This is a genomic window from Methylobacterium sp. A49B (assembly GCF_053346215.1).
The window spans coordinates 115344-169202 of sequence record NZ_JBKFBO010000112.1; the positions used below are offsets into that span (position 1 = coordinate 115344).

The window sequence follows — 53859 nt, forward strand, 5'->3', positions numbered from 1 at the left end:
GATGAGGGCCGTGACCAGCACCGCGACCGGCGCGAGGAAGGCGCAGGCGGCCCGGACCCGCGCGGACGGCCAGACGGTGTGTCGGGCCTTGCGTCCGGTGCCGGCCTGCGGCCCGGACGCGATCGATCCGGTTGCCATATCCATGGTCGTCACGCGTGCGCCTCCCAGCGCCTGAATTCCGGATGCCGCACCGGCGGAGGCCGGTACCGCGCGCTATTCCGAGAGCTGTCCGGAGCGCTTCAGGCTCTTGTTGACAGATTGCCCGAGCCAAGCCGCAACGGCGGCCGGCTTCTCGCCCTTGAGGAGCACGCGCCCGAGGGCCGTCTCCATGTCGCGGGGGATCGATCCGAGGACGATCGGCGGGAAGGACACGCCGATCGGCACCAGCGCGGTGAACGGCCTGCCCCAGACCGGGTCGCTCTGAACGTCGGAGCGCGGCGAGCGGTCCGGGAACATCGCCGTCTGGACGCCCCGGCTCAGCAAGAAGGTGGCGAGCTTCCACGCGGCATCGAGGTGCTTGCCGGTGAAGACGTAGAGCGGCGCGATCTCGAAGAAGGTCGCGGCAATCCGTCCAACCGGCGGCGGCGCCACGGCGACGTCCCGCATCGCCTGCGGATTCTGGTCAATGCGGCCCTTCATCCAGGAGCCGTTCATCACCATCGCGTACTGGCCGAGGGCGAAGTTGGTGTCTTCATCCTCCCAACTCCAGTTGACGGATTGCGGCGCGATCGCCTTCTCGGAGAGCAGCTGCCCGTACAGCGACAGGACCCCGGTCACCCGCTCGAGCTCTTCGGGCGCCTCGGCCCAGGTGTTGCGGTACTTCCCGTCCGGCATCCGCTTGGCGATCTCGACGCCGTTCTGGGCCAGGCAGGTGAAGAGTTCCTGCACCGCGCGGACCCCCTTGCCGGCGATGCCGAAGCCCGGCTTGCCGGTCTCGGCCTGGATGGCCGCGGACGCCTGCACCAGCTCGTCCCAGGTCCTGGGCGGCGTCTCGATGCCGGCCGCCTTGAGCATGTCGGCGTGGTAGAGCAGCGCGCGCAGGCCGAGATAGTTGGGCAATGCCCGCAGCTTGCCGTCGATCGTCAGGTTCCGGACGACGTTGGGATACAGCGCGCCGAGATCGGGCCAGGCCTTGGCGTGGGCGCTGAGATCGGCCAGCACGCCCATCCTGTTGAACTCCCCGAGCCACTCGCCCAGGCCCCAGGCCATGTCCGGCGCATCGCCGCCCGCCAGCGCCGTGACCAGCTTGTCGTGCAGGGCGTCGTAGGCGATGACCTGCGTCTTGACCTTGATGTCGGGGTTGGCGGCCTCGAACTCCGCGATGGCCGCCTGGGCCGCCTTGGCCTCCGCCTGGAGCGGGTCCCACGCGACCCAGTAGGCGAGCGTGACCGGCTCGGCGCGCACGGGCCCCGCGGCCAGCAGCGGGAACAAGGCCGCCATCGCCAGCATCTGGCGCCTGTAGATCGCCACGGTGTCCTCCCCCGAAAAGTCTTGGTTTTGAGGTCTTGGCTTTTTCTTGGACGGCCGGTGTCTCAGGCGACGATCTGCTCGTCCGGCGCGACGGTCTCGTTGCCGGTGCGCTGCGCGGTCCGGATCTCCTCGACCGACCGCACCGGGAGCCGCGCGGCCCCGGCCCAGTCCCTGCGCCGCACCGTCGCGTTCGCCAGCCGCCGTTTCGCCCCCTCGATGGCCCCCGCGTATTGCGGCAACCACGCGGCCTGGGCGACGACCATCTCGTCGACCATCTGCCAGACCTCGTCAGGCATGCAGACCGCGCCCACCAGCGGGTCGTTCAGCACCGCCTGCTTCAGCAGGTCGAGGTCACCGGTCACCGCCGCCTTGACCGACATCCGCTGGACGTTGATGGACGCGATGCAGGGCGCCGCGCAGGCATCGGACAGGCTCAGGCCCGCGACCATGTTGAGGCCGAACCGGTCGACGAACCCGGTGCTCTCGACGATGGCGTCCGCGGGGAGATTCGAGATCAGGCCGTTGTTCTTGACGTTGAAGTGGCCGCGATAGACCCGCCCGGTCTCCAGCGCCTCGATGATGTAGCTGGCGTGCTCGACGGTCCTGCGGGCCGGGTCGATGATCCGGCTGGAACTGGCGAGGTACTGCGGGAACTCGTGCTCGAACCAGTTCCGCCCCTCGGTGCAGACCCGCAGGCAGCCCCCGGTCTCGCCGTGGATCCAGTCCGAGAGGTCGATCCAGCGCGCGATCTCGTCGGGACGCTTGCGGTACCAGGGCAGGTACTCGGACAGGTGCCCGTTGGACTCGGTCGAGTAGACGCCGAACCGGCGCAGGACGTCGATCCGGACCTTCTCCTGCCTGGAGATCACCGGATGCCGCTCGTAGGCGGCCAGCAGTTCCTCGGCCGGCACGCGCCGGCCGCGCCAGCGGATGTCGACGTACCAGGTCTGATGGTTGATCCCGGTGCAGACGTACTCGATCTCGTGCGGGTCCTCGGCGCCGAGGACTTCGGCGATCTGCTTCCAGCCGTGCTGGATGCCGTGGCACAGGCCGATCGTGTCCACCCCGCCGTAGTCGATCGCCGCCCAGGTGTTCATCGCCATCGGGTTGGCGTAGTTCAGCAGGCGGGCGCCCGGCTCGGCGACCGCGCGGATGTCCCTGCAGAAGTCGAGGAGCGCCGCGATCGAGCGCTGCCCGTACAGGATGCCGCCGGCGCAGAGCGTGTCCCCGACGCACTGGTCGACGCCGTAGCGAAGCGGGATCCGGATATCCTCCGCGAAGGCCTCCAGGCCCCCGATGCGGGTGCAGTTGATGACGTACCGGGCGCCAGCTAGCGCCTCGCGCCGGTCCGTGGTGGCCGAGATCTTGGTCGGCAGCCCGTTGGCGGAGATCATCCGGTTGAGGATCTCCGCGATCATCCCGAGATTACGCTCGTTGATATCGGTCAGGGCGACCTCGATATCGTGCAGTTCGGGCACGCACAGAATATCTCGTACTAACGTTCGCGTAAAACCGACGCTCCCGGCGCCGATGATGGCGATCTTGAAATTGGCCATCCCGTCCTCCCACGATCCGCGAGATGTCACGTCGCACGGACTATTTCCGGAGATCTTCTTCTTGCTATGAGACGACGCTACGATCGGCGCCCGGACCGTGGTAGAGGAAATTAGAACCTTCGCGGGTAATCTTGTGCTCGATGCGCTGGTGCAGGCGGGGCCGTTCCGCAGAGACATCTCGTTCCCGCTTCGGCACGGCGGCTTCCACGTCATGCCGACGAGCGCCGGGTACGAGCGGGCGCTTCCTGGCTCCTACGATTGGGACGGGCTGAAGCGCGGTCAGGCCCCGTTCTCCGTGCTGCAGCACACGGTCGCCGGCCGGGGGCGCCTGCGCTACGAGCGGCGCCTGTGGCGGCCGGAGGCCGGGCAGACCATGCTGGTCTCGATCCCGCACGCCCATCGCTACTGGATCGAGCCGGGCGAGGACTGGTCGTTCTTCTGGATCGCGGTCACCGGCCGGGAGGCCCTGCGCCTCAACCGGGCGATCCTGCGGTCGGCCGGTCCGATCTTCCGCCTGCGGACCGAGACGGTGGATGCCCTCGCGGCGGTCTGCACATCGCTGCGGGCGCCCGTGCCGGGCGCGGGGCAGGCCTCCAGTCTCGCCTACCGGGCGATCATGCTGGTCCACGACGACGTGATGGCCCGCGCGGAGCGGAGCGACGCCGCGACGGGGAACGACGCCGTCGACCGCACCGTCGCCTTCATCCGCGCGAATCTGGATGCGGCGCTCGACATCGAGACGCTGGCGGGGGTCGCCGGCGTGAGCCGATCGCATTTCAGCCGCCTGTTCGCCCGCAGCAAGGGCGTGGCGCCGGCCGAGTTCGTGGCCCGGCAACGGATGGACTTGGCGGCCCGCCTGCTGGCCAACGGCCAGATCAGCATCAAGGCCGTCTCCCGCGGGTGCGGATATCCAGACCCCAACTACTTCGCCAAGGTCTTCCGGCGCGCCTACGGGATCAGCCCGACGGAGTTCCGGAGCACCGGCATGGACGCGGATCCCGGCCGCGCCGCGGCGACGGCCCGGCCGTAACCGGTCCGGCGCCCTCGGCCTCGCCCGCCGTATCGCGGCGCGTCAGCGGGGAACCGGCGCGTCGACATACACCGCGCCCCGCATCAGCGGCCGCGCCGTGCGGAAGAACGCGCCCCGCTCGGCCCGCCACGTGTCACCGTCGCGCGTGACGGCGGCGTCGGCGGTGAGGACCCCGGACGGCATGCCGACGCGCAGGGCCGCCTCCGTGGCGCGGGCCGCCTCGTGGACGAGGCTGCCTTCGATTCGGGCGGCCACCGCGAGGCACAGGGTGGCGGTGAGCGGCAGCGCCTGATGCGGCACGCCGTTGGAGATGACGCGGGCGGTCAGGTCGACCGCGGCGGCGCGGATCGTCTCCCCCGAGAGGCTGGCGGCCTCCTGCGGCGGCGACACCAGCCCCACGAAGGGCACGTGGACGATGCGGGCCGCCGCATCGAGATCCGGCGCGATGCCCATCGCCACGGAGGCGACCCGGCGGATCTTAGCGAGCCGATCGAGGAGACCGGGCACCGCCTCCAGGGCGGCGGGCAGCTCGGTGCCGGCGAGCCCGAGATCGGCGGCGCGGACGAAGACGCAGGCATTGGCCGCGTCCACCAGCGAGGCCTCGATCGGGCCGAGGCCGGACACGTCGAGGGTCTGGCGAACCACGCCGGTCGGCAAGAGCCGGCCCGTCGTCGCGCCGCCCGGATCGACGAAGTCGAGGCGGATCGGTGCGCCCGTGCCGGCGACGCCGGGGATCGCGAGGTCGCCGCGATAGACGCTGCGGCCGCCCTCAACGGCGAAGCTGGACTCGATCAGCTTGCGCGTATTGGTGTTGTAGATCCGCAGGCTCACCGGGCCGTCCGGACCCTCGACCAGCCCCTCGTCCACCGCGAAGGGCCCAACCGCCGCGAGCATGTTGCCGCAATTGCCCGAGAGGTCGATCCGCCCGTCGCGGACCACCACCTGCACGAAGGTGTAGTCGATGTCGGCGTCCGGCCGCGCGGAACGCTCGATCACGCAGATCTTCGACACCGAGGAGACGCCGCCGCCCATGCCGTTGAGCTGACGGCCGAACGGGTCGGGGCTGTCCATGGCGGAGAGGAAGACCGGCTCCCAGGCGGCGAGGTCGCCCGGCACGTCGCGCCTGTGCAACATCAGGGCCTTGCTGGTGCCGCCGCGCATGAACACGGCGGGCAGCGTGCCGGGGGCCGACACGGCCCTCAGACCCGGGCCGGCGGCTGGTTGGGATCCACGAGGTAGCCAAGGCCGCGGACGGTCTGGATCAGGTCGACGGCGAGCTTCTTGCGCAGCCGCCCGACGAACACCTCGATGGTGTTCGAGTCGCGGTCGAAATCCTGGTCGTAGAGGTGCTCGGTCAGCTCGGCCCGGGACACGACCCGGCCGGTATGGTGCATCAGGTAGGAGAGCAACCGGTATTCGTGGCTCGTCAGCTTCACCTGGGCGCCGTCGACGAAGACCTTGCCGGAGCGCGTGTCGAGGGTCACGGGCCCGCAGGCGATCTGGCTGGTGGCGTGGCCGGCGGCTCGGCGGAGCAGCGCGCGGACCCGGGCCATCAGCTCCTCCATGTGGAAGGGCTTGGTGACGTAGTCGTCGGCGCCGGCATCGAAGCCGTCGACCTTGTCGGACCAGCGGTCGCGCGCGGTGAGGATGATCACCGGCGTCTTCACCCCGGCCCGGCGCCACTTCTGCAGCACCGTCACGCCGTCGGCCTTGGGCAGGCCCATGTCGAGGATGATGGCGTCGTAGGGCTCGCTCTCGCCGAGATAGCCGCCTTCCTCGCCGTCATAGGCCTTGTCGGCGACATAACCGGCCTCCTCCAGGGCGGCCACGACCTGCCGGTTGATGTCCTTGTCATCCTCCACGACGAGCAGACGCACGGCTCACTCCCCTCCGAAACGGTTTCGGCGCCCGCTCAATACTGTCCAGCCACGCTGCCGGTGCGCGCGTCGACGATCACGTGCACGAAATGACCGTCCCGGCGCAAGGCGGTGAGCATGTAGACGAGGGTGTCCTCGTAACGGCAGAGGCTCGCCCGCTGGATCTCGGCCCGGGGGATCACCGTGCGGGCCGCGCGGATCGCCGCCACGGGCGGGATCACCCGCCGCTCGCCGACCTCCTCGCGCATGTCGGCCGGCGACAGGCAGGTCTCGATCCGCAGGGGCGCCTGCCCGGAGACCGCGCCCGTCTGCGGGGCCGGCCCGTCATCCGCCATGGTGCCGAGGCCGCCCGCGGCGAGGGCCGCGGCGGTCAGGCTGATGGCGACGAGGGCGATGGCGTAGCGCATTGCCAGGAGATGTGCGCCGAGGGCACTGAATGCGTCCTGAATACGGGGCCGTAAGCGCCGCGCGGCGACCGGGCTGGACTGCGGGACGGAGGACGATCGGACGGCGCGCGGCATCGTGCCGGCATTACGGCCGAGGCGCCGCCAGGTTCCGCCGCGTCGACCGGTTCGCACAGGCAAGCGGAGCCCCTCATCGAAGCCCGCCGGGATGCGCGTCGCGGCACCCCGCGGCGCTCAGCGCCGTCCGCGCCGGCATGTCGGACGCGGTCGCCTGCGCGGCGAGGAAAGGGCCGCCGGAGGAGCAGGGGCGGGCTCCGATCTGCGCCCCCGCCTGGAGCGCGGCCGACAGGGCCGCGGCGCCCGAGAGGGCGAGCCAGAGGCGGTCGAGGATCCGGTCCCGGCACAGGTTCATCTCAACCTCCCACGACAAGCGCCCAGAGGGCCCGCAGGGCGGGGATGCGCTCCACGAGCCACGCGATCTGATCCGAGAACCAGTGTGCGGCCGTGGCCGCCGCGACGAAGGCCAGCACCGTCGCGTGCTTGAGCCGGCGCAGATAACGGCGCAGCGCTCGCCGCTCGATCTGCTCGTCCACCAGTTCGTCCAGCGCGGCGAGGCGCGGCACGGTCTGGCGCGCGAACCACGCGTGCCAGAAAGGCGGGAAGCGGATCGTCCGGGCACGGCCCCCGAGGGCGCCGGAACCGACCTCGTCCTCGCCGGGCTCGGCGGCGGGCCTGCGGGGCGGCGTGCGGATGTTGGTCATGACCTTCCCCTGTCCCAGGGTGGGCCGGGCGCGCGGAAGCGCCCGGCCGTGCGGGTGCCGGAAGCCGGCGGTGCCTCAGCCGCGTCGCGCGCCGGTCTTCCGCGTCGGGGCCACCTGCAGCTGCGTCAGCGCCGGGGCGAGGACGTTGGCGGCGCTGGCCTGCGGGTCGAGGGGCAGCGCCCGGAAGATGCGGGCGGCGACACCCTCCGGGCCGCCCGCACGCCGCACCACGCGGGCCGGCGCGGTGGCGAGCACGTGCCGGGCGCCGGCGGCCACGACCGCGGCGCCGAGATCGACGCTGACCGTCCGGCCTTTCGCCGCGCCGGCCACGGCGTTCTGACCGTAGGCGGCCCCCGCCCGGATCGCCGCCTCGACCCGGTCCCGGGTCAGCACGGAGGCGGCCCAGGGCGCGACCCGGGCGACGCCGGCCGTCACCGCCGCGGCGGCGATCGGCACCAGCACGGCCGAGACCGGCTGAAGCAGGGCGACCAGCCAGTCGCCCCACGGCACGCTCACGGCCGCGGCGGACGCATCCCCCGCCTGCGCCGGCGGCAGCAGGGCGGCGAACGGGAGGGCGGCGCAGGCGAGCGCGAGCCCCGCTCGGATGCGGTGCGTCATGGGCGGTCTCCGTTGTCAGGCGCGCGGCGGACCCGGCCGGCTCGGGAACGGCTTGCGCGGGTGCGGCTCAGCCGGCGCCGCGGGATCCGGGCGGCGCGGGAGCGTCACCGCCGCCGAGGGCGGCGAGCGCCCGGCGGGCCCAGGCGAGGCGGCTCGGCAGCGCCACGATGCCGGGCCGCTCGAAGCGGCGGCAGACCGCCTCGGTGGCGGCCTCGAGCGTCGCGGCCGTCTGCAGGACGGCCAGCGCCGGGGCCTCGGTGCTGCGCAGTTCCGCGCAGAGATAACCGTAGGCCGCCTCCGGGGCCGCAGGATCGAGGCCGCGCGCCCGGCACCACGCCTCCATCGCGATGCGCCGCGGCCCCGTCCACTGGGCGAGTCCCCAGCCCCCGCGGGCGCCGGCGACCGTCGGGGCGATCTCCTGAAGGTGGCGGAACCCGCCGCTCTCATGGCCGAGATTCCCGAGGAGGCCCGCGGCCTGCACGGCGGTCAGGCCGAGGTCGCGCATCAGGCGGGGCCCGAGGCGGCGGCATTCGGAGGCGAAGACGCCGTCCTGCGCCGGGCCGTGTGGAACGGTCTTCATGTGGGTTCCCCTCATGGCGGGCCGGCCGCCGCCGGGCTAAGGCCCTGCTAGACACGCCCTCGGGCGGCGCGGGCGGGGTGGATCGTGGGACGCGGACAGGACAGGCCGCTGGTGTTCATCGGCGATTCGATCACCGCGGCCTGGGGCCTCGCGCGGGCCGAGACCTTCGCGCGCCACGGCTTCCTGGCCCGGGGGATGCCGGGCGAGACGAGCGGACAGATCCGGGCCCGCTTCCTGCGGGATGCGGGCGGTGCGCGCGGCGTTCACCTGCTCTGCGGGATCAACGACATCGCCGAGGTCGACGGCCCGGTCACGGACGCCGCGATCCGCGAGAACATCCTCGCCATGGGCCGGCTCGCCTTCGAGGCCGGGCTCCCGCTCTGGATCGGCACCGTGATGCCGAGCGACTTCTGGGGCTGGCGGCCCGAATTGCGGCCGGTGTCGCGCATCCGCGCCCTGAACGCGTGGCTGCACGCCACCTGCGCGGCGGGGTCCGCCCGGCTCATCGAGTATCACGCGCCGCTCGCCACCGCCTCCGGGGCGCTCCGCCCGGCGCTGACCGACGACGGCATCCACCTGAACGCGGCCGGCTACGCGGCGATCGAGCCGGTCATGCTGGCGGCGCTGGTGCCGGGGTGAGCGGAGCGACCGCGCCCGTCATTCCAGGGCGCCGCAGGCGAGCCCGGAACGACGGCGGGTTCATCGAAGAACGAGATGGCGCGGCACGTTCAAGCAGCCGCCCGCACCCCGGCCGCCAGCGGCGTGCCGTCGGCCCGCTGGTAGTGCCACACGCGCCAGCGGCCCGCCGCGTCCGAGAGGGCGAGGCAGGTGTCGTCGGCCGCCGTGACGATGTCGGCCCGGGTCGGCAGCGCGAGCTTGCCCGCGTCGTGGACCAGCCGCGCGCCCGCGGCGAAGCGCACGAGCCGCTCCCGGTCGGGCACCGCGCCGAAGCTCGTGATCGTCGCCGTCCCGGTGACGAGCACGCGCCGCGTGCCGGTGCCGCCGAGATCGGTGGTCGCCCCGGAGGCCAGCGCGGTCTCGGACGAGGCGAAGTCGATCCCGCCGGTGTTCGCCGAGGCGGTGAGCGCCGTGGCGTAGGCGGCGCCGTCCGCCGAGACCTTGAGGCTGAAATCGTCGCTGCCGAGGAGGCCGAGCAGCGCCCGGGCGGCGTAGCCGGTCTCGAGGACCAGGGCCGCGTCCCGTGCGGCGGACTTCTTGTTGATGGACACCCGCATGTCCCCGGAGCCCGGCGTGGCGTCGTCCCAGGTGAGCAGCGCCGCGTCCGATTTGACGGCGAGGCGGTTGTCGGAATCCGCACCCGTGTTGATGCCGAGGCGGCTCACGCGCTCGATCGCCGCGAGGCTCCGGCGGAAGCTCGTCCAGGCCGCGCCGTCGAAGACGTAGAGGTCGGCCTCGTCGATCAGGTAGGCGAACCAGCCGGCCCGCGGCGCCGAGCCGGACCAGACGCCGTCGGCGTAGCGCACCACCTGCCCGCCGAGACCGGCCCAGGCGCCCCCGGGATCGGCCGCGGCCACGAGGTAGCGGTCGCCCTCGGCGGGGCTCGGGGGCGGCGCGGTCAGATCCTTGTCCAGGCAGGCGAGCTGGACCAGGGCGTCGAGGAGGCCGAGCGCCTCGTTGTGGGTGACGTGCTTCTGGGCCTGGCTCGCCGCGATCAGCGGCAGGCCGAGATGGGGCGTGACATCGGACAAGAGGCACCTCCGGGGGTTCAAGCCGAGCGGACAAGGATGCGGCCGCGGCAGGCGGGTCCGGGCCCGGCGACGGCGCCGACCTGTGCCACGGCCACGTCGAGGCTCCGCTGCGGGCCGCCGAAATCCGCCGCCTCGTCGGCGTAGACGACCTGCTGGGCCGCGGCCCGGAGCGTGCGCATGGCGGCGCCGGAGGCCGAGAACAGCGTGACGGCGTAGGCCTCGGCTTCATCCAGCGGGATCTCGGCGGGCTCCCAGGCATCGCCGTCGCGCCGCGCCCGCCGGATCCAGGAGATCCGCACGCCCTCCGCGACCCGGCGCGCCCGCAGGTGGACGGGGCGTAGGGGCCGCAGCGCGTCGAGGCCTGCGGTGGCGGAAAGCTCCGTGATGGCGGGATCGCCGGGGTCCCGGTCCGACGGCCCGATCCGGTAGCGGAAGCCGCGCCCGGCCTCATCCAGGCGGTCGACCAGGGGCACAACCGCGCCATCGTCGAGGCGCACGAGCAGGCTGCCGGCCGGCGCGGCGCGTCCCGCCGCCGCCTCGCTGCCCGCGAGCCCGCGCAGCAAGCCGGACAGCCGGTAGGTGTCGGGCTCGATCAGCGCGGCCTGCGCCGCCCCGAGCAGCTCGACGGCGCCGTCCGGCCCGATCAGAGCGAAGAGGTTGCCGCCCGCCAGCATCGCGGCCTCGCCGATGGCGGCGAGCGCCCCGCCCCGGCGCAGGGTGACGTCGAGGTGGATGCCGCGCTGGATCCGCCACAGCGGCCCGGCGGGGAGCGGCGACAGCGTCTTCCCGAGGCAGGCGGGGTAATCGACGTGGCCGTGCAGGCTGAACGCGCCCGCCGCCTCCGCGCGCCAGATCGCGGCCGCGCCCGGCCACGGCTCGGCCGCCACCGCGCACCATTGCAGGATGGTCGGGGAACCGCGATCCGCCGGCAGGTCGAGGGCGAGCGCGAGCGGCGGCCCCGGGAAGACCGGGGCGGCTGCCTCCGGCTGGGCCGGGCTCCGGGCGAGGAGCCGCCCCGGCCCTCCCCGCGGCGGCACGCCGCTCGCCTCGATCCGGCGGCCGGTGGGCGCGTCGTCGATCCGGTCGATCTTGCGCAGCACCGCGCCGCCCGGCACGTCGGCGGGGAGCGCCAGGAGGTCGCCGGGCTCCAGCTCGACCCGGCGCGGGCTGAGGGTGAACGTCGCGCTGTCGCGGGCCGCGATGGCCCGGTCGAGGATCGCCTCGGCCAGCCCGTCGCCGGTCTCGCGCCGCGTGACGATCGCCGCATCGATCCGGGTCTCGCGGCGGCGCGCCCCGGCCGGCCGCACGGCCGCCGACGTAGCCCGCCGGTATTCCGGGCTCTCGGCCTCGGTGATGCCGAGTTCCACGGATCGCGGCAGGGCGCTCTCCTCGGCGCGGACTTGCGCGAGGACCGGCTTCTCCTCCGAGAGACGGACGAGATCCGCCTCGGCGAGCACCAGGGGCCGGTCGCGGCGGGGTCCGCGCAGGTGCAGGCGGCCGGCCACCGCGGAGACGTCGAGGCCGTAGACCTGCGCCAGGGTCTCCAGGGCGCCGCGGGCCGTGAGCGGCCGGTCGATGACGTAGCCGTCGAGGTAGGCGGCGGCCTCCACCGAGACGGCGGCGTCGAAACCGAACTCTTCGAGGATCTTCAAAACCAGCAGGTCGAGGTCGCAGCCTTCGATCCGACCCGTGATCCAGTGGCCGATGCGCCAGTTGGCGGTGTCGGCCCAGACGCGCCGCACCGTCGGGAAGGCCGGGAACGGCCGCGCGTCCCAGGCCCAGACGAAGATCCCGTCCGGATCGACCATCCGGCCGCCATAGACCGGCGAGACCGGGTTGTCGGCCTCGCGGAAGCCGGGATCGGCCGGGTCGAACCGGGCGAGCGTGGCCTCGAGCCCGCGGAGCTGGATCAGCTCGTCGCGCAGGCCGCGGGATCCCGGCGGATAGGCGCCCTCGGGGGTCTTTGGGTCCGGGAAGACGTTGGGGCCGTTGGTGCCCTTGTCCACCGCCGGCACGCCGACCTCGGTGAACCAGACCGGCTTCCCCTTGGGCACCCAGGCGGTGGTGTGGGTCTCGACGCCGTTGTCGCGCTCGACATGCGGGTTCGCCCACCACGAAGCGAGATCCTTCGGCCGGTAGATCCACGGCTTGCCGTGGGCGCCGTCGGTGATCGGGCGGCGGTCCTGGGCAGCGCGCGCCGCCGCGTCGGCGTAGTACCAGTCGAAGGCCTCGCCGGAGCCGCCGCGGGCCCGGAGATAGCCCCGGTCGTTGATGTCGCCGGAAGCCGCGAGGTCGGCGTGCTCCGGCGCGTCGCGCCAGTCGGAGACCGGCGGATACCAGTCGATCCCGACCGCCGCGATGGCGGGATCGGCGAAGAGGTCGTCGAGGGGGAACCGCACCGTGGCGCCGCCGTCGCGGACATGGGCGCCGTACTCGGTCCAGTCGGCGCCGTAGACGAGGGGGACGCCGGGCCCGAGGCGCTCGCGCAATGCGGCCGCAAGCCCCCGGAGCGCCTGCACGGCCGGGTAGCCGGCGGCGCCCCGCACCCGGGTGAGGCCGACGAACTCGCTGCCGATGACGAAGCCCGCGAGCCGTACGCCGGTGGCAGCCCATCGCGCCGCCATGTCGGCGTAGTGCAGCACCTCGGCGCGGTAGCCGCCGGCGAAGAACGCCTCCACCTGGGCGTCCGCGGCGGCCGTCCCGTCCGGGCTGCCCGGGAGCCCCGGCGCCGGATCGCAGGTGATGTGCCCGCGCCAGGGATAGGGCGGCTGGGACGCCCCCGGGGTGCGGGGATCGGGCAGGCCGTTGCCGCTCGCCACGTCCATCATCACGAACGGATAGAGCAGCACCTCCAGGCCGCGGCGCGCCAATTCGGCCACCAGCCGGGTCAGCCCGGCATCCGCGGGCGTTCCGCCATAGGCCGGGGTGCCGTCCGGCAGGGTCGAGACCACCTCGGCCGCAGGGCGGGCGATCCCCGCCACGGACCAGTCCTCGGGCAGCGCACGCTTCCGGCCGGTCTCGACCTTGGGCACGACCCGGCAGGAGCCGGCGCGCAGGTCGGTGCCGAACCACGTCGCCACCACGGCGACCCGGCGCAGGTTCGGGCACAGGGCCTGGAGGGCGTCGAGGGACGCGATCACGTCGGTGGTGCGCTGGAGCTGGTGGCGGTTGGCCGCCTCGGTCCGGCCGAGGCCGAGATCGACGGTGACGCGGTCCGGATCGAGGGCGAACTCCCCGGCCCCCGGGATCAGGTCGACGGCGCGGACGCGGCCGAACAGGCCGTTGACCGGACGGATCACCTCGAAGGCGAATTGCGGCACGCGGTTGCCGAAATCGGCAAGCGGCAGATTCTCGAACACCACGTAGGCGAGACCGCGATAGGCCGGCGCGTTCGCGGACCCCTCCTTGGCGACGATCAGCGGGTCGGGCTCCTGCGCGGGGCCGCCCGTATGGACCCGGATCGTGAGGCCGACCTGATCGATCTCCCTACCGTCCGCCCAGATTCGCCGGACGAAGGCGACCTCGCCCTCGCAGAGCCCGACCGCGAGGTTGGCGTAATAGGCGTAGCGGGTCGTGACGGTCTTCTGGCCGCCCAGGGCCTTGGCGGGCATGGCGGCGCGCTGCACCGTCGTGTTCGCGACCTCCAGCGGGCGAGTCGCCCAGATCAGGGTCCCGCCGATGCGGGCCCGGCCGTAGACCCGGGGGATGGGATCGCCCTCCGTGGAGGTGAGCCCGGCCACATCCGCGAGGCGCGGGCCCTCGACGAAGCGCGCGCGCTCGGAGCCCGACAGGGCGCCGCCGAGCGCCGAGCCCGCGACCGAGCCGAGCACCCGCCCGACCACAGCCCCGATCGGGCCGCCGAGCGCGGTGCCCACCGCAGCGCCGGCCGAGGACAGGATCAGCGTGGCCATGGCGGGACTCCGGGCTCGATGAGCACGTGGTTCATACGAGAGCGTTGCGGAACCGTATCCGGTCGGATACGGTTCGTCCGTGACGACGATCCTGCTGTCCGACACCTTCCGGACGTGGCCCGCGGGCCTGAAGGATCACCGCACGAAAGCGCGTATCGCGGCACGGATCCGTACCGCAGGCTTCGACAACGTCGGGGACGTCAAACCCGTCGGTTCGGGCGTGTGCGAGATGCGGATCCCCTACGGACCGGGATATCGCGTCTACTATGTGCGGCAAGGCGAAGTGACGTCCTTGCTCCTGTGCGGCGGCGATAAAGCCAGCCAGACGCGGGACATTCAGAGGGCCAAAAGGATGGCCGCGAACCTCGACGGGACCGTCTGATGCGCTTCACACCCTTCGATGCCTCTGAATTCCTCGACAGCGAGGCGGCAATCGCCGAATACTTGGCCGCGGCCATCGACGATCCCGATCCGGAGCTTTTCATCGCGGCTCTGGGCGATGTCGCCAAAGCCCGCGGCATGTCGCAGATCGCCCGGGAAGCTGGCGTCGGACGGGAAAGCCTCTACAAGGCTCTCACGCCCGGCTCGAAGCTCCGCTACGAAACCGTTCGCAAGGTGATGGATGTGCTCGGCGTCAAGCTGACTGTGTCACCGGCTTCGTAAAGGCCGATCTCCGGAAACCGGAACACCCCCGTCAGGTGCCGCCGCCACCATCCGGTGAGCGCCACCTCGGTGACGACGGCGCCGTCATGGGCGTGGACCATGGCGCCGTCGCCGGTGGCGATGGCGCAGTGGCGGGCCGGCAGGTGGCGGCGGAAGGCGAAGAGCAGCACGTCGCCGCCCCGGGGCGCCGCAGCGGCCAGCCGGCCGGGCACCGGCACGAGGTGGCGGGATGCTGCCTCTGTGAGCGGGTCGGTGCCGGGAGCAGCGGACTCCGCCCAGGCGGCGGAATAGGGCGGCGGCACCTCGGGCTCGGCCCCGTAGAGCCCGCGCCACACCCCGCGCAGCAGCCCGAGACAGTCGCAGCCGATCCCGCGCAACGAGGCCTGATGCCGGTACGGCGTCCCCAGCCACAGCCGGGCCTCGCCGAGCGCCGCCGCGCCGATCTCCCGCCGCATTGCGCTCATCGGAACAGGCTCCCGCCATCGAGGGTGTGGTCCGAGCCCGGCACCGCCCGCGCCACCGCGTCGTTGCCGGGCATGTGCGGGAAGCCCTGGAAGTTGACCGTGTTGGCGAACCGGTCCCGGCAGGTCGCGAGGCGCTTGTCGCAGCCGGCCGTGAGGCTGAAGCCGTCACCGGGGGTGATCGGCCGGGGCGGCACGGTCCACAGCTCGATCAGGGCGCCGAGCTGGAGCCGCACATCGGCCGCGTGCCCGGCATTGGCGCCCTCCGTCCAGGTGAGCCGGCCGCCGGTAAACAGGCCGTCGGCGAAGGCGCCGGCCAGCTCCGCCGAGAGCGTCGCGGGCTCCGGGGTCGCGGTCACGCGGCCGGTGGTCCGCCAGGCCGCGAGGTCGACCCGGCAGCGCGCATCCCCGAGATCGGCGCCGCAGGTGGCGCGGTAGCTGCGGCCGCGCTCGGCGTCGAGGCGGTGGGTGAGGCCGCGCAGCTCCGCCACGAACGCGTCGCCCTCGCGGCGGACCTCGCCGATCGTGGCGAGGTCGAGGAGCAGCCGCGTCCCGGGATTGGTCCAGTCGACCAGCCAGGTCTCCACCGAAGCACCGTCGTAGAGGCCGCCGGCGATATCGGCCTCGGTCAGGCCGAAGCTGCTCAGCGCCCCCGCCACGTCGCCGCCCGAGACCGCGAAGCCGAGTTCCGCGCGGGCCTCGGCGGCTTCCAGGCCGGTCCGGGCCTCGTGGACAAGCCCGGCGACCATCAGGTCGCGGTCGTGGTCGGTGAAGCCGAGGGCGAGCCCGTCCCGCCGCCGCAGGGACCAGCAGCGGCACAGGGTGGTCACGCCCCCCGCCAGATGGGCCGCGAAGGCCTCCGGGATGTCGCGCATGATCCCCTCCTCACGGCACGATCTCGACGAGGGGCACCTTCGGGATCTCGCCCGCCGTGAAGGCCGCGAGATCGACGGTGAGGTCGTCGGTGTCGAAGCGGACCGGCACGTCGAAGGCGAAGCCCGCCGTCACGGCGGCGCCCGCGGCCGGCACGTGGCCGGCCGCGAAGGCGACGAGGCCGGTCGCCGGGTCGCACCCGAAAGCCTCGGGCCCGACCTCCCGGCCGCCGACCGCCACCCGGACGGAGCCCGCCACCGGTTTGGCGATCCGGCGGCGGTAGGGCGCGAAGCCGCTGCCGTAGGTCTTGACCAGCGGGAAGACCGCCGTGGCGCCGTCGCCGGTGCCGAGGGGCTGGTCGAGGGGGCCGATGGGGCGGCCGGGAGGCCCGGAGCGCCCGTCGACCCGGTCGCGGAAGCGGAAGCCGTAGAGCCGCCCGCGCCGCTCCTCGAAGAAGGCCAGCACGGCGTGGAGCGCGTCGAGACCGCGCAGGCCGAAGCCGGCATCGTAGCGGCGGCGGGAATCGGCCCAGCGGCCATTCCGGTGCTCACGGCCGGAGCCCAGGGTCACGATCTCGGTGAGCCGCTGCGGCCCGCCGCCGGCGCGCAGCGAGACGTCGAGGGGAAAGAGCACCTCGTGGAAGTCGTCGGCCATGGCGGAAGCCTCCGGTTCGTCGCCCCGTTGCCGCGTCGGGGGAGGTCATCGCTGCCGGATCGCAGCGCCTGAAAAAAGTCTTCCGGAAAGAGCCGAAAAATCAAAAACGTCGTTCATCGACAAACGACGTCACCCGATCGAATATCGACGAGATGATCCGGACGAAATCAGAAGTCCTTTCGGTCCGCATCTCTTAATCTATCGCGCGTGATCTGCGCGTCGCGCCGCCAATCTGCCAGAGGAATCGTCCGATGAGCGCCATTCCACAACCCCTTCACGCCCCCGCCCTCGACATCCGCCGCGTCGCCGGCCGGATCGGCGCGGAGATCCGCGGCGTCGCCCTCGCGGGCGATCTCGATGCCGGGACCGTCGCGGCGATCCGGGAGGCGCTCACCACCCACAAGGTGGTGTTCTTCCGCGACCAGACCCTCGACGAGGCGGGCCAGGAGGCGTTCGGCCGCCTGCTCGGCGACCTCGTCCCGCACCCGACGGTGCCCTCGCTCGCGGGGACGGCGGGCATCCTCGACATCGACGGCAGCCGGGGCGAGCGGGCCAGTTCCTGGCACACCGACGTGACCTTCGTGCCGGCCTACCCGGCGATCTCGATCCTGCGCGCCGTGACGCTGCCGCCCTACGGCGGCGACACACTCTGGGCCAACACGGCGGCGGCCTACGCGGACCTGCCGGAACCCCTGCGCGACCTCGCCGACCGGCTCTGGGCGCTGCATTCCAACGTCTACGACTACGTGGGCGGGCGCGTGAACGTCTCGGAGGCCGGGCGGCGACGCCACGAGGAGGTGTTCACCCGGACCGTCTACGAGACCGAGCACCCGCTGGTCCACGTGCACCCGGAGACCGGCGAACGCTCGCTGATCGTCGGGCACTTCATCCAGCGGATCCTCGGGCTCACCACGGCGGATTCGCAGCACCTGCTGGCGATCTTCCACGATCACGCCACGCGGCCCGAGAACACCGTGCGCTGGTCGTGGCGGACCGGCGACGTGGCGATCTGGGACAACCGCGCCACGGTCCACCGGGCCGTGGACGATTACGGCGACGCCCCCCGGGTGGTCCGCCGCGTGACGATCCAGGGCGTGGCTCCGGTGAGCGTCGACGGCCGCCGCAGCCACGCGCGGGAGACGGAGACGCGCAAGGCCGCGTGAGGGCGCGGACGCGCGGGGCGATCCGTCACGTCGCCCGCTGACCCCGCGCCACCGCGCGGGCGAGGCTCGCGGTCACCTGCGCCTCCGACCGGCGGAAGGCGCCCGGGTCGGGCGTCGCGATGTGTACGGTCACCGAGACCGGCCGGGCCAGTGCCCCGCCGGAGGCGACGCCGAGGCGGCCATGCGGCCCCCGGGTCAGGGGCAGGATCGCCTCGGGGCCGGCCTCGCCCATCAGCCCGGTACCGCTCGCCATCGGGAAATAGGTCGGCGCGGCCACCACCCCGCCCGCCGCGAAGGGCTGCACCCGCCCGCCCCGGAACACGCCGCCGCGGGCGAAGCCGGCCTCGGCGCCGGCCCCCAGCAGGCCGTTGACGAGGCCGCTCACCCCGGACTGGATCGGCCCGGCCGCCGCCCGGGCCGCGGCGCCGGCGAGGCGGGCGCCGATCGTGCCGAGCACCCCGTCCAGGCTGCGGCCCGAGGCGGCGCCCCGGGTCAGGGCCGCGTCGAGGCTGCGGCCGAAATTCTGCGCCAGCCGGTCGAGGGTCTCGAGCTGCGTGATCCGCGCGGCGTCCTGGGTGTCGGGTTCGGTCTCGGCCATGGGGCGCCTCAGGTGGGGTCGGGATAGGCGGCGAGCAGCCGCTCGAAGGCTTCGCGGGTCATGGGCTCCGGCCCGGCGCATCGGCCGAGTGCCGCGGCGAACTCGCGCGGCGTCGCCGCCCAGAACGCCGCGGGGCTCCAGCGCAGCGCCCCGAGGCCGAGGGCCAGGGCGTCGTCCCACGGGAAGGGATGTCGAGCCGGGGCCGGATGCGCGGCGTCCGGCCCCGGCTCTAGGGAGGGTTTGCGGGTGTCGATGCCTCCCCGAAGGCCGCCGCGAGAACCGCGCCGAGGGCCTCCGACAGGGCGTCGAGGCCGCCCGCGAGGGGCAGCCGGGCCACCGCCGCGTCGTCGATGTCGTGGCCGCCGCCGCGCAGCGCGACGCCCAGCAGGGCGATCAGGTCGCGCGCCGAGACGCGGCCGCCCGCGAAGCGTTCGGCGAGGCCCGCGAGGTCTCCGGCCTGGACTGCGCCCTCCAGCTCGGCGAGGGCCCCGAGGGTCAGGCAGAGGGTGTAGCGCCGCCCGCCGAGGACGAGCGGCACCTCGCCGCGGATCCGGTTGGCCATGGGACTTACCTCAGGGTCAGGCCGCCGCGAAGGCGAGCGCGCCGGCGGAATCGAGGCTGATGTCGAACGTGACCTCCCCGGCATGATCGCCCCGGTATTCGAGGCTCGCGATCTGGAACGGGCCCTCCAGGATCCCGAAGGCCGGCACCACCACCTGGAACGTCTCGATCGCCCCCTCGAAGAAGATCAGCCGCAGGCGCGCGTCCGAGGCCTGATCGCGGAACACGCCGGAGCCCGCGATCGCGGCCCGGCGCACGCCGGCCCCGGCGAGAAGCTCCCGCCACCGGCCGGCGGAATCGGCGTTGGTGACGTCCACGGTCTCGGCGTTGAGCGTGATCTGGCGTGTGCGCAGGCCCGCCACCGCCACGAAGCCGCCCGCGCCGTCCCCGGCCCGGAGCAGCAGATCCTTGCCCTTCTGCGCGCCCATCGACGTCCTCCTCACAGGTTCTCGGTGACGGCCTCGAGTGTCAGGCTCGCCCGGGCCTCGCCGGTCCGGGCGTCGCGACGGGCGCGGATCGTCTTCACCCGCAGGGTGACGAGCCGGCAGCCGGCGAGCGGCATCGCGTCGTCCGCGAGCAGCGCCGCCATACGCTCCGCCGCGTCGAGGGCGGTTCGGACCGAGCCGGGCTTGGCGATCACCGCGATCTCGTGGCCGTGACGGTGGCGCTCGGCGCCGTCGACGGAATCGTCCTGGATCTCGGCGTCGCCGAACAGGGCGTAGACCGGGACCGAACCCCGGGGCGGCTCGTCGTAGAGCCGGACCCGGCCGCCCAGCAGGGATGCCAGGGCGGCGTCGGTCGAGAAGCGGGCGATCAGGCCGGCACGGAGCGCCAGGAGCGGGCTCGGATCGGTCACGACCGGTTCTCCCGCGGCAGTTCCTCTACGTGGCAGATCAGGTCGCGGCCCCGCGCGTCCGGCTCGGCGACGGCGCGGATCGCGAACCGCCGGGGGCCGGCGGCGAGGCGCATCGTCGGATCGAGCGCGGCCCGGCCTCGCAGGGTGATGCGGTAGGCGGGCAGCGTGTCGGTCCGGCCGCCGGCCAAGCGGTCGAGGATGCCGGCCGGGGCAAGCGCCCCCCACAGGACCGGGCCTGCCACGTAGCGCCGCAGGACCCCGCCGAACCCGTCGGGCTCCTCCACGGGCCGTTCGAGGACGAAGCGGCGGCGGCGCGCCCCGAGCGGCGGGCGTTGGAATTGGATCGGCATCGGGCTGGCTCCGCGGGCGAACGTCACAGCCGCATCCGGCGGAAGGGCGCGGCCAAATCCGCGGCCGTGTCGGCGGCCGCGCCGTCCGGCTCGTCGCCGCGATGCTCGTAGCGGGCGGCGGCGAGCCGGAGGATCGCGAGGCGCAGGGGCGCCGGAAGCGGCGGACCGTCGCCGCCGTAGCCCGCCGCGACCTCGATCAGGATCATTCGGTCACCGGGATCCGGCACGGACGGATCGACCCGCAGGCCCGGCGCCTCGACCGGGTCCGGACCGAGCCGCACGAGACCGTCCGCCAGGGTGGTGAGGGCGCCGCCGGCCTCCGCGAAGCCAGCGCGCAGGACCGCCACCAGCGGGCTCAGCGGCAGGGGGATCTGCCCGTCCGGCGGCCAGGCGGCGCGTGCGATCCGGTAGCGGCCCGGAACCAGGATCCGGCGGGTCTCGACCTCCAGGCTGGCGCGGGCGGCGGTGATCAGCGCCTGGAGCAGCCCCTCTTCCGCATCCCCGGCGTCGGAATCGAGGCGCAGGTAGCCGCGCAGGTCGGCCACGCTCACCGGCTCGACGGCGGCGGCATCGATGCGTAACGGGATCATCGCGCGTCCCTCAACCAAGGTGTTCCGATGCTGGTCTCGAAGCGCCGCCCGGCGGCCTGCGCCGTGGCGGCGGCAGCTCAGACAGCCGCCCTGACAGCCGCCCTGACAGCCGCCCTGGCGCTCGCGAGCCCGCCGGCCCGGGCGATCGTCGGAGGCGCGGAGGCGCCGGCCGGCGGCGCCGTGATGGTCCTGTCGTCGAAGGGCGGCGTCTGCACCGGGGTCGTCCTCGCCCCCGACACGGTGCTCACCGCCGGCCACTGCGCCGCCGACGCCCGGGAGCACCGCGTCCATTTCCGCGACGCCGCCGGGGAGCCGGTCCTCGTGGAGGTGGCGGCGCGCGCAGTGCATCCCGGCTACGACGCGGGCGCCGCGACGGGCCGGCGGCGCTCCATCGACCTCGCGCTCCTGCGCACCGCGACGCCGCTGCCGCCGCGCTTCGTCCCCGTGACCCTGAGCGCCGCGACCCCGCTGGCCGGCGAGAGCCTGACGGTGTCGGGCTACGGCGCCGCCAGGCCGGGCGACCCGCGCTCCACCGGCACCTACCGCAGCATCGGCCTGCCGGTGATCGAGCCCTACGGGCCGAGCCGCATCCTGGTCTGGCTGAAGGGCGGCGCCGGCGGCGCCTGCCAGGGGGATTCCGGTGGCCCGGTCGCCGGGCCGGACGGGGCCGTCCTGGCGCTGGCCGCCTGGGTCGGGGGCGCCTGCGGCGGCCTCACCCAGGGTGTCCTGGTCGGGCCCCAGCGCGGCTGGATCGACCGGATCCTCGCGGATTGGGGTCGGAGCGCTCACTGGATCGCGTAGGATCCGCAGGGAACCTCACCTTGGCCGGGCTATTGCCTTGCTCTAGGCTCAAACCGCGCCGCATCCTCGCCCCCGGCGCCCCCACCCGCGCCGACGGCGCCCCCGGAGTGCCCGATGTCCCCTCGCCCGATCCGCAAGGCCGGTCTCCGCGAGCGCCTCCTGCGCGGAAGCCTCGGGAGCGGTCTCCTCGGTGCGGCGCTGCTCGGCGTCCTGACCGGGTTACTGCCGGCCCCGGCCCAGGCGGTGATCAACGGCACGACCACCCGCGACCCGAACGGGGCGCGCAGCTTCGTGGTCCGCATCGAGAGCACGGAGGGCGAGATCTGCTCCGGCACGCTGATCGCGCCCGACCTCGTGCTCAGCGCGGCCCACTGCGTGATGCGCCCGGCCGGCTACACGGTGATCAGCGTCGACCGGAGCTTCCGCCAGCACCGGACCCCGGTGATCGCCGCGAGCATGCACCCGGACTTCGTGCCCGGCACCACGCCGGAGGATCAGCCCGGCGTCGACCTCGCGCTGCTCAAGCTCGAGCGTCCCCTGGGCTCGGATTACGCGCCCCTCGACCCGCGCGGTGCCGCCGCGATCGACACCGGTGCGTCGGTCGACATCGCGGGATTCGGCGTGGTGGCCGAGAACCGGCGCGGCTCGGCGCGGGTCCTCCGGCTGGCGCATCTCGTCTCGATCGGATCGCTGCAGGTCGCCAATCGGGTCACCGTGGTGACCGACCGGCGGCGCATGGCCGAGACCGCGGGGGCCGGGGCGTGCCTGGGCGATTCCGGCGGCCCGATCCTGGCGGGCGGTCCCGGCGGCTACCGGATCGTCGGCGTGGTGAGCTGGTCGAGCGGCGCCCTGCAGCAGGGTGTCCGCCGGACCGCCTGCGGCGGCTTCACCGCCGTGACGCCGGTGGCCGAGCACGCCGGCTGGATCTCGGCGCGCTCGGCGGAACTGTCCCAGGTGCAGGCGGGCGCGGCGCCGCATCGCAGCCGCTCCGACTGGATGGCCCGCCCGGCCCGCCGCTAGCGCGGCGGCGGATCCGGGCTTCGGCCTGCGGGGAGCGCGGGACGCTTCGCCGCCCGCTTATCCCCCGCGCCCGCGGGAACCTCGGCCCGCATCGGCACTTTCGCATCCGAACCTTTCCGGCTCACGGAGCGAGAGCATGGCCGACACCGGCACCAGCAACACCCCCCGGGCGCACAAGACCCGGAACAACACCGACTCGAACGCCAAGAAGGTCTCGATCGAGGCGCTCAACGCGCGCTTGGCGGACGGCATCGACCTCGCCCTGGCGATCAAGCAGGCGCACTGGAACCTCAAGGGCCCGCAATTCATCGGCGTCCACGAGATGCTCGACGGGTTCCGCACCGAACTCGACGAGTTCAACGACAGCGTCGCCGAGCGCGCGGTGCAGCTCGGCGCCACGGCGTTCGGCTCGACCCAGGCGGTGGCGGAGCGCACCAAGCTCCCGGCCTACCCGACCGGCATCTACGCCATCGCCGACCACATCGCCGCGCTGATCGACAGCTACGCCGCCTACGCCAACGCCGTGCGGCAGAACATCGACGAGACCGACGAGGCGGGCGATCCCGACACGGCGGACCTGTTCACCGAGATCTCCCGGGCGGTCGACAAGCACCTCTGGTTCCTCGAGGCGCACGTGCAGGAGCCCACCGGGACGCTGCGCGACGGCAATTCCGGGCGCTGAGGCTCAGCACCCGGACAGATCGCGCCGGATACCGGCGTGGTCCGGAACCGGCACCTCTACGGAGCCGACGGATTTCACAGGTCCGCGGCTCCGCCCTCTCGGTCACGATCCGCATCGTCATTCCGGGGCGCCGCAGGCGAGCCCGGAATCCGGAACCCCGGTCCTTGCACGCCCCCGGCACGTCGGCGTGTCCGGGTTCCGGGCTCCGCTTCGCGGCCCAGGAATGACGGAACGGCATAGGGGCGCACGCCGTCTGCCCGTTCGAGCGCGAAGGCAGGGCGACGTGCGCCCGCCGCGAACCCCGCGCCTCAGCTGAACTTCAAGAGCTTGATGGCGTCGAAGTCCTGCACGCCGCCGCCGACGCGCTTGGTGGTGTAGAACAGCACGTAGGGCTTGGCCGAGTACGGATCCCGCAGGACGCGCATCCCGGTGCGGTCCACCACCACGTAGCCGCGCCGGAAGTCGCCGAAGGCCACCGACAGGCTGTCCTTGCCGGGATCGGGCATCGCCTCGGCCTCCGTCACAGGGAAGCCGACCAGCGTGGCGGACCGGTCGGCGGCGAGCGGCGGCTGCCAGAGGTAGTTGCCCTCCGCGTCCTTGAACTTCCGGATCGCGCTCTGGGTGCGCCGGTTCATCACGAAGCCGGCATTCTGCCGGTAGGCCGCCCGCAGGCCGTAGATCAGGTCGAACAGCACGTCCCCCGGATTGGCCGACGGGAAGGCGCCGGCCGTCCCGGTGGCCACGACGCCGAGCTTGCCCGGCACCCAGGCGGCGTTGGCGACCGTGTCGTAGGTGAGGAAGCCCCGCGGGCGGCTCGCGCCGTTGCCGGACACGAAGGCGACGCCCTCCTGCTCGGCGAAGGCGGTCTCCACCTCGGCCGAGAGCCACGCGTCGAGGTCCACCGCGGCGTCGTCCAGCAGCGTCTGCGTGGCGGCCGGCATCGCGTAGAGCTCCATCGCGGGGAGCGCGATCTCCGACAGGGCCGGCGCGGTGGTCTCCGGGCGCGGCGCGGTCTCGGCCGCCCAGCCGGTGACCGGCGCGCCCACCGAGACCGCGCGCTTGTACTGCGCGCCGGAGATCTGCTGCACGCTGGCGATGGACCGGATCGGCGAGATCTGTCCGAGGCGCGCCAGCACGGTCCGCTCGATCGTGTCGGGGACGAGGTAGCCGCCATCCGGACCGGAGCCGGCCGACAGGGCCTTGGCCTCCAGGCGCTTGAGCCCGGCACTCTCGCCCGCCCGCACGTAGAGGTCGAAGGCCGCCTTGTGCTCGTGCGCGGCCGCGTCCTCCCGGGTGCCCGCCTGGCCCAGCGGCGGCCGCGCCCGCTCCAAAGTGATCCGGTCGAGGCGGGTGCGGGCGGCGTCGAGCGCCGCGTCGATGCGGGCGAGCTTCTCCTCGGTGAGCGCGTCGGTGCCGAGCCGGCCCTCGATCCGGCCGAGGCGGGCGTCGTTCGTCTCCTTGAAGGCCGCGAAGGCTGTGGCGAGCTCGTCGAGGGCGGAGCGGACCGTGCCGCCCTCTGGCCCGGACGCCTTGTTCTCCAGGTCGGGCCGTGTGTCGGGCAGGCTGCTCTTGGTCTCGAAGGCGGTGCGGGCCATCGGGGTGCTGGCATCCATCGGGGGACCTCGTCGTCGGGGGTGGGACATCAGGGCCGCCCGGCCGATCTCGGCGGGCGGACCGGCGCGATCCGCCGGGCGAGTCCGCGGATGGCGTCGGCGAGCGGAAGCACGGCGGGCTCCGGACTCGCCCGGGCCGCCTGCTGCAGCGGGAAGGTCACCAGGGAGATCTCCCAGAGGTCGACCTGATGGAGCCGGCGCTCGCCGCCGCCGCCCTTGCGCGCGAGCAAGGTCCTGAAGCCGATCGACAGGCCGTCGAGGCCGCCGCCGCGCATCAGGGCGTCGACTTCCCGGGCGCGCTGCACCGCGAGGTTGAGCTGCCCCTCGGCAAACAGGCCTCGGGCATCCTCGCGCAGGGAGAGCCAGCGGCCGATGGGCTCGGCCGGATCGTGCTGGAACAGCAGCCGCACCCCGGCGGCGCCGCGCCGGGCGAGGCTCGCCGCGAAGGCGCCCGCCACCACCACATCGCGGCCGAGATCGGGCACGCCGAAGACGCTGGCGTAGCCGCTGAAATGGCCGTCCATGGCGGGATCCTCGGATTGCGGGCGTTCTCGATCGGGGCGGTCCGGAGCGGGTCAGCGGCGCGCCGCTCACTCGCGCAAAGCCGAAAGGCCTGACACATCGGGTTCGAGGGCGCCTCCGGTCGGGAAGTCTGGCGGTCCAGACCTCTCAGGCGGGCTCCCTCCCCTCTGCACTACGCTGTTCGCATATCTCTGTCGGAGAGGGGCTGAACGGTCCCGCGCGTTCCCCTCCCCCCTCTGCGGGGGAGGGAGGGCGCGTGGGGCAACTGGACTGACTCATCGGCCGACCTGACGACGATCCCGCACCGGATGTGTGAATCCGCTCGCCCCTTGCGAGGGAAGGAGACGTCGCGGGTCGAGCCCCGAAACGTGACGACCGCAGCCCGTTCAAACGGAAGCAGACCCGCGTCGTCAGCCCCCCGTCCCGCGCTCCATCTCCGGCGGGTAGCCCACCGCCTCGCGCTTCTCCGCCACCGACAGGAAGTCCGCGGCCTGGACCCGCCGCCACAGGGATTCGCGCTCGGCGGCGAGGGCCTCGATCCGGTCGAGGTCGGGCTCCAGGTCCACGGGCCCGAAGGCGGGTTCCAGCCAGGACGCCAGCGCCTGCGCGGTGCGGGCCGCCAGCGGGATCAGGGTCTGCCGGTACAGGGCGCGGTTGGCCTCGGCGTAGTTGGCGTGGGTGCTGTCGCCGGGCAGCCCCAGCAGCAGCGGCGGCACCCCGAAGGCGAGCGCAATCTCCCGGGCCGCCGCGTTCTTGGCCTCGACGAAATCCATGTCCCGGGGCGAGAGGGCGAGGGGCTTCCAGTCCAGCCCGCCCTCCAGCAGCAGCGGTCGGCCGGCATTGCCGGCGCCCTGGTAGTTCGCCTCCAGCTCCGCCTTCAGCCGGTCGAATTGCGGCTCGGAGAGCGTCGCTCCGGCAAAGACCAGCGCGCCGGAGGGACGCGCCGCGTTGTCGAGGAGCGCCTTGTTCCAGGCGCTCGCGGCGTTGTGGATGTCCAGCGCGGTGGCGGCGGCCTCGATCGGCGCGAGCCCGCCGCAATCGTCCTCCGGATGGAACAGGGCGAGGGCCAGGATCGGTGCCACCTCGGGGAGGCCCGGCGCGGGCAGGTCGAACCGGCGGCTGCGCCCGCCCACGGTATAGAGGTAGGCGGCCGGCCAGCCGTCCGGACCCGGCAGCATCCGCATCCGGCCCGGCCGTAAGGCCTGGAGCGCCGCGACCCGGCCCTCGAGGCCGACCGCCTCCAGGTAGGCCGTGCCGGTGAGCAGCAGGTCGGCATAGACGGTCTCGAGGAGATGCGTGCCGCTCTCCCGCGGGTTCGGCCGGGCGAGGAGCGCCAGGAGGTCGCCCGCCCGCTCCGCGCCGGGACCGGTGGCGATCAGGGGCAGCCGCGCGGCGCTCTCGGCGACGAGCCGGACCGCCCGGTGGACCACCGGATTGCCCTGGTAGCCGGCCCGGGCCAGGGCCGCCGGATCGCGGGGCGTCCAGCTGGCGCGACCCTCGGCGTAGAACGCGAAGGACGGGGCCGCGACCGCCTTGGTGGCCAGCGCCGGCGCGGACCCGCCGGCGGCCCGGCGCGCGAGCCGCGCCAGCCGTTCGAGGACAGTCGACATGCCGGTCCGCTCCTGAGCCGTGGTCAAGCGCCGCCCGATCGCGCCCCAGTAATCGGGCGCGGCCTCACAACAATCCGGAGGATTTGTTCCGCGCGAAGCCGCGCCGTGGCGCGCTGGCTACAGCATGGCACAAGAAATTGTGTATACAGGATGCAGTTCGTTCCAGAGACCACGAACCGACTCACGGCGCGCTTCTCGCAGAGGCGCGCCGTATTGTTTTGGGCGCCCGACGCTCAGAGGCACCGGATCCGCGGCTGCGGCCGGCTCTCCAGCATCAGGTGGGTGAGCGCCCAGACCAGGGCGTCGAGCCGGTCGGGCGAGGCCCCGCCGGACAGGCCGTCCGGACCGAAATCGCAGAGTTCGTCCTCCAGCGCCGGGAAAGTCCCGACGTGGTGGACCAGCCCGCGGGCGTAGAGCAGCGATACCGGCTCCGCCCGCAGGTACTTGCCGCGGGTCGCGTGGACGCGGGTCACCGGGACGGCGGGGTCGCACTGCGCCAGCACGGCGGCGGCCATCTCGCCGCCCTGGTTGACCTCGACCACGAGGGCGTCGGCCGCGAGGCGGTGATACAGCGCCAGAGCCGCGCCGGCCCAGGCCTGCGGGGTGGCGCGGGCGAGGCTCGCATCGGCCAGGACATAGGCGTGGGGTCCGGCCCGCCCGGCGGCCACGATCCCGCAGGCATCGGAGCGCGCCCCCGAGGCGGCGGGGGGATCCACCGCCACGACGATCCGTCCGAGATCCGGCGCGGCGGCGACCCGGGCGGCCTCCAGGGCGGTCCGGTCCCACAGGGCGTCGTCCCGGTCGGTGATCAGCTCGCCGTCGAGTTCCTGGCGGCCGAGCCGGGTGCCGGCGTAGCGCCCGACCACCCGCTCCAGGAAGTCCGGCGCGAGGTGTTCGGCGTTGTCGTGGGTCCGGGCGCGGCTCACCACCGTACGCGGGTCGTCGAGCAGGCGCCGGATCAGCGGCACCGGCCGGGGCGTCGTGGTCACGAGGTTGCGCGGCCGGGCGCCGAGGCGCAGGCCGAACTGCAGCATGTCGAAGGCCATCTCGGGCCGGCGCCACTTGGCGGCCTCGTCGCACCACGCGGCGCCGAATTGCGGGCCCCGGAGCGCGTCCGGTTCCTCCGCCGAGAAGGCGAGCGCGACCGCGCCGTTGGCCCATTCGAGGCGTCGCCGGCTCGGCGACCAAGCCGGACGGCCCCGGCCGCGCGCCGGGAGGCTCAGGAGCCCGGAGGGTCCGTCAACCATCACGTCGCGGACATCGCGATGCGTCTCGCCGACCAGCGCGATCCGGCCCACCGGTGCGGCCGTGAAGGCCGGATCGCCCCGCGCGAGGGCATCGACCCACTCGGCGCCGGTGCGGGTCTTGCCGCTGCCGCGGCCGCCGATCACCGCCCACGTCGTCCAGGGTTCGGCATCGTCCGGCGGCAGCTGGTCGGGCCGGGCCTGGTGCAGCCAGTCCCCGGCAAGGGTCCGGAGCAGGTCCGGCGGCAGGGTGGCGAGGAAGTCAGGCAGCCGCCCGGCCGCCGACAAAGCCAGCATAGCGTCGCGCGATCTCCGCGCGCAGGGCGGGCAGGTCGGGCTCGGTGCCGCCATCGTCCCCCTCTCCCCCGCCGCTGCGCGCACTGTCCGCCTCCACCGTATCCAGCAGCCGCTTGAGACCGCCGAGATCGCGCAGCACCCGGGCGGAGTCGCGCGAGGCCGGCCCCTCTGCGCTCAGCGCCGCGTCGAAGGCGGCGATCTGGCGGACGATGTGGGCCCGCAGATGCGCTCGCAGGGTGATCGGGTCGGTCGCCGCGCCGCGTTCCGGCCGCACGAACACGGCGGGCGACAGTTTCAGGGCCGTCCCGAAGATGGCGACCATCCTGTCCGGGGTGAGGCGCCCGAGCCCGAGGATCTCGGTGACGTCGCCGGGATCGTTGCCGGGGGCGCAGAGCAGCCGGACGAGGGCGGCCCGCCGCTCCGCCGGCCACAGCCCCGCGGCGAGCCATCGCCGTCGCCGCGGCGGCCTGAGCCAGCCGGCCCGGACGTTCCAGGTTCTGATTGTGCCCGCCGGGATGCCGGTGCGGGCGCTGATCGCCGCGTCTGTAAGCGCGGTCTCGGCCAGCAGACGCAGCACCTCGGCGTGCTGCTCGGCCGGGTGTTTCCTGCCCCGCCGCCGCATCGCGCCTCTCCGCACACGTCTCGACCGTGCTCCGTTGATAGCCTCGGAGCGTCGCGATGTCAAGCAATAATTCCTATCAATCGCCCATTCTAGAAATTCTGGCGCGACCGGGGAGGCAAGCCTCGCTACGGCGGACCGACGCCGCCTCGCACCCGGGCCGGTCCCTGGACGCGCATCGACCGGACATTGCAGGGGCCCGAAAGTTCTCGCCCTTATCATGCATGTGAATCAATGCCGCTCCGACGGATGAAAGCCGGAACGGCAACCGACTCGACACGTTGACCGGCGCCATCCGCACGCAACAACGCCGTCTCAAGCACAGAATCAGAGCGAATCGGGTACAGAATGGTCGGTGAGCCACCAGGGACCGGAGCGGCCGAGCCGCTGGACGACGGCCCCGCGGGGGATCCCGGGACGGAGCCGGCGCAGGGGACGGCGGAAGCCGCCGCCCTGAGCGATAGCTTCAAGCGATTCGCCGACGTTGTGCCCCTGATGATGTGGCGCTCGGACGAGAGCGGCCACGCGATCCATCACAACGAGTGCTGGCTGAAATTCACCGGGCGTCCCCTGGAGGAGGAACTGGGCCTCGGCTGGCGCAGAGGCCTGCACCCGGAGGATTTCGAGCGCCACGCCAGGATCGTCGCCACGGCCTTCGAGGCGCGGGAACCCTTCACCGTCGAGTTCCGGCTGCGGCGGCATGACGGCGAATATCGCTGGCTGCTCGACACGGCCCGACCCCTCGTGGAGGACGGCCGGTTCCAGGGTTATCTCGGTTCCTGCTTCGACATCACCGACCGCAAGCACGCGGAGGAGCACATCGAGCACGCGCTTGCCGAGAAGGAGGCGCTGCTCGCCGAGGTCTATCACCGCGTCCGCAACAACCTTCAGGTGATGGTCAGCCTGATCGGCCTTTACGGGCGGGCGGCGCCGGATGCCTGCCGCGGCAGCTTCGAGGCCCTGGGCCAGCGGGTTCGGGCGATCGCGCTGGTGCAGCAGCACCTCCACGAGGCGCCCCACATCGCGTCGATCGACCTGAAGGACTACCTGTACCGCCTCGCCTCGGGCCTGGGCCAGCTCCGGCGGGCCGGGCGGATCAGCGTCCAGGTCGGCGGGGCCGGGAACGGGCTCGTCGAGCCGAGGACCGCGAACGCGCTCGGCATGATCGTCGCGGAGATCGTGGCCGAGTGCCTCGACGCCACCGCCGAGCATGTCGCCTGCTCGATTACCATCGACATGGCGGCTGCCTCGGGCGAGCCCCTGCGCCTGGCGATCGTCTCCGGGGTGAGCGAGATGGCCGCGTCGGGCCGCCCCAACGTGCCGAAGCTCGGCCCCCGTCTCATCGCCGCCTACGCGGCTCAGGCCGAGATCGCCGTCACCGGCGATGCCAGCCCGGGCGATCCCCTGAGGCTGACCCTGCCGCCGGCGAGTCCCGCGCCGCAATGAGCGCCCGCGGCGCCGGACCCCGTCGCCATTGCGGCGCCGGCGGCCTATAGGGCGCTGACCCCTCCGGACCCGGCCGCCCATGCTTCCCCCGATTGATACCATCATCGACAATTTCGAGATCGTCGAGGACGACGACATGCGGCTCGAGTACCTGATCGAGCTCGGCCGCGCGCTGCCGCCGATGCCCGAGGCGGAGCGGACCGAGGCGAACCGCGTCCACGGCTGCGAGAGTCAGGTCTGGATCGACACGGAGCTGGAGCGGTCCGGCGGGCCGCCGCGCCTCGTGCTGCATGGCTTCAGCGACTCGTTCATCGTCCGCGGCTTCGTGGCGCTGATGGTGGCGCTCTACACCGGCAAGACCCCGCAGGAGGCCGCCGAGACCGACGGCCTCGACCTGTTCCGCCAGCTCCGGTTCGGCGCCCACGTGACCTCGAAGCGCTCGAACGGCGTGCGGGCCATGGCCGAGCGCATTCACCGTGACGCGGTCCGTCTCGCCGCGGAGGGGTGAGGCGCCACCGCCGTCACCGCGCGGCGCGGCGCCCGGTCGGCTTTTCGAGACCGGCGCGCAGGCGAGTCCCGACCGGCAGACCGGACGCCCGGCTCGCTGACGCGGACGGGCCGATAGGGCCGGGATCCTCGCCTCGGCTGTTGATCCGGCCGTATCCGGCGCCTTGTACCAATGGGGGGATGGCGACCGGCAATGTGACGCGGATTCACTTCTGGGCAGTCAGTCCTGCTCCATGTTAGAATTTCGACCTTGTCGGTCGTTGGCGGCCGTTGAGAAGGGTCGCAGGAAAGGCGGCAGAGAACGTTGCCGGATCGGTTCGAACAAAGCCGCATTGACGCTGAGATCGGCCGTCGCGAAGCCAGCCATGATCCGTTCGCCGCCGCTGTGCGGGCGACACGGATGCCGATGCTGATCACAGACCCTCACAAGCCCGACAATCCCATCGTCTTCGTCAACGATGCCTTCTTCAAGCTGACCGGATACGCCCGCGCGGAAGTGATCGGGCGGAACTGCCGTTTCCTGCAGGGACCCGAGACGCAACGCGCGGATGTCGACAAGCTGCGGGATGCCATCGAACGTCGGACGACGATCGAGCTCGAACTTCTGAATTACAAGAAGTGTGGTGAAACCTTCTGGAACCGGCTGCTGATCTCGCCGGTGTTCGATCAGGACGGACAGCTCACCTTCTTCTTTGCCTCCCAGTACGATGTGACCCTTGAACGCGAGAAGCTGGCCCGCGTCCAGCGCGACCGGGATGCCCTGGAGCAGGAGGTCAAGCGCCGCACCCTCGCTCTGACGCGCAGCCAGGATCGCATGCGCTTCATCATGAAGGCGGGCCGGTTCGGCTCGTGGACGCTGGATCTGGCCGATATGCGCTTGGTCGCCTCCGACGTCTGCAAGGAGAATTTCGGTCGGGATATCCACGACCCGTTCGGCTACGAGGATCTGATCGCGAGCATTGTGCCGGAGGACCAGGGGCGCATGCGGGCGGCCGTGCAGGACTCGATCAGCCAGCACACCGACTACGACATCGAGTACCGTATCCAGACCCCCAAGGGCGAAGTCCGGTGGCTGCAGATCCGCGGGCAGACGTTCTACGACGTGGACGGCCAACCGTTGAGCATGGCGGGCGTGTCGATCGACATCACGGAACGCAAGCGCGGCGAGGAGCATCGGGCCCTGTTGGCGGCCGAGCTGAATCACCGGGTCAAGAACTCGATGGCGACGATGCAGTCCATCGCCCACCAGACCCTCAGCAATGCCGCATCGCTGGCAGATGCGCGGACGACACTGGACGCCCGGCTGCTCTCCCTGGCGACCGCCCACGACGTGCTGACGCGCGAGAGCTGGGAAGGGGCGACACTGGCGGAGATCGCCGAGGGCGCTCTGCAACCGTTCCGCCAGAGAAATGGCAAGCGCTTCAAGATCGGCGGCCCGCACGTGAGGCTGTCGCCCCGGCAGGCCCTGGCCTTCGTGATGGCGCTGCACGAACTGGCGACCAACGCGGTCAAGTACGGCGCCCTGTCCAGCCGCGCGGGCCGGATCGATCTCAGCTGGGACGTCGTCGGCGATGCGCGACCGGAGCGGCTGCTGGTGCGCTGGGAGGAACTCGGCGGCCCACCGGTCGCGCTGCCGCAGCGCAAGGGGTTCGGCTCTCGGATGATCGAGCGGGCACTCGCCGCCGAACTCGGCGGAACGGCGGACATCGACTACCGGCCGTGCGGCTTGGTCTGCACGGTCGAAGCTCCCCTGCCGGACATGACCGGATCCATTCCGGCCTGAACGACGCCGGGTCCCGGTCGCGCAACCCGCGATCGGAACATCGCAAGCACAAAGCGGAACCCTGCGCGTCATATGTTAAGGCGGCGCTCGCCGACACGAGAACATCGCGGCGGGACAGTCCGGTTCGCGTTGCTCCTGCGCCTCGACGAGATCACCGGCCTGCAAGGGCCGGAACATGACCACGCTCGCCGCCATCGTCAGGATCAGCACCAGCAGGACGATGCACAAGCCGGCGCAATGGTCCGGGCTGTGCCAAGTTCGCAGGACCCCAAGGGCGCCCGCGGCGAAGACCAACGTGACGGCGAGCGTCAAGGCTGAGCCTTGAACGGCGAGGTCGTCGAGCATCGAGGCCACTTCCTCACCGTGCCCGTCGGGGCTTGTCGGCAAGCGTCGCCGCTCATCCATGTTCCTGAGCGACGGAGGTTCGTCCGAACCGAGACAGATGGCCGGCGGCGCGTCGGCGCTGGGTATCGATCGGCTGGGCAACCTCCGCTTCGACGGGGCGCCATCCCGGAGGCGGTCCGGCTCAAGATCCGTCACTCCAGCCGAAGACCGCCGGCTTGACTGAGGATCGCAGGCGGACGTTGCGCGCCTCGGCAACCGGTCGAGCCCAAACGGTTCCGGATCCCGGATCGCCGCCGCGATTGACGGCCTCGCACCGTCCACGGAGGCGAGGCCGGCGGACGCGCCGCCGTCACCCCCGCCACAGGCGCAGGCGCCCGCTATCCGGCCCGGTCGCCTCACGCTCCAGGCCGTAATGCTCGGCCAGCCGTCCCAGGGCGATGCGCGCCACGACCTTCGCCGAACGGGCCGGCCAGCGCCGTTCGGTCTCAATCCGCTCCAGTCCCTTGAGGAAGCCGCAGAGGTCGATCAGCAGGCCCGACAGGTCGCTCCCGACCGCGTCGAGCGCACCGCGCACCCGCTGCCGGGCCGCGATCACGTGGTCCGCCGCCGAGGCCGGGTCGCGCGGTCCGCCGCCATCGACCCGGACGGCGCCGAACTCAGACCCCATCCGCGGCAGCAGCGCGGCGGCGTTCATGTCCCGGCGCAGCCGCTCCCCCGCCTCGAAGGAGGCCGCGTCGATCAGCGGCGCGCCGTCCCGGTCGCGCCGCCGCACCATCCAGGCCAGCGGATTCTCCGCCGCGTTGCGCAGGACCGGTCCCGCCTCCCCCCTCCCCTCCACGATGGTCAGATCGCGGTGCTGACCGGCGAAGGCCATGTCGCCCCCGACCGCGTCCCGGCGCAGTCGCGCCCGCCCGGCGGCGGTGATCGTCAGCCGCTTTCCCGCGCAGTCCCAGGTTGCCAGGTCGGCCGCTGCGAGGTTGCGGCCGGAGGCCATGGCGAAGCGGCCGCCGCCCACCGAGATCCCGTCTCCGCCGCGCCGGATCACCAGGGCCTCCTCCACCAGGGGATCGGGCCGCGCATACGCCTCCGCCTCCCCCAGCCGCGCCAGCAGGCGTCGCGCCTCCGCCGGAAGGTCGTCCGGCCGCGCCCGCTCCCGCTTCGGCCGCCCGGCCTTCGCGGACTCGTTCCTGACCAATTTGTTCATGTTTTGTTCCGAAACCGGCGCGCGAGATGCGCACGCGCTCCATAGTCTCAGGAAATCTTATCGGGTCAAGGCTTATTTACCTACAACCCACAGCTAGTCGCGCTCCGGCGAAGGAATGCCGGCCCGGCGTCGAAGCGCGCTTCACGCCGAAGGCGTGGAGCCGGATGCGCCGCGCGTTCCGCGGGTCGGCGGGTGGTGCAGGACGTCGGCGATCTCCTCCTCCGACTTGCCGCGGACCTCGTAGCCCATCGCCTCGAACCGGTCGATGAGCGCGGCGCTGGTCACCGCGGAGCGGGCTGCCCAGGCCGCGAGCCTGTGGTTCACCTGTTCCAGATCCGCTTCGGAATGCGTGTCCTGCGGATCCGGCTGCGGATCGTGGATCGCGACCATGTCGGCACCTCGGAGTCGAGCCGGCGACCGCCGCGCGGTCGCGCCGCGGCCCGCGGTTCAACGTCCGACTCCGGTTCGGGCTCCCGGGCGCGCCGCACGCGCGTTCCGGGCCGCCGCCAAGGACACTTCGCCGCTGCCGCGGACCGGCAGGAACAGCGGTGCCGGTCCGCGGATTCGCCGTCCATGCCCGTCGCCACCAGAGCCCCTGCCACGCCGCGCAAGCGCAAGACGGCGCTCCTGCCCACCGACCCCGCCCTCACCGAGAAGGCGCTCGCGATCCATGCCCGGCTCTGCCCGGTCTACGGCTGCCCGATCCCGTACTTCCACAGCCTCGATCCGGTCAGCGAACTCGTCTCCTCGCTCCTGTCGCACCGGACCCGCAACGCCGAGTCCGGCCGCGCCTTCAAGGCGCTGCGGGCGCGCTTCCCGGACTGGGAGGCGGTGATCGCGGCCGAGGTGCCGGAGATCGAGGCCGCCATCGCGGGGGTGACGTGGCCGGAGTTGAAGGCGCCGCGCATCCGCGACGTGCTCCGCGCGCTCCGAGACCGCTGCGGCAGCCTCGACCTCGCCTTCCTGGCCGACATGGAGGTTGAGGCCGCGCGGGCATGGCTGCAGGCGATTCCGGGCGTCGGGCCGAAGACGAGCGCCGCGGTGCTGTCGTTCTCGACCCTGCGGATGCCGGCCCTGCCGGTGGACAGCCACCATCACCGGGTCGCCCAGCGCCTCGGGCTGATCGGCGCGCGGGTCGATGTCGGGCCGGCGCACGCGATCCTGCGGGCGCAGCTCCCGGGTGACTGGAGCGCGCAGGACATCTACGACAATCACGAGATCCTGATGCTGCACGGCCAGCAGGTCTGCCACCATCGGAAACCCGCCTGCGGGCGCTGCGTCCTGGTCGACCTCTGCCCCAGCGCGCGACGGCCGATGCGGGAGCCGTGAGGCGTCCTTGACCGGTCCGGCCTACGGGTGCGAGTAACCCCGCGCCCGGACGGCGCGGAGCCCCGGCTTTTACGTATCAGGATCGGCGCCGATGGCCGCGTTCACCGAATTGGTCTTCTCGGGCGTCCAGCCCACCGGCAACCTGCATCTCGGAAACTATCTCGGGGCGGTGAAGCGCTTCGTCGAGATGCAGGACCGCGACGCGCAGTGCCTGTACTGCGTGGTCGACCTGCACGCGATCACCGTCTGGCAGGATCCGGAGGCCCTGCGCGGCCAGATCCGCGAGGTCACGGCCGCCTTCCTCGCCGCCGGCATCGATCCCAAGCGCGCGATCGTGTTCAACCAGAGCCAGGTGCCGCAGCACGCCGAGCTCGCCTGGGTGTTCAACTGCGTCGCCCGCCTCGGCTGGCTGAACCGCATGACCCAGTTCAAGGAGAAGGCCGGCAAGGACCGGGAGAACGCCTCGATCGGCCTCTACGACTACCCGGTGCTGATGGCCGCCGACATTCTGGCCTACCGGGCGACGCACGTGCCCGTCGGCGAGGACCAGAAGCAGCACCTGGAGCTGACCCGGGACATCGCCCAGAAGTTCAACACCGATTTCTCGGGATCGATCACCGCGCACGGCCACGGCGACGCGTTCTTCCCGATCACCGAGCCGCTGATCGGCGGCCCGGCCGCCCGGGTCATGTCGCTGCGCGACGGCACCAAGAAGATGTCGAAGTCGGACCCGTCCGACAACGCCCGCATCAACCTCACGGACGACGCGGACGCCATCGCCCAGAAGATCCGCCGGGCGAAGACCGATCCGGAGCCCCTCCCCTCCGAGGTGGCGGGCCTGAAGGAGCGGCCGGAGGCCGACAACCTCGTGGGGATCTACGCGGCGCTCGCCGGCATCAGCCGCGAGGACGTGCTGCGCGATTTCGGGGGGGCGCAGTTCTCGACCTTCAAGCCGGCTTTGGCCGACCTCGCGGTGACGAGCCTCGCGCCGATCGCCGAGGAGATGCGCCGCCTCACCGCCGATCCGGGCCATATCGACGCCGTGCTGGCCGACGGCTCTGCCCGGGCCGAGGCCATCGCGGCGCAGACCCTGGACGCCGTCAAGGACATCGTCGGCTTCGTCCGGCGGGGTCCCAGCCTGCAGGCGGTGCGGTGACCGTCCGGGCGCTGGTCTTCGACGTCTTCGGGACGCTGGTCGATTGGCGATCCGGAATCGCCCGCGAGGCCGGGCGTCTGCTGGCGCCCGTCGCGCCGAACCTCGATGCCGGCGCCTTCGCGGATGCGTGGCGCGCCCGCTACCAGCCCTCCATGGAGCCGGTGCGCTCCGGCGCCCGTCCCTTCGTCGACCTCGACACGCTCCAGGCCGAGTCCCTGCCGGACGTCCTGGCGCAGTTCGGCATCGCGGGCGTGGCGGAGGACGTGCGGCGGGAGCTGGTCCAGGCCTGGCACACGCTCGATGCGTGGTCCGAGGTGCCGGAGGCGCTGCGGCGCTTACGGGAAAAGCACCTCCTGGCGCCGAACTCGAACGGGCATGTCCGGCTGATGGCCGACCTCGCCCGCCGCAACGGCCTGATCTTCGACGCGGTGCTCGGCGCGGGCTATTCCCGCGACTACAAGCCGAAGGCGGCGCTCTATCGCGACGCCGTGGCGGCGTTCGGCTTCGCCGCCGGCGAGACCATGATGGTCGCCGCCCATTCCAGCGATCTCGCGGCGGCTGCGAGCCACGGGCTCGCCACCGCCCATATCGCCCGGCCCCACGAGCACGGCCCCGCCGGCGGCGAGGCGGCGCCGACGGTGCCGGTCACCCACGCGGCGCGGGACCTGGCGGATCTCGCCGACCAGCTCGGTTGCTGAACGGGGTTAACGGAGGGGTGCGATGGCCGATTGGAACCCCGCCCTCTACAGCCGCTTCGAGGATGAGCGGACGCGCCCGGCCGCCGAGCTCCTCGCGCGCGTGCCCCTCGACGCGCCGCTCCTGGCCTACGACCTCGGCTGCGGGCCCGGCAACTCCACCGCGCTGATCGCGGCGCGCTTTCCCGGCACGGAGGTGATCGGCCTCGACACTTCCCCGGCGATGCTGGAAAGCGCCCGCGTACGCCTCCCGGGCCTCGCCTTCGCGCAGGCCGATGCCGGGACGTGGACCCCTGATCGGGCGCCGGACCTGATCTATGCCAACGCGGTTCTCCAGTGGCTGCCGGACCACGCGACCCTGCTGCCGCGGCTCTTCGGACTCCTCGCCCCGGGCGGCGTGCTCGCCGTGCAGATGCCCGACAATCTCGCCGAGCCGACACACCGCCTGATGCGCGAGGTGGCCGGCGCGGGGCCCTGGTCGGCGGCGATCGGGGATCCGGCCGTGGCCGGCCGCCTCGGACGCATGCTGGAGCCGGCCGCCTATTACGACCTGCTGGCGCCGCGCGCCGCCGCCGTCGATGTCTGGCGCACCGCCTATCACCACCGGATGGCGGATGCCGCCGCCATCGTGGAGTGGGTGAGCGCCACCGGGCTCCGGCCGTTCCTCGATCCGCTCGATCCCGAGGAACGGGCCGGCTTCCTGGCGGCCTACACGCGCGCGATCGACGCCGCCTACCCGCCGCGCAGCGACGGGCGGCGCCTGCTCGCGTTTCCGCGGGTGTTCGTCGTGGCGCGGGCGCGGTAGCGGCTCAGGCTTCGCCGCGGGCCATCAGCGCCTCGTACTCGGAGACCTCGAGCCTGCCCTCCTGGGTGACACGCGCCTTGTCGGCGTCGCTGATCACGTCGCCCGCGAGATCGAGGCGCTTCCAGGCGGCGAGCGGCGTCTCGCGGCCGGGCTGCGGCACGTACTTGTTCTGCTCGAGCTTCTTGTACTTGTGGATGTACCGCGGGCAGTTGACCCAGATCTTCGTCACCGCGACCTTCACGAGGTACTTGGCCTCGGTGTATTCGGCCATCAGCGCGTCGTCGCGCAGCAGCGTCGCGTGGCCCTGAACGCGGATGCGGTGCGGCGTCTCGAAATCGATGAACAGCAGGCCGACCTTGGCCTGCCCCTCGATGTTGCCCATCGAGTAGAACATGCCGTTGCCGTCGAAGCCCGGGAACACGAGCGTGCCGGGGTCGGGCACCTTCACGAAGCCCGTGGGGCCGCCCTTGTAGGAGACGGTCGGCATGCCGTCGGGGTCGACGGTCGAGAGGAAGAACATGTCGCGGGAGCCGATGAAGGCGGCCTCGTCCGGCTGAACGGTCTCGTGGACCCAGTCCTCGTCGAGGCGCACGGCGAGCCTGGTCGTGCCGAACTCCTCCTGCAGCGCCCGGTGCGCGTCGGAATAGAGCGATGCCATGGGTGTCCTCTCCGCTTGCCGGTCCTCGTGCAGGGAGACCGCTGCCGGGCTTATGGCCGGGAGGTCCGGTGCCGCACAACCCGGAACGCGAAGGGCCGGCCACGCCTTCGCGCGACCGGCCCCAGCGCGGCCGGGCAGAGCCCGGCCGCGTCGTTCGAGAAAAGATCAGTTGCGGGTCTTGTCGACCAGCGCCTTCTCGGAGATCCACGGCATCATGCCGCGGAGCTTGGCGCCGACCTCCTCGATCGGGTGAGCGGCGAGCTTGGCGCGGGTCGCCTTGAACGAGGTCTGGTTGACCTTGTTCTCCAGCATCCAGTTGCGGGTGAAGGTGCCCGACTGGATGTCGTTCAGCACGCGCTTCATCTCGGCCTTGGTCTCGGGCGTCACGATGCGCGGGCCGGTGACGTACTCGCCGTACTCGGCCGTGTTGGAGATCGAGTAGTTCATGTTGGCGATGCCGCCCTCGTAGATGAGGTCGACGATCAGCTTCACCTCGTGGAGGCACTCGAAATAGGCCATCTCGGGGGCGTAGCCCGCCTCGACCAGGGTCTCGAAGCCGGCCTTGATCAGCTCGACGAGGCCGCCGCAGAGCACGGCCTGCTCGCCGAACAGGTCGGTCTCGCACTCCTCCTTGAAGGTGGTCTCGATGATGCCGGCGCGGCCGCCGCCGTTCGCAGAGGCGTACGACAGGCCGAGGTCGTGGGCGTTGCCGGACGCGTCCTGCGCGATGGCGATCAGGGTCGGCACGCCGCCGCCGCGGAGGTACTCGGAGCGCACGGTGTGGCCGGGGCCCTTCGGGGCGACCATCAGGACGTCGAGGTCCTTGCGCGGCTCGATCAGGTTGAAGTGGACGTTAAGGCCGTGGGCGAACAGGAGCGCGGCGCCCTGCTTCATGTTGCCCTCGAGGGACTCGCGGTAGATGTCGCCCTGCAGCTCGTCGGGGGTGAGCATCATCACCACGTCGGCTTGACGGGCGGCCTCGGCGACCGACAGGACCTTGAAGCCCTCGTGCTCGGCCTTCTTGGCGGTGGCGGAGCCCTCGCGCAGCGCGATGACGATGTCCTTCACGCCAGAATCGCGCAGGTTGAGCGCGTGGGCATGACCCTGGCTGCCGTAGCCGACGATGGCGACCTTCTTGCCCTTGATCAGGTTCAGGTCGGCGTCGCGATCGTAATACACCCGCATGTCTGTCTCCTCTTAGACTTGGTGTTTCGGGTCGGGTTTGGCCCGGCCGTAGAGGGCCAGGAACTGCTCGACGGCGCGGCCCGCGTCGCGCCGGATCTCGGCCCCGTCGAGGTCGAGGGTCTCGCCGAGCAGAAGGCGAATCTGGATATCCCGGCCGACGAGGCCGAAGAAGGTGCGGAAGGCGGCCTCGCTGTCGGCGAAGGTCAGCAGGCCGGCGGCGCGCCCCGCCTCCAGCACGGGCTTCACCCGCTCGCCGATGGCGAAGCGCCCGTTCGCCAGGACGATGCCGCCGAGGTTGCTCTTGCGCGAGCCCGCATGCGCGATGGCGATGCGGTTCAGCGCCACCGAGGTCGGGCCGGTGATGACCTCCAGCCACGTCGCGGCGAAGTCCTGCAGGCGTTCCCGCAGGGTCGCGCCGTCGAGCACCTGAGCGCTGTCAGTCCCGGCATGGACCCGGGAGGCCTGCCAGCGCACCGTCGCGGTCAGCAACCCGTCCCGGTCGCCGAACCACTTGTAGAGCGTCTCCTTCGAGCAGCTCGCCCGGCGCGCGACGGCGTCCATGGTGACCTGCTCGCCGTCCTCGACCATCAGGCCGAGCACGGCGTCCAGCACCGCCTGCTGGCGGGCCGACGGGGCTTCCTGCTCTGCTGTGGCGCTGGCCTGCATCATCTCAAGTGGCGTACCGTACCGTACGGTACGCGCTGTAGGCCGATTCGACCGTCGCGGCAAGAGGGTCTGGGGTCCTCGAATCCCGCCAACCCCATTCGATCCCACCCTCGACCTCATCCTGAGGTGCTGCGCAGCAGCTTCGAAGGAGGGCTCCAGAAGGCGCCACCTGCCCTGGAAGGCTCCTTCGAGGCCTCCGCTGCGCTCCGGCGCCTCAGGATGAGGTCGAGCGTGGGATCTCCCGTAAGGCGGAACGCCGGATTACAGCTTTGTGGCCAATCAGGCGATCACGGGCTTCAACGCGGGAGCGGCAGCCCCTCGCGGGCAAAGACAGCCTGCACGGCCGGTCGCTCGGCGACGCGGCGGGCATGGGCGGTCCAGGCCGGGAAGCGGCCGGCCATGTCGAACCGGAGCGTCGGTCCGTTGGCCCAGAACCAGAAGACCATCAGGTAGGCGTCCACCACGCTGAACCGGTCGCCCACGGCCCAGCCGCCGTGCGAGAGGCGCACCTCGGTCATGGTGGCGAGATCCGCGTAGGTGTTGGCGGCCTTGGCCTTGATGCCCTCGAAGGCACTCTCGTCCTCGGTGTAGCGCTCAGGGCGGCGGACATGGGCGTAGGTGATGTGATGGTTGCAGGCGAGCCAGCCGAGCCACTCGTCGGCGGCCGCCTGCTCGCGGAGATCCGTGGGCCACAGCCCCTTCTCCGGCACCTGACGGGCGACGTGGCGCAGGATGGCCGCGCATTCGGTGAGCACCCAGCCATACTCGGTCAGGGCCGGCACGCGGCCCCGATCGTTGATCGCAAGGTATTCCGGCCGGCGCTGGTCGCCCGCGGCGAGGTCCAGCTTGATGCCCTCGTAGGGCAGCCCGGATTCCTCCAGGACGATGTGGGCGGCGAGCGAGCAGGCGCCGGGGGCGTAGTAGAGGGTGCGGGCGGTCATGCGGGGTCCTTGATCGACGAACGCGGGCGCGGCGTTTTCGGCAACAACGGCCAACCGACTGCCGCCAGGAGATCCGATGATAGGCTTCGGCTCCCCCGAGCACCGACTGGCCGCGCGTCGAGACCTCAGAGCGGCTCCGCCCCGCGCCCCATCGCGGAGATGCCGGTCCGGCAGATCTCCACGAGCCCGATCACGCTCATCAGGCGCACGAACCGGTCGATCTCCTCGGTGGCGCCGGTCAGCTCGAACACGAACGAGTTGAGCGTCGCGTCCAGCGTCTTGGCGCCGAAGGCGGCGGCCAACCGCAGGGCCTCGCTGCGGTGCTCGCCCTCGCCCTTCACCTTCACGAGGCAGATCTCGCGCTCGATGGCGTTGCCCTGGAGCGTCAGGTCCACGACCCGGTGCACCGGCACCAGCCGGTCGAGCTGCGCCTTGATCTGCTCGATCACGGCGTTGGTGCCCGCGGTCACGATGGTGATGCGCGAGATGTGGCGCGCCTCCTCGGTCTCGGAGACGGTCAGGCTCTCGATGTTGTAGCCGCGGCCGGAGAACATCCCCGAGATGCGGGCGAGCACGCCGGGCTCGTTGTCGACGATCACCGCGAGCGTGTGCCGATTGATCGGCTCGACGCGGACGGGCTCGGGGTAGTGGGTGTTCATCGCGTTCATCGCGGGGCAAGTCCTCGTCGTTCGACCCAACGCCGCCGCAGCGGCGGATCGCGGCCCGGCGACGAGCCGGGCCGCCCTCCCTCACACCAGCATCTTGCCTTCCTCGGAGATCACGTCGCCGAGCTCGACGCCGGTCTCACCGAGGTAATCGGACAGGAGCATCTCGTTGTGCGCCTTGCCCGACGGGATCATCGGGAAGCAGTTCTCGGTCTTGTCGACGATGCAGTCGAAGATCACCGGGCCGTCGTAAGCGAGCATCTCCGCGATGGCGCCGTCGAGGTCGCCCGGCTTCTCGCAGCGCATACCCTTCGCGCCGTAGGCCTCCGCGAGCTTCACGAAATCCGGCAGGCTCTCCGAGTAGCTCTGGGAGTAGCGCGAGCCGTGCAGCAGCTCCTGCCACTGGCGGACCATGCCCATGTACTCGTTGTTCAGGATGAACACCTTGATCGGCAGGCGGTACTGCACCGCCGTCGACATCTCCTGCATGTTCATCAGGATCGAGGCCTCGCCGGCGATGTCGATCACGAGCCCCTCCGGGTGCGCGAGCTGCGTGCCGATCGCTGCCGGCAGGCCGTAGCCCATCGTGCCGAGGCCGCCCGACGTCATCCAGCGGTTCGGCTCGTCGTACTTGAAGTACTGGGCGGCCCACATCTGGTGCTGGCCGACTTCCGTCGTGATGTAGGTCTCGCGGCTCTTGCAGGCCTCGTAGAGGCGCTGGACCGCGTATTGCGGCTTGATGATCGTGCCCGACGGCCAGTAGGCGAGGCAGTCCCGCGCCTTCCAGGCGTTGATCTTCTGGAACCACGGATCGAGGTTCGATTTGTCGGGCCGCGACGGCAGGGCGCGCCACGCCTCCAGCATGTCGCCGAGCACCGAGGCGCAGTCGCCGACGATCCCGACATCGACCTTGACGACCTTGTTGATCGAGGAGGCGTCGACGTCGATGTGGATCTTCTTGGAGAAGGGCGAGAACGCGTCGAGGCGGCCGGTGATCCGGTCGTCGAACCGCGCGCCGACGCAGATCATCACGTCGCACTCGTGCATCGCGAGGTTGGCCTCGTAGGTCCCGTGCATGCCGAGCATGCCCAGGAACTTCTCGTCCGTGCCCGGATAGGCGCCGAGTCCCATCAGGGTCGAGGTGATGGGGAACCCGGTCTCGCGGACGAGCTCGCGCAGCAGCCGCGAGGCCTCCGGGCCCGAGTTGATCACGCCGCCGCCGGTGTAGAAGACCGGCCGCCGTGCGGTCGCCATCAGCTCGACGGCCGCGCGGATCCGGTCGGCATCGCCCTTGACGGCCGGGCGGTAGGTCTTGTGGCTCGCGATCTCCGGGCGCTCGTAGAGGCCGGAGGCGAACTGGATATCCTTGGGCAGGTCGACCACGACCGGGCCCGGCCGGCCGTTCGCCGCGACGTAGAACGCCTCGTGCAGGATGCGCGGCAGGTCGTCGATCGATTTGACCAGGTAATTGTGCTTCGTGCAGTGGCGCGTGATGCCGACCGTGTCGCATTCCTGGAACGCGTCGGTGCCGATCAGGTGCGTCGGGACCTGCCCGGTGATGCAGACCAGCGGGATCGAATCCAGCATCGCGTCGGTGAGCCCGGTGACGATGTTGGTGGCGCCGGGGCCCGAGGTGACGAGGACGCAGCCGACCTTCCCGGAGGAGCGGGCATAGCCCTCCGCAGCGTGGACGGCGCCCTGCTCGTGGCGGACGAGGATGTGCTTGACGGCGTTCTGGTGGAAGAGCGCGTCGTAGATCGGCAGTACGGCGCCGCCCGGATACCCGAACAGCGTGTCGACACCCTGATCCTGGAAGGCCCGGATGACCATCTCGGCCCCGGTCATGACCTCGCCGCCCATGCTCGTCTCCTCGCGCTCTCCGGGGCCACCGCGATCCTCGGATCGCCGCCCTACCCCGTCCTCTCTCCCGGCACCCCCGTCTGGTGAAGCGGTGTCCGCCTCGCCCGAAGGTGTCTCTCGCCTCGGATAACCGTCCGTCTCAGACCCATCCGCCCGGACGCGGGCAACAAAAAAGGGCCCCGAGGGACCCTGCATGCGCCACCGCCCGGATCGCGGCCCTAGCTCAGGGCCGCCCCGTCGGTGACGCTACCGCTACAATAAGGACCGTGGTCATCGGATATCCGAACCTGCCCCGCGGCGACCTCATGATCCGGAACTCGGTCATGGTTGGCGCGCGAAGTGTCGGGCCTCTTAGCGGAGTGCGCGGGGCTGGTCAACGCGTCCGCGCGTGCAATCGCGCCGGTTCCGCGCCGGTTCGGTGCCGGAGCCCAAGTCTCACTGGAGCGGCGGCGGGTAGCGGCGAACCCAGCTGCTCGCCGCGTCGTAGGCCGCGCCGAGCTGCAGGCAAGCGAGCTCGCCGTGATTCGGGCCGACGATCTGGATGCCGGTGGGCAGCCCGGCCTCGCCGAAGCCTGCCGGCACGGCCAGCGCCGGCAGGCCCGACATCGTCGCGGGGATCGTGATCTGCATCCAGCGGTGATAGGTGTCCATCGCCCGTCCGCCCACCGTCTCGGGCCAGCGCAGGTTCTTGTCGAACGGGAAGACCTGGGCGCTCGGCATGATCACGTAGTCGTAGCTCTCCATGAAGCGGCGCAGGGTCTCGTACCAGCGGGTGCGACCCTCAAGTGCCGCGATGATCCGGTCGGCGCCGAGCGCCAGCCCCCGATCGACCTCCCAGGCCGCCTCCGGCTTGAGCAGGGCCCGGTGGCGGGGCTCGTCGTAGAACGGGCGGAGGTTCGCCGCGACGGTCAGTGCCCGCAGCACCAGCCAGTCCTGCCAGAGCCGCTCCATGTCGTAGCGCGGCATCGCCTCCTCGACGGTGCAGCCGATCTCCGCGAAGGTCGCCAGGGCGGCGCGCCCGACGTCGAGCACGCCGCGATCGAACGGGATCTGGCCGCCGCAATCGCCGAGCCACGCGATCCGGGTCCCGCGGAAGTCGCGAGCGAGCGGGCTCGCGAAGGCGGACGGGTCCTGCCGGATGGCGTTCGGGCAGCGCGGGTCGTAGCCCGCCAGCACCGAGAGCATCAGGCCGATATCGCCGGGCGTGCGCCCGATCGCCCCGAGCACGCCGAGGTTCGGGCTGAACACGTCCTTGGCCTCGGCGGGGATCCGGCCCCAGCTCGGGCGCAGGCCGTAGCAGTTGTTGAAGGCCGGCGGGTTGCGCAGGGAGCCGGCATGGTCGCTGCCGTCGGCCACCGGCTGCATCCGCAGGGCCACCGCCACGGCGGCGCCGCCGCTCGACCCGCCCCCGGTCTTGTCCGGATCGTAGGCGTTGCCGGTGGCGCCGTAGACCGGGTTGAAGCTGTGCGAGCCGAGGCCGAACTCCGGGATGTTGGTCTTGCCGATGAAGATCGCCCCGGCGGCGCGCAGGCGGGTGACCATGATCGAGTCGGTATCGGCGACCCGGTCGGCGAAGATCGGCGATCCTTGCGTGAACCGCAGCCCGCGGACCGGATCGAGATCCTTTACGGCCAGCGGGAAGCCGTGCAGCGGCCCGACGGCCTCGCCGCGCGCCAGGACGGCATCGGCGGCCTCGGCCTCCCGCAGGAGCGCGGCGTCGTCCGCCAAGCCCACGAGGGCGTTCACCTGCGGGTTGATCCGGTGGATCCGCTCCAGATAGGCACGCATCACCTCGGCGCAGGAGACGACCCGACCGCGAATGGCGGCGGCGAGATCCACGGCGCCCATGGCGGTGATGCCGTCCTGTCGCGCGTCCTGCATCGTACCCTCCTCCGGATCAACCGAAGATCGGTAACCGGAGGTTGGATCCAGGCAAAGATGGCTCTGGCTGATTGGATGGATCGCCGATCATCGTCTTTGCGCGCGCAGCGAAGCGATCCAGTGTCGCGCGACGATCACCGATGTCGCGCTGCCCCGCGTCGCTTCGCTGCGCTCGCGATGCCGGAGCGCAGCCATCGCCCTGGTCCGTCACGCCACCGACCAGGGCAGCGCCTCCTCGCCCCGGAACACCACCACCGCCGTGTCGTCCACCGCGACCGCCTCGGCGATGCGGCTCTCCCGACGCTCCAGGGTCACGGTCCCGGCATTCGGCTCCAGCCCGTGGAAGCGGGCGCCGTTGAGCGACGCGAAGGCCTCGAACTTGTCCAGCGCCCCCTCCTCGTCGAAGACCTGCACGTAGGTCTGGAGCGCGGAAGGCCCGCAGAACACGCCGGCGCAGCCGCAGGACGCCTCCTTGGCGCCGCGGACATGCGGGGCGGTGTCGGTACCGAGATAGAAGCAGGCCTCGCCGGAGGTCGCGGCCTTGCGCAGGGCGAGCCGGTGCCGCTCGCGCTTGGCCACCGGCAGGCAGTAGAGGTGCGGCCGCAGGCCCCCCTGGAAGATGTGCGTCCGGTTGATGACGAGGTGGTGCGGCGTAATCGTCGCCGCGCACCGGCTCCGGTGCTCCCGGACCACGTCGAGGATCTCCGCCGTGGTGGCGTGCTCCACGGTGACCTTCAGCCCCTGATGGCGGCCGAGCAGCGGGATCAGGCTGCCCTCCATGAAGGCGGCCTCCCGGTCGAAGATGTCGATCTCCGGGTCGGTCGCCTCGCCGTGGATCAGGAGCGGCATGCCGATCCGCTCCATGCGTTCCAGCACCGGCGCGATCCCGAGAAGGTCGGTGACGCCCGCGTGCGAGTTGGTGGTCGCGCCGGCCGGATACAACTTGGCGGCGACCCAGACCTTGTCCCGGAAGCCGCGCTCGATCTCGTCCGGATCGGTGTCGTCCCGCAGGTAGCAGGTCATCAGCGGCGTGAAATCCTGGCCTTCCGGCAGCGCGGCGAGGATGCGCTCGCGGTAGGCGCTGGCGGCCGCCACCGTGGTCACCGGCGGCACGAGGTTCGGCATGATGATGCCCCGGGCGAACTGCGCCGCCGTGTAGGGCAGCACCGCCTTCAGCATGGCGCCGTCGCGCAGGTGGATGTGCCAGTCGTCCGGCCGGCGGATCGTGATCCGCTCGACCGGCTTCGCCTCCTGGCGCTCGGCGGGGAACAGCTCGGCGACGCCCATCGCGATCCTCCCCTCAGGCCTGGCCGAAGGCGGAGATGCCGCCGTGGGCGGCCGACCATTCGGCCGGCGCGTCGAGAAAGCTCTCGACCTCGGCCAGCGTCTTCGGGTCGAAGGTGCCCATCTCCTTCGCCACCGCCAGCACGTCCCGCCACGTGGTGAGATAGTGGAGCTTGATGCCGATCTCCTGCATCAGCGCGGCGCTGTCGGGGAAGATGTCGTAGTAGAACAGCACGAAGCAGTGCTCGACCTGGGCGCCCGAATCGCGCAGGGCCTTGCAGAAATTGACCTTGCTGCGCCCGTCGGTGGCGAGGTCCTCGACCAGCAGGGTCCGGGCGCCCTCGACGATCTCGCCCTCGATCTGGGCGTTGCGGCCGAAGCCCTTGGGCTTCTTCCGGATGTACTGCATCGGCAGCATCATCCGGTCGGCGATCCAGGCCGCGAAGGGGATGCCGGCGGTCTCGCCGCCCGCGATGTGGGTCAGCTGCTCGTAGCCGATCTCGCGCACGATCGTGGCGGTGGCGAAGTCCATCAACGTCGCGCGCAGGCGGGGGAACGAGATGATCTTCCGGCTGTCGGTGTAGACCGGGCTCGCCCAGCCGGAGGTGAACTTGAACGGCTCGTCCTTGTAGAACAGGACGGCCCCGATCTCGAGGAACATCTTGGCCGCCTCGCGGGCGATCACCGCTCGGTCGAGGGGCAGGAAGGGGCTGGTCATGCGGCGTGCGCGCTCCGCTTGAGGCGCTCTCCGGGACGGTGGGGACCGGTCGGGCCGGGGAGCGTGCGTGGAAATGAGGCCTGATCGCCCTCCTCCGCCCTGTCTCCGTCAGCGTCAACCCTGATCGCGGCGCTATCCGCGGTTCACGCAGTCCTGCCCGACCGCAGATGCGCGAGGTGCCGGATCGCCAGGGCGTAGCCGTGCGTCCCGAAGCCCGCCAGCACGGCCGTGGCGGCGAGGGAGATGTAGGAGTGGTGGCGGAAGGCCTCGCGCCGGTGGACGTTCGAGATGTGGCACTCGATCACCGGCACCTCGCAGGTGTTCAGCGCATCGAGGAGCGCCACCGAGGTGTGGGTGTAGGCGCCCGCGTTGATGACGATGCCGGCCGAGCCCACGCGGAATTCGTGGATCGCGTCGATCAGCACGTGCTCGGCGTTGCTCTGGCGGCACACGACCGCGAGGCCGAAGCTTGCCGCGGTCTCGCGGCACAGGGCCTCGACGTCGGCCAGCGTCTCGCGGCCGTAGATCTCCGGCTGGCGCTTGCCGAGCAGGTTCAGGTTGGGCCCGTTCAGGACCAGGACGGTGTCATGCATCGTGCGCCTCGCGGCCCGAGAGGTGCGGCAAGCGCCGCCAAGACACAAGTCCGGACTGTCATCCGGCCGGAGATGTCCCGCGTACGGGCCTGCCGCCCGCGCCGGGCGGTTCAGATCCTGGATCCGCGACGCTATCCCGGTCGCCGAGACCCGTTGAGGCACGGAGGACAGGCGGATGGCAGAATCCCGGAGCGCGGCGCCCGTGGTGATCGCGGTGGCGATCACCGGCTCCGTGCCGCGCAAGGCCGACAACCCGGCGGTGCCGGTGACCGTGCCCGAGCAGATCGAGTCGACGCATCAGGCCTTCGAGGCCGGCGCCACGCTCTGCCACATCCACGTGCGCAACGATGACGAGTCGCCCTCCTCCGACCCAGAGAGATTCGCCGCCGTGCAGGAGGGGCTGCGCAAGCACTGCCCCGGAATGATCGTGCAGTTCTCCACCGGCGGGCGCGGGCGCGACCCGGCCGCCCGGGGCCTGTCGCTGAAGCACCGGCCCGACATGGCCTCGCTGTCCACCGGTTCGGTGAATTTCCCGACGATCGTCTACGAGAACGCCGCGAGCCTCGTGACCGACCTCGCCGGCCAGATGAAGCAGCACGGCGTCCGGCCCGAGATCGAGATCTTCGACCTCTCGCACCTGCACGGCGCCAAGCGGCTGGTGGAGGCCGGCCTGATCGACGCGCGCCCGCACGTGCAGTTCGTGATGGGCGTCCAGAACGCGATGCCGGCCGAGGAGCACCTCCTCGACATCCTGCTCGCCGAGACCCGGCGGATCCTGCCCGAGGCGACCTGGACGGCGGCCGGGATCGGCCGCAACCAGGCGGTGGTCATGGAGTGGGCGCTGAGCCGCGGCGCGGATGCGGTGCGCACCGGCCTGGAGGACAACATCCGGGTGACGAAGGATCGCTTGGCCGCCAGCAACGCCGAGTTGGTCGGCCTCGCGGCCGAGGCGGTCCGCCGCCACGACCGCCGCGTAGCCTCGCCTGCCGAGGCCCGCGTCGCGCTGGGCCTCGGCTGAGGCCACCTTCTCATGGGCCGTACGGCGTGCTAACGATCCGCCCGCGCGGGTGTAGCTCAATGGTAGAGCAGCAGCCTTCCAAGCTGAATACGAGGGTTCGATTCCCTTCACCCGCTCCATTCAAAATTCTTCGATCGTCACGGCACCGTGAGCGCTTTCGAAGTGGCGGCATCGAGGTGTGCTGCCACGCCGCGTCCTACAGCGTCACTCCATGACCGCCGCCCGGATGCCGCTCTGCGCCGGCCCACAGCCTCTGAGGCGACAGGGTTGAGCAGGCGCCAGGTCGCCGGCCGTCAATGACTGAGGCGGGAGGGAACCTGCACGGCCCGGTGAGTCTCGACCAACAGCGCGAGGGGCAGCCACGGCTTCGGGAGCGCGGTGACTGCAGGAGGCAGGCGGGAGGGTGGACCGCCCGCGGTCGCCAGGATGACCGGGATCCCGGGCCATGATCGGTGCAGCACCTGAACGAGGCCGAACCCGTCGAGGGTGCCGGTGAGCTGCTGATCGGCGACCACGAGCGCGACCTCGCCACTCCGCCGCTGCAAGGCCTGCAAAGCTTCCTCGCCTGTGTCACAGCACTCGACGTTCAGCTCACTTGCGCGCAGCAGCGTGGCAGCCTGTTCCGCCATACTCGGGCACCGTCCGACCACCACGACGAGCGGGGTGGGGGTCGGCTCCTCAATATCCGGCAGTTCCAGGCGCGCCAGCAGTTCCAGCAACGGCTGGGGCCAGTCCTCGCACTCCTCGATCGGCAGCAATTGGGCGAGGCCGTAGGCGACGGCATTCAGAAGTGGGTTGTCGACACCGTCACAGCCGCCTTCGTAGACGTAATCGATCTGCTCCATCCAACTCCCGTACCGGACGACGCCCTTCCTGCACCGGTCCGGCCCAACTGATTTGCATCAAGATCTGCAGGGTGAATGGCGCGAGACGTCCAGAGTTGCACGACGGGCGCGGAAAAATCATCCCTCGGGTGTGCAAGGTCGTTCGCGGTCGTTCATGCGGCGCCGAGCGTTCCAGCCCCGCTCGCAGCGACGTGGACACACGTCGAACCTCGGCCGGGCAGAACGATGCGTTCGCGGGCTCTAAGGTCTGGATGCCTTGATCTCGGAGACCGTCAACTCAAGCCAGACGTTGATCTGGCCGATGCCGTGTTCTTCGGCCGACCGCTCATCCTCTTTTCCGACACCATCGCCGGTGAACAAGCGGGCTTTCGGGAACCGGGAGCAAGGCGACCGCTTGGTTTAAGGCTTCGAAGTGTTTCGAGGAGGAGAGGTCATGCTCGTCTTCGCTCTTCTGTTCGCCGCCCTGGCCGTGGTCGGGGCGCTCGTCGGCCTCGGTCAGCTCGGTCACCCGATCTACGCTCAATCGCTGCACAGTTACGGCTGGGGCCTGACCGTGAACGCCGTCGCGCTCGCTGTTTTCTTTGTGCTGATCGGTCGAGGCCGGCTGCGCCACTGAAGGGGCGTCGAGACCCCACACGATGGGCCGGCCGCATCGCCCGACATGCCTTCCCCGTCGGACCGCGCTCGCTCAGTGACGGACATCGGGTGCGGCGGCGGCGATCAATGATGCCGCTCGCCTCGAACACCGCGAGGAAGGCCGCGACGCGCTCGTGCCAGGCGGTGCAGCTTCCGTTCTGGTCGACCGCCTCCAGCCGCGAAGGTTCGGTCGTGCCCAGGACCCGGTCGATCTCGACTTCAACGGTGATGCAACGGTGAATCCGTCACGGGTGAACCGGCCGGACAGCGGCGAATGCTCAAGGTCGTGATCCGCGTCCATCACCGGAGCCGGCCCGTTCTCACCCTCCTCCGGAGCCTGATGGCCACGGTCGTTGCCAGGTCGAAGGGCGATCAGGAGGTCAGGTGCTCGCGCGCCCGTCGCAGCGCCCGCAGACGTTTCGTCCGCTCATCTTGTGCCTGTCGCTCGGCTTCGATCTCCGCCCAGACCTCGCTCGAGGATGACTCGCGGATCTCGGCTTTGAGCTGAAGGCTCGTGCGGTCGGCGTAGCGGGAAGTCGGAAAGTGAGACATGCACCCTCTTCGTTGGCCAGCGTCGGGTCGAGATAGGGCGCTAATCCGCGGCGTCGCATCGCTACGACCACAGAGGCCACGATACCGGGGCCGGTTGAAGACGAGCACGATGAGTCATCCGCGGCGTCAGGATGGATGACAGGTCCGTCGTAGCACCCCGCCGGTCGCGTCAGGCTCGACGTCGTGCGGCGGCCTGCCTCGGCGCCTGTGCCGCCCTGCCCCGCCGATTGCCGCGTCCACCGGGCACCTTGGCCTGCGCTGCGCCAGGGGCCGACGGTTCCGCTCCACGCTGCGGCCGCGCGGCGTGCGCGTCGAGGAAGCGCCGACAGGCGTCAAAGTCCGTCTCGCACTCCGATGGGCATGGAATGCCTCGCTGCTCGGCCAGACTGCGTGCGTAACCGCGCATCGCCGCGCTCGGGGTCCGGCGGTCGCCGGATTGTCCGGTATTCCCCTCCCGAGGCGGGCGCGGCCCGGCATGGGTGTCGAGAAAAGCCCGGCAGACGCTGATGCTGCTCTTGCAGCCGCGCGGCAGCGTCACGCCCCTCCGCTCGGCCAAGCTCACCGCGAACGACACCATAGCCGGCGTCGGCGGCCGATCGTCCGCCCGACTTGGCGGGATCAGGCTCGGATCGAGGCTGACGACGGGCGAGCTTGAGATCGCGGCGATCAGCTCGTCGAGGCGCGCGCGCGTGCGCTGCCGGAAGGCGTCGGCGCGCTCGATGGCCTCGGCCCGCGTGGTCGCGCGACCGATCTCGGCCAGTTCCGCCTCGAACAGGGCGCGTCCGACCGGGTCGCCATAGGCCGGGAACACGCGTCGCACCGCGGCCATGAAGGCCAGCCCGACCTCGGTCACTTCGATGGCCGGATCCTTGCCGTTGGCCAGCGTGATGTAGCGGCTCTTCAGGAGCTTGGGTAGGATCGTGTCGCGGGTGGCGGCCGTGCCGAGGCCCTTGGGTTCGTTCGGGTTGACCGGGTTCTCCAGGGCGCGCTTGACCGCCGGATCATCGATCTGGTCGATCAGCCGGCCCATCACCACCGGCAACTCGCCGCGGGTGATCCGCCGCGGCGGCTCGGTCATCGCGGTGGCGACATCCGCGCCCGCGGCCGATGCACCCTCCCCGTCGTTCACGAGTGGCAGGCGTGCGGACGTGGCCTCGGCCTCGCGCTTGGCCTTGCCGGGCACGACGTCCGCTTCGAGTTCGGCCTCGCTGCCGTAGATCGCACGCCAGCCCGGGGCGCGGATGACGCTGCCTGAAACGGCAAACCGCTTCGCGCCCAGCGGCGTCCCGACCTCGGCCGTGACGGTCGTTCGGGCGTCGATGCCGTCGGGCAGGTGGGCGGCGAGAAAGGCCTTCGCGACGAGTTCCCACAACCGGAACTGGTCGGCCGAAAGCCGGCTGCGCTCCGGCACCTTGCGCAGGGGCACGATGGCATGGTGCTCGCCCGGGTCCTTGACGTAGTGCCCCTTCGCCCCGCGTCGGATCAGGGGCACCTCGCCTCCCGGACTGACGTCGCGCATGTCGGTCAGCACGGTCGCGATGGCGGCGACGATCGCGGCGGCATCACCCGCCTGCCCGTCCGGCAGGTACTCGGACTCCGTGCGCGGGTAGCTGAGGTAACCCTGGTCGTACAGCTCCTGAGCGAGCCCTGCCGTGTGCTGCGGGTCCCAGCCGAACCGCTTGGCGCAGCGCCGCGCCAGGGTGTCCTTGGAGAACAGACGAGGGGGCGCGCGGCGCACGTCCTTGTGCGCGACCGCCAGGGGGCCCGACCAGGTCGTGGCCGCCTGCCGGATCGTCTCGGCGATGGCCGCGTCGAAGATCCGATCCTTGGGGGCGTGCCACAGCGTCAGTTCGGCACCGGATTGCGTGCTCAGGTGCAGGGCGACCTTGAAGAAGTCCTGCGGCACGAAGGAGCGGATGCGCGCCTCCAGGTCGGCCAGAATGGCGAGGGTGGGCGTCTGCACGCCACCGAAGCGCCAGGGTTCCCGGAACTCG

The 53859-nt window shown here is 71.8% G+C and carries 59 protein-coding genes and 1 tRNA gene (2 of these 60 running past the window's edge); 18 read left to right on the top strand and 42 right to left on the bottom strand.

Annotation, left to right across the window (positions count from 1 at the left end):
• The 3 genes from ACLBX9_RS19520 to melA all read right to left on the bottom strand — a co-directional run.
• Positions 1-144 carry the beginning of a carbohydrate ABC transporter permease gene (locus ACLBX9_RS19520; RefSeq protein WP_447720185.1) on the bottom strand. It extends 807 nt beyond the left edge of the window, so the window shows 144 of its 951 coding nt (coding positions 1-144); its start codon is at positions 142-144; the stop codon falls past the left edge of the window.
• 69 nt (positions 145-213) lie between these two features.
• A complete protein-coding gene (locus ACLBX9_RS19525) occupies positions 214-1470 on the bottom strand; it encodes an ABC transporter substrate-binding protein (RefSeq protein WP_447720103.1) in 1257 nt (418 codons plus the stop codon).
• 62 nt (positions 1471-1532) lie between these two features.
• Positions 1533-3026, bottom strand: a complete 1494-nt coding sequence (gene melA, locus ACLBX9_RS19530; protein WP_447720104.1) for an alpha-galactosidase — start codon at positions 3024-3026, stop codon at positions 1533-1535.
• Positions 3027-3159: 133 nt separating this feature from the next.
• Here melA and ACLBX9_RS19535 point away from each other — a divergent pair, with 133 nt between their 5' ends.
• Entirely contained in the window at positions 3160-4056 is an 897-nt protein-coding gene (locus ACLBX9_RS19535; protein ID WP_447720105.1) for an AraC family transcriptional regulator, read from the top strand.
• Between the two features lie 42 nt (positions 4057-4098).
• On the opposite strand, the gene ACLBX9_RS19540 is transcribed toward ACLBX9_RS19535, so the two are convergent.
• The 7 genes from ACLBX9_RS19540 to ACLBX9_RS19570 all read right to left on the bottom strand — a co-directional run bounded on the left by ACLBX9_RS19540 (position 4099) and on the right by ACLBX9_RS19570 (position 8296).
• Positions 4099-5250 carry a 2-methylaconitate cis-trans isomerase PrpF family protein gene (locus tag ACLBX9_RS19540; protein WP_010684560.1) on the bottom strand — a complete coding sequence of 384 codons (1152 nt, stop codon included), beginning with the start codon at positions 5248-5250 and terminating at the stop codon, positions 4099-4101.
• A gap of 5 nt (positions 5251-5255) precedes the next feature.
• On the bottom strand, positions 5256-5933 hold the full coding sequence (locus ACLBX9_RS19545; RefSeq protein WP_010684559.1) for a response regulator transcription factor: 678 nt from the start codon (positions 5931-5933) through the stop codon (positions 5256-5258).
• Positions 5934-5968: 35 nt separating this feature from the next.
• Positions 5969-6340: a PepSY domain-containing protein gene (locus ACLBX9_RS19550; RefSeq protein WP_010684558.1), complete on the bottom strand. Its 372-nt coding sequence runs from the start codon at positions 6338-6340 to the stop codon at positions 5969-5971.
• Positions 6341-6527: 187 nt separating this feature from the next.
• Positions 6528-6749, bottom strand: a complete 222-nt coding sequence (locus tag ACLBX9_RS19555; protein WP_010684557.1) for a hypothetical protein — start codon at positions 6747-6749, stop codon at positions 6528-6530.
• Position 6750: 1 nt separating this feature from the next.
• Entirely contained in the window at positions 6751-7098 is a 348-nt protein-coding gene (locus ACLBX9_RS19560) for a hypothetical protein (protein WP_447720106.1), read from the bottom strand.
• Positions 7099-7173: 75 nt separating this feature from the next.
• Positions 7174-7716 (bottom strand): hypothetical protein, encoded by a 543-nt coding sequence (locus ACLBX9_RS19565; protein ID WP_447720107.1) that lies wholly within the window; start codon positions 7714-7716, stop codon positions 7174-7176.
• Positions 7717-7783: 67 nt separating this feature from the next.
• Complete coding sequence (locus ACLBX9_RS19570; RefSeq protein WP_010684554.1) at positions 7784-8296, bottom strand: phage tail tip lysozyme; 513 nt, start codon at positions 8294-8296, stop codon at positions 7784-7786.
• A gap of 111 nt (positions 8297-8407) precedes the next feature.
• Here ACLBX9_RS19570 and ACLBX9_RS19575 point away from each other — a divergent pair, with 111 nt between their 5' ends.
• On the top strand, positions 8408-8935 hold the full coding sequence (locus tag ACLBX9_RS19575; protein ID WP_447720108.1) for a GDSL-type esterase/lipase family protein: 528 nt from the start codon (positions 8408-8410) through the stop codon (positions 8933-8935).
• A gap of 89 nt (positions 8936-9024) precedes the next feature.
• On the opposite strand, the gene ACLBX9_RS19580 is transcribed toward ACLBX9_RS19575, so the two are convergent.
• Positions 9025-10005, bottom strand: coding sequence for a DUF2793 domain-containing protein (locus ACLBX9_RS19580; protein ID WP_447720109.1), 981 nt, complete (start codon positions 10003-10005; stop codon positions 9025-9027).
• Positions 10006-10022: 17 nt separating this feature from the next.
• A complete protein-coding gene (locus ACLBX9_RS19585) occupies positions 10023-13916 on the bottom strand; it encodes a baseplate multidomain protein megatron (protein ID WP_447720110.1) in 3894 nt (1297 codons plus the stop codon).
• Positions 13917-13995: 79 nt separating this feature from the next.
• Between ACLBX9_RS19585 and ACLBX9_RS19590 the strand changes: the two genes are divergently transcribed.
• Positions 13996-14298 carry a type II toxin-antitoxin system RelE/ParE family toxin gene (locus ACLBX9_RS19590; RefSeq protein ID WP_447720111.1) on the top strand — a complete coding sequence of 101 codons (303 nt, stop codon included), beginning with the start codon at positions 13996-13998 and terminating at the stop codon, positions 14296-14298.
• Positions 14298-14579 (top strand): addiction module antidote protein, encoded by a 282-nt coding sequence (locus tag ACLBX9_RS19595; protein ID WP_447720112.1) that lies wholly within the window; start codon positions 14298-14300, stop codon positions 14577-14579. Before ACLBX9_RS19590 ends, ACLBX9_RS19595 begins: the two co-directional genes overlap by 1 nt.
• Here the strand turns inward: ACLBX9_RS19595 and ACLBX9_RS19600 are convergent.
• From ACLBX9_RS19600 to ACLBX9_RS19610, 3 genes are read right to left on the bottom strand one after another with little or no spacing between them, the layout of a single operon-like run.
• Positions 14513-15043 (bottom strand): NlpC/P60 family protein, encoded by a 531-nt coding sequence (locus ACLBX9_RS19600; RefSeq protein ID WP_447720113.1) that lies wholly within the window; start codon positions 15041-15043, stop codon positions 14513-14515. The two genes, ACLBX9_RS19595 and ACLBX9_RS19600, sit on opposite strands and share 67 nt — an antisense overlap.
• Complete coding sequence (locus ACLBX9_RS19605) at positions 15040-15915, bottom strand: DUF2163 domain-containing protein (protein ID WP_447720114.1); 876 nt, start codon at positions 15913-15915, stop codon at positions 15040-15042. Before ACLBX9_RS19605 ends, ACLBX9_RS19600 begins: the two co-directional genes overlap by 4 nt.
• 10 nt (positions 15916-15925) lie before the next feature.
• Positions 15926-16567: a phage distal tail protein, Rcc01695 family gene (locus tag ACLBX9_RS19610; protein WP_447720115.1), complete on the bottom strand. Its 642-nt coding sequence runs from the start codon at positions 16565-16567 to the stop codon at positions 15926-15928.
• Between the two features lie 251 nt (positions 16568-16818).
• Here ACLBX9_RS19610 and ACLBX9_RS19615 point away from each other — a divergent pair, with 251 nt between their 5' ends.
• A complete protein-coding gene (locus ACLBX9_RS19615) occupies positions 16819-17730 on the top strand; it encodes a TauD/TfdA dioxygenase family protein (RefSeq protein ID WP_447720116.1) in 912 nt (303 codons plus the stop codon).
• A gap of 25 nt (positions 17731-17755) precedes the next feature.
• On the opposite strand, the gene ACLBX9_RS19620 is transcribed toward ACLBX9_RS19615, so the two are convergent.
• Genes ACLBX9_RS19620 through ACLBX9_RS19650 form a run of 7 tightly spaced genes read right to left on the bottom strand, consistent with a single transcriptional unit; the run spans position 17756 to position 20685 of the window.
• Complete coding sequence (locus ACLBX9_RS19620; protein ID WP_447720117.1) at positions 17756-18328, bottom strand: phage tail tape measure protein; 573 nt, start codon at positions 18326-18328, stop codon at positions 17756-17758.
• 8 nt (positions 18329-18336) lie between these two features.
• Entirely contained in the window at positions 18337-18582 is a 246-nt protein-coding gene (locus tag ACLBX9_RS19625) for a rcc01693 family protein (protein WP_447720186.1), read from the bottom strand.
• Positions 18558-18890, bottom strand: a complete 333-nt coding sequence (locus tag ACLBX9_RS19630) for a gene transfer agent family protein (protein WP_447720118.1) — start codon at positions 18888-18890, stop codon at positions 18558-18560. Before ACLBX9_RS19630 ends, ACLBX9_RS19625 begins: the two co-directional genes overlap by 25 nt.
• Positions 18891-18906: 16 nt before the next feature.
• Entirely contained in the window at positions 18907-19317 is a 411-nt protein-coding gene (locus ACLBX9_RS19635) for a phage major tail protein, TP901-1 family (RefSeq protein ID WP_010684542.1), read from the bottom strand.
• A gap of 11 nt (positions 19318-19328) precedes the next feature.
• Positions 19329-19745 carry a DUF3168 domain-containing protein gene (locus ACLBX9_RS19640; RefSeq protein ID WP_447720119.1) on the bottom strand — a complete coding sequence of 139 codons (417 nt, stop codon included), beginning with the start codon at positions 19743-19745 and terminating at the stop codon, positions 19329-19331.
• Entirely contained in the window at positions 19742-20095 is a 354-nt protein-coding gene (locus tag ACLBX9_RS19645) for a head-tail adaptor protein (protein WP_447720120.1), read from the bottom strand. Before ACLBX9_RS19645 ends, ACLBX9_RS19640 begins: the two co-directional genes overlap by 4 nt.
• Positions 20096-20118: 23 nt before the next feature.
• Complete coding sequence (locus ACLBX9_RS19650; protein ID WP_447720121.1) at positions 20119-20685, bottom strand: head-tail connector protein; 567 nt, start codon at positions 20683-20685, stop codon at positions 20119-20121.
• A gap of 27 nt (positions 20686-20712) precedes the next feature.
• On the opposite strand from ACLBX9_RS19650, the gene ACLBX9_RS19655 reads away from it, so the two are divergent.
• From ACLBX9_RS19655 to dps, 3 genes are all read left to right on the top strand, one after another.
• Positions 20713-21486 carry a S1 family peptidase gene (locus tag ACLBX9_RS19655; protein WP_447720122.1) on the top strand — a complete coding sequence of 258 codons (774 nt, stop codon included), beginning with the start codon at positions 20713-20715 and terminating at the stop codon, positions 21484-21486.
• Between the two features lie 114 nt (positions 21487-21600).
• The gene (locus ACLBX9_RS19660; RefSeq protein ID WP_010684537.1) at positions 21601-22506 is read left to right on the top strand and encodes a S1 family peptidase; all 906 of its coding nucleotides are present in this window, start codon (positions 21601-21603) and stop codon (positions 22504-22506) included.
• A 136-nt stretch (positions 22507-22642) separates the two neighbouring features.
• Complete coding sequence (gene dps, locus ACLBX9_RS19665) at positions 22643-23188, top strand: DNA starvation/stationary phase protection protein Dps (RefSeq protein ID WP_010684536.1); 546 nt, start codon at positions 22643-22645, stop codon at positions 23186-23188.
• A gap of 308 nt (positions 23189-23496) precedes the next feature.
• Here the strand turns inward: dps and ACLBX9_RS19670 are convergent, their stop codons facing one another.
• The 5 genes from ACLBX9_RS19670 to ACLBX9_RS19690 form a co-directional block, all read right to left on the bottom strand.
• Positions 23497-24783 carry a phage major capsid protein gene (locus tag ACLBX9_RS19670; protein ID WP_447720187.1) on the bottom strand — a complete coding sequence of 429 codons (1287 nt, stop codon included), beginning with the start codon at positions 24781-24783 and terminating at the stop codon, positions 23497-23499.
• Positions 24784-24830: 47 nt separating this feature from the next.
• Positions 24831-25325: an HK97 family phage prohead protease gene (locus tag ACLBX9_RS19675; RefSeq protein ID WP_447720123.1), complete on the bottom strand. Its 495-nt coding sequence runs from the start codon at positions 25323-25325 to the stop codon at positions 24831-24833.
• A 408-nt stretch (positions 25326-25733) separates the two neighbouring features.
• The gene (locus ACLBX9_RS19680) at positions 25734-26933 is read right to left on the bottom strand and encodes a phage portal protein (protein WP_447720124.1); all 1200 of its coding nucleotides are present in this window, start codon (positions 26931-26933) and stop codon (positions 25734-25736) included.
• 233 nt (positions 26934-27166) lie between these two features.
• A complete protein-coding gene (locus tag ACLBX9_RS19685; RefSeq protein WP_447720125.1) occupies positions 27167-28474 on the bottom strand; it encodes a DNA-packaging protein in 1308 nt (435 codons plus the stop codon).
• Positions 28440-29096, bottom strand: a complete 657-nt coding sequence (locus ACLBX9_RS19690; RefSeq protein ID WP_447720126.1) for a hypothetical protein — start codon at positions 29094-29096, stop codon at positions 28440-28442. Before ACLBX9_RS19690 ends, ACLBX9_RS19685 begins: the two co-directional genes overlap by 35 nt.
• Positions 29097-29441: 345 nt before the next feature.
• On the opposite strand from ACLBX9_RS19690, the gene ACLBX9_RS19695 reads away from it, so the two are divergent.
• The 3 genes from ACLBX9_RS19695 (at position 29442) to ACLBX9_RS19705 (ending at position 32829) form a co-directional block, all read left to right on the top strand.
• Positions 29442-30539: a sensor histidine kinase gene (locus ACLBX9_RS19695; protein ID WP_010684530.1), complete on the top strand. Its 1098-nt coding sequence runs from the start codon at positions 29442-29444 to the stop codon at positions 30537-30539.
• Positions 30540-30618: 79 nt separating this feature from the next.
• A complete protein-coding gene (locus ACLBX9_RS19700) occupies positions 30619-31047 on the top strand; it encodes a SufE family protein (RefSeq protein ID WP_010684529.1) in 429 nt (142 codons plus the stop codon).
• Positions 31048-31350: 303 nt separating this feature from the next.
• Complete coding sequence (locus tag ACLBX9_RS19705; protein ID WP_447720127.1) at positions 31351-32829, top strand: HWE histidine kinase domain-containing protein; 1479 nt, start codon at positions 31351-31353, stop codon at positions 32827-32829.
• Positions 32830-32904: 75 nt separating this feature from the next.
• Here ACLBX9_RS19705 and ACLBX9_RS19710 read toward each other — a convergent pair whose 3' ends face one another.
• From ACLBX9_RS19710 to ACLBX9_RS19720, 3 genes are all read right to left on the bottom strand, one after another.
• Complete coding sequence (locus tag ACLBX9_RS19710) at positions 32905-33174, bottom strand: hypothetical protein (protein WP_447720128.1); 270 nt, start codon at positions 33172-33174, stop codon at positions 32905-32907.
• A gap of 349 nt (positions 33175-33523) precedes the next feature.
• A complete protein-coding gene (locus ACLBX9_RS19715) occupies positions 33524-34378 on the bottom strand; it encodes a DUF6456 domain-containing protein (RefSeq protein WP_447720129.1) in 855 nt (284 codons plus the stop codon).
• 141 nt (positions 34379-34519) lie between these two features.
• Positions 34520-34768, bottom strand: coding sequence for a hypothetical protein (locus tag ACLBX9_RS19720; protein ID WP_447720130.1), 249 nt, complete (start codon positions 34766-34768; stop codon positions 34520-34522).
• 183 nt (positions 34769-34951) lie between these two features.
• Here ACLBX9_RS19720 and ACLBX9_RS19725 point away from each other — a divergent pair, with 183 nt between their 5' ends.
• The 4 genes from ACLBX9_RS19725 to tam all read left to right on the top strand — a co-directional run bounded on the left by ACLBX9_RS19725 (position 34952) and on the right by tam (position 38363).
• The gene (locus tag ACLBX9_RS19725) at positions 34952-35707 is read left to right on the top strand and encodes an endonuclease III domain-containing protein (protein WP_447720131.1); all 756 of its coding nucleotides are present in this window, start codon (positions 34952-34954) and stop codon (positions 35705-35707) included.
• A 91-nt stretch (positions 35708-35798) separates the two neighbouring features.
• Positions 35799-36863, top strand: a complete 1065-nt coding sequence (trpS, locus tag ACLBX9_RS19730; protein WP_010684523.1) for a tryptophan--tRNA ligase — start codon at positions 35799-35801, stop codon at positions 36861-36863.
• Positions 36860-37561, top strand: a complete 702-nt coding sequence (locus ACLBX9_RS19735; protein ID WP_447720132.1) for a haloacid dehalogenase type II — start codon at positions 36860-36862, stop codon at positions 37559-37561. Before trpS ends, ACLBX9_RS19735 begins: the two co-directional genes overlap by 4 nt.
• 22 nt (positions 37562-37583) lie before the next feature.
• A complete protein-coding gene (gene tam / locus ACLBX9_RS19740) occupies positions 37584-38363 on the top strand; it encodes a trans-aconitate 2-methyltransferase (protein ID WP_447720133.1) in 780 nt (259 codons plus the stop codon).
• A gap of 4 nt (positions 38364-38367) precedes the next feature.
• Here tam and ACLBX9_RS19745 read toward each other — a convergent pair whose 3' ends face one another.
• The 10 genes from ACLBX9_RS19745 to aroQ all read right to left on the bottom strand — a co-directional run bounded on the left by ACLBX9_RS19745 (position 38368) and on the right by aroQ (position 48814).
• On the bottom strand, positions 38368-39021 hold the full coding sequence (locus ACLBX9_RS19745; RefSeq protein ID WP_447720134.1) for a pyridoxamine 5'-phosphate oxidase family protein: 654 nt from the start codon (positions 39019-39021) through the stop codon (positions 38368-38370).
• A 165-nt stretch (positions 39022-39186) separates the two neighbouring features.
• Positions 39187-40206: a ketol-acid reductoisomerase gene (gene ilvC / locus ACLBX9_RS19750; RefSeq protein ID WP_010684519.1), complete on the bottom strand. Its 1020-nt coding sequence runs from the start codon at positions 40204-40206 to the stop codon at positions 39187-39189.
• Positions 40207-40218: 12 nt separating this feature from the next.
• Positions 40219-40875, bottom strand: coding sequence for a TetR/AcrR family transcriptional regulator C-terminal domain-containing protein (locus ACLBX9_RS19755; protein ID WP_010684518.1), 657 nt, complete (start codon positions 40873-40875; stop codon positions 40219-40221).
• A 293-nt stretch (positions 40876-41168) separates the two neighbouring features.
• The gene (locus tag ACLBX9_RS19760; protein WP_447720135.1) at positions 41169-41813 is read right to left on the bottom strand and encodes a glutathione S-transferase family protein; all 645 of its coding nucleotides are present in this window, start codon (positions 41811-41813) and stop codon (positions 41169-41171) included.
• A 125-nt stretch (positions 41814-41938) separates the two neighbouring features.
• A complete protein-coding gene (gene ilvN / locus ACLBX9_RS19765; protein WP_010684516.1) occupies positions 41939-42481 on the bottom strand; it encodes an acetolactate synthase small subunit in 543 nt (180 codons plus the stop codon).
• Between the two features lie 81 nt (positions 42482-42562).
• Entirely contained in the window at positions 42563-44338 is a 1776-nt protein-coding gene (locus ACLBX9_RS19770; RefSeq protein ID WP_447720136.1) for an acetolactate synthase 3 large subunit, read from the bottom strand.
• A gap of 435 nt (positions 44339-44773) precedes the next feature.
• The gene (locus ACLBX9_RS19775) at positions 44774-46219 is read right to left on the bottom strand and encodes an amidase (protein ID WP_447720137.1); all 1446 of its coding nucleotides are present in this window, start codon (positions 46217-46219) and stop codon (positions 44774-44776) included.
• 207 nt (positions 46220-46426) lie between these two features.
• The gene (pyrC, locus tag ACLBX9_RS19780) at positions 46427-47506 is read right to left on the bottom strand and encodes a dihydroorotase (RefSeq protein WP_447720138.1); all 1080 of its coding nucleotides are present in this window, start codon (positions 47504-47506) and stop codon (positions 46427-46429) included.
• 13 nt (positions 47507-47519) lie between these two features.
• Complete coding sequence (locus tag ACLBX9_RS19785; protein ID WP_010684512.1) at positions 47520-48221, bottom strand: orotate phosphoribosyltransferase; 702 nt, start codon at positions 48219-48221, stop codon at positions 47520-47522.
• A gap of 143 nt (positions 48222-48364) precedes the next feature.
• Positions 48365-48814 (bottom strand): type II 3-dehydroquinate dehydratase, encoded by a 450-nt coding sequence (gene aroQ, locus ACLBX9_RS19790; RefSeq protein ID WP_447720139.1) that lies wholly within the window; start codon positions 48812-48814, stop codon positions 48365-48367.
• Between the two features lie 175 nt (positions 48815-48989).
• Between aroQ and ACLBX9_RS19795 the strand changes: the two genes are divergently transcribed.
• Together ACLBX9_RS19795 and ACLBX9_RS19800 are read left to right on the top strand one after the other, a co-directional pair.
• Positions 48990-49832 carry a 3-keto-5-aminohexanoate cleavage protein gene (locus tag ACLBX9_RS19795; RefSeq protein ID WP_447720140.1) on the top strand — a complete coding sequence of 281 codons (843 nt, stop codon included), beginning with the start codon at positions 48990-48992 and terminating at the stop codon, positions 49830-49832.
• A gap of 45 nt (positions 49833-49877) precedes the next feature.
• Positions 49878-49951: transfer RNA gene (locus ACLBX9_RS19800), tRNA-Gly, on the top strand.
• A gap of 174 nt (positions 49952-50125) precedes the next feature.
• Here the strand turns inward: ACLBX9_RS19800 and ACLBX9_RS19805 are convergent.
• On the bottom strand, positions 50126-50677 hold the full coding sequence (locus ACLBX9_RS19805; RefSeq protein WP_010684509.1) for a response regulator: 552 nt from the start codon (positions 50675-50677) through the stop codon (positions 50126-50128).
• 433 nt (positions 50678-51110) lie between these two features.
• Here ACLBX9_RS19805 and ACLBX9_RS19810 point away from each other — a divergent pair, with 433 nt between their 5' ends.
• Positions 51111-51293, top strand: coding sequence for a hypothetical protein (locus tag ACLBX9_RS19810; protein ID WP_010684508.1), 183 nt, complete (start codon positions 51111-51113; stop codon positions 51291-51293).
• 741 nt (positions 51294-52034) lie between these two features.
• On the opposite strand, the gene ACLBX9_RS19815 is transcribed toward ACLBX9_RS19810, so the two are convergent.
• On the bottom strand, positions 52035-53859 hold the 3' portion of the coding sequence (locus tag ACLBX9_RS19815; RefSeq protein ID WP_447720141.1) for a type IA DNA topoisomerase. The gene runs 560 nt beyond the window's last position; 1825 of the gene's 2385 nt are visible here — the last part of the coding sequence; its start codon lies beyond the right edge, outside the window; it ends in the stop codon at positions 52035-52037.

Excerpts from the sequence above, each read along its gene's own strand:
- ACLBX9_RS19670 (WP_447720187.1), bottom strand. The coding sequence starts at position 24,783 with ATGGCCCGCACCGCCTTCGAGACCAAGAGCAGCCTGCCCGACACACGG.
- ACLBX9_RS19715 (WP_447720129.1), bottom strand. The coding sequence starts at position 34,378 with ATGAACAAATTGGTCAGGAACGAGTCCGCGAAGGCCGGGCGGCCGAAG.
- ACLBX9_RS19650 (WP_447720121.1), bottom strand. The coding sequence starts at position 20,685 with ATGATCCCGTTACGCATCGATGCCGCCGCCGTCGAGCCGGTGAGCGTG.
- ACLBX9_RS19685 (WP_447720125.1), bottom strand. The coding sequence starts at position 28,474 with ATGCTGGCTTTGTCGGCGGCCGGGCGGCTGCCTGACTTCCTCGCCACC.
- ACLBX9_RS19585 (WP_447720110.1), bottom strand. The coding sequence starts at position 13,916 with ATGGCCACGCTGATCCTGTCCTCGGCCGGCGCTGCGGTGGGCACCGCG.
- melA (WP_447720104.1), bottom strand. The coding sequence starts at position 3,026 with ATGGCCAATTTCAAGATCGCCATCATCGGCGCCGGGAGCGTCGGTTTT.
- ACLBX9_RS19755 (WP_010684518.1), bottom strand. The coding sequence starts at position 40,875 with ATGATGCAGGCCAGCGCCACAGCAGAGCAGGAAGCCCCGTCGGCCCGC.
- ACLBX9_RS19660 (WP_010684537.1), top strand. The coding sequence starts at position 21,601 with ATGTCCCCTCGCCCGATCCGCAAGGCCGGTCTCCGCGAGCGCCTCCTG.
- ACLBX9_RS19690 (WP_447720126.1), bottom strand. The coding sequence starts at position 29,096 with ATGCGGCGGCGGGGCAGGAAACACCCGGCCGAGCAGCACGCCGAGGTG.
- ACLBX9_RS19635 (WP_010684542.1), bottom strand. The coding sequence starts at position 19,317 with ATGGGCGCGCAGAAGGGCAAGGATCTGCTGCTCCGGGCCGGGGACGGC.
- ACLBX9_RS19655 (WP_447720122.1), top strand. The coding sequence starts at position 20,713 with ATGCTGGTCTCGAAGCGCCGCCCGGCGGCCTGCGCCGTGGCGGCGGCA.
- ACLBX9_RS19710 (WP_447720128.1), bottom strand. The coding sequence starts at position 33,174 with ATGCTCGACGACCTCGCCGTTCAAGGCTCAGCCTTGACGCTCGCCGTC.
- ACLBX9_RS19695 (WP_010684530.1), top strand. The coding sequence starts at position 29,442 with ATGGTCGGTGAGCCACCAGGGACCGGAGCGGCCGAGCCGCTGGACGAC.
- ACLBX9_RS19595 (WP_447720112.1), top strand. The coding sequence starts at position 14,298 with ATGCGCTTCACACCCTTCGATGCCTCTGAATTCCTCGACAGCGAGGCG.
- ACLBX9_RS19610 (WP_447720115.1), bottom strand. The coding sequence starts at position 16,567 with ATGGCCGACGACTTCCACGAGGTGCTCTTTCCCCTCGACGTCTCGCTG.
- ACLBX9_RS19675 (WP_447720123.1), bottom strand. The coding sequence starts at position 25,325 with ATGGACGGCCATTTCAGCGGCTACGCCAGCGTCTTCGGCGTGCCCGAT.
- tam (WP_447720133.1), top strand. The coding sequence starts at position 37,584 with ATGGCCGATTGGAACCCCGCCCTCTACAGCCGCTTCGAGGATGAGCGG.
- ACLBX9_RS19560 (WP_447720106.1), bottom strand. The coding sequence starts at position 7,098 with ATGACCAACATCCGCACGCCGCCCCGCAGGCCCGCCGCCGAGCCCGGC.
- ACLBX9_RS19555 (WP_010684557.1), bottom strand. The coding sequence starts at position 6,749 with ATGAACCTGTGCCGGGACCGGATCCTCGACCGCCTCTGGCTCGCCCTC.
- ACLBX9_RS19745 (WP_447720134.1), bottom strand. The coding sequence starts at position 39,021 with ATGGCATCGCTCTATTCCGACGCGCACCGGGCGCTGCAGGAGGAGTTC.
- ACLBX9_RS19725 (WP_447720131.1), top strand. The coding sequence starts at position 34,952 with ATGCCCGTCGCCACCAGAGCCCCTGCCACGCCGCGCAAGCGCAAGACG.
- ACLBX9_RS19795 (WP_447720140.1), top strand. The coding sequence starts at position 48,990 with ATGGCAGAATCCCGGAGCGCGGCGCCCGTGGTGATCGCGGTGGCGATC.
- pyrC (WP_447720138.1), bottom strand. The coding sequence starts at position 47,506 with ATGGGCGTCGCCGAGCTGTTCCCCGCCGAGCGCCAGGAGGCGAAGCCG.
- ilvN (WP_010684516.1), bottom strand. The coding sequence starts at position 42,481 with ATGAACGCGATGAACACCCACTACCCCGAGCCCGTCCGCGTCGAGCCG.
- trpS (WP_010684523.1), top strand. The coding sequence starts at position 35,799 with ATGGCCGCGTTCACCGAATTGGTCTTCTCGGGCGTCCAGCCCACCGGC.
- ACLBX9_RS19805 (WP_010684509.1), bottom strand. The coding sequence starts at position 50,677 with ATGGAGCAGATCGATTACGTCTACGAAGGCGGCTGTGACGGTGTCGAC.
- ACLBX9_RS19570 (WP_010684554.1), bottom strand. The coding sequence starts at position 8,296 with ATGAAGACCGTTCCACACGGCCCGGCGCAGGACGGCGTCTTCGCCTCC.
- ACLBX9_RS19630 (WP_447720118.1), bottom strand. The coding sequence starts at position 18,890 with ATGGCCAACCGGATCCGCGGCGAGGTGCCGCTCGTCCTCGGCGGGCGG.
- ACLBX9_RS19720 (WP_447720130.1), bottom strand. The coding sequence starts at position 34,768 with ATGGTCGCGATCCACGATCCGCAGCCGGATCCGCAGGACACGCATTCC.
- ACLBX9_RS19680 (WP_447720124.1), bottom strand. The coding sequence starts at position 26,933 with ATGTCGACTGTCCTCGAACGGCTGGCGCGGCTCGCGCGCCGGGCCGCC.
- dps (WP_010684536.1), top strand. The coding sequence starts at position 22,643 with ATGGCCGACACCGGCACCAGCAACACCCCCCGGGCGCACAAGACCCGG.
- ACLBX9_RS19700 (WP_010684529.1), top strand. The coding sequence starts at position 30,619 with ATGCTTCCCCCGATTGATACCATCATCGACAATTTCGAGATCGTCGAG.
- ilvC (WP_010684519.1), bottom strand. The coding sequence starts at position 40,206 with ATGCGGGTGTATTACGATCGCGACGCCGACCTGAACCTGATCAAGGGC.
- ACLBX9_RS19775 (WP_447720137.1), bottom strand. The coding sequence starts at position 46,219 with ATGCAGGACGCGCGACAGGACGGCATCACCGCCATGGGCGCCGTGGAT.
- ACLBX9_RS19615 (WP_447720116.1), top strand. The coding sequence starts at position 16,819 with ATGAGCGCCATTCCACAACCCCTTCACGCCCCCGCCCTCGACATCCGC.
- ACLBX9_RS19605 (WP_447720114.1), bottom strand. The coding sequence starts at position 15,915 with ATGCGCGACATCCCGGAGGCCTTCGCGGCCCATCTGGCGGGGGGCGTG.
- ACLBX9_RS19565 (WP_447720107.1), bottom strand. The coding sequence starts at position 7,716 with ATGACGCACCGCATCCGAGCGGGGCTCGCGCTCGCCTGCGCCGCCCTC.
- ACLBX9_RS19620 (WP_447720117.1), bottom strand. The coding sequence starts at position 18,328 with ATGGCCGAGACCGAACCCGACACCCAGGACGCCGCGCGGATCACGCAG.
- ACLBX9_RS19770 (WP_447720136.1), bottom strand. The coding sequence starts at position 44,338 with ATGGGCGGCGAGGTCATGACCGGGGCCGAGATGGTCATCCGGGCCTTC.
- ACLBX9_RS19760 (WP_447720135.1), bottom strand. The coding sequence starts at position 41,813 with ATGACCGCCCGCACCCTCTACTACGCCCCCGGCGCCTGCTCGCTCGCC.
- ACLBX9_RS19645 (WP_447720120.1), bottom strand. The coding sequence starts at position 20,095 with ATGCCGATCCAATTCCAACGCCCGCCGCTCGGGGCGCGCCGCCGCCGC.
- ACLBX9_RS19550 (WP_010684558.1), bottom strand. The coding sequence starts at position 6,340 with ATGCGCTACGCCATCGCCCTCGTCGCCATCAGCCTGACCGCCGCGGCC.
- aroQ (WP_447720139.1), bottom strand. The coding sequence starts at position 48,814 with ATGCATGACACCGTCCTGGTCCTGAACGGGCCCAACCTGAACCTGCTC.
- ACLBX9_RS19810 (WP_010684508.1), top strand. The coding sequence starts at position 51,111 with ATGCTCGTCTTCGCTCTTCTGTTCGCCGCCCTGGCCGTGGTCGGGGCG.
- ACLBX9_RS19600 (WP_447720113.1), bottom strand. The coding sequence starts at position 15,043 with ATGAGCGCAATGCGGCGGGAGATCGGCGCGGCGGCGCTCGGCGAGGCC.
- ACLBX9_RS19785 (WP_010684512.1), bottom strand. The coding sequence starts at position 48,221 with ATGACCAGCCCCTTCCTGCCCCTCGACCGAGCGGTGATCGCCCGCGAG.